This is a genomic window from Pseudomonas canadensis (assembly GCF_030980095.1).
In the GTDB taxonomy this organism is placed as follows: Bacteria; Pseudomonadota; Gammaproteobacteria; order Pseudomonadales; family Pseudomonadaceae; genus Aquipseudomonas; species Aquipseudomonas canadensis.
Window position 1 is genome coordinate 5884412 of the sequence record NZ_CP133298.1, and the last position, 54895, is coordinate 5939306.

Sequence of the window (54895 nt, forward strand, 5' to 3'; positions counted from 1 at the left end):
GGTCTGGGTAGTGATCTGTTGGATCACGTTCATAGTCAGCGATATCTGCCCGGCCGATGAAGTCTGTTGCTGCGCTGCGTTGGAGATGCTCTGGATCAGCGCCGCCAGGGTCTTCGACACGCCTTCGATCTCTTCCAGCGCCACCCCGGCGTCCTGGGCCAGCCGCGCGCCGCGCACCACTTCGGTGGTGGTCTGCTCCATGGAGATGACCGCTTCGTTGGTGTCGGCTTGGATCGCCCGCACCAGCGTTTCGATCTGCCGGGTGGCCGCAGACGAACGTTCGGCCAGACGCTGCACTTCATCGGCGACCACCGCAAAACCACGCCCGGCGTCGCCGGCCATGCTGGCCTGGATAGCAGCGTTGAGGGCGAGGATGTTGGTCTGGTCGGCAATGTCGTCGATCAGGCTGACGATATCGCCGATCTCCTGGGACGACTCACCCAGGCGCTTGATGCGCTTGGCGGTGTCCTGGATCTGTTCGCGAATGTTGTCCATGCCATGGATGGTGTTATGCACCACCTCGTTGCCCTTGTTGGCGATTTCCACCGAGCGCTCTGCCACCGCCGAGGACTCGGCAGCGTTGGCCGAGACCTGGTCGATGGACTGGGCCATCTGGTTGATCGCGGTGGACGCCTCGGCGATCTGCTGGGCCTGGTGCTCCGAGGCCTGGGCCAAGTGCATCGCGGTGGCCTGGGTGTCCTGCACGGCACCGGCGACTTGCCCGGCGGTGAGGTTGATGGTGGCGACCAGGTCGCGCAATTGGTCAACGGAATAGTTGATGGAATCGGCGATGGTGCCGGTGAAGTCTTCGGTCACCGAGGCGGTCACGGTGAGGTCGCCGTCGGCCAGGTCTTCGATTTCGTCCAGCAGGCGCATGATCGCATTCTGGTTGCGCTCGTTCTTCTCGGCGGTTTCGTGCAATTGGCGGTTGGTTTCGCGCACCATCACCAGGCCGATCAAAATGATTGAGGTCAGTGCGAGCAGGCCCAGGACATAGCCGCCGATGGTGTCAAAACTGCGCCCGCTGGCGAGGTTTTCGAACCCGGTGGCCAGGTGCGAGGCTTCATCGAGCAGGGTTTGCGACAGGTTGAAGATATTGCTCGCCGAGGCCCGCACCTGGAACAACTGTGGCGAGGTCTCGAGGATTTCATCCACGGAGCCGGAAACGAATTCGAACAGTTCGGCGATTTCCGCCAAACGCGCGCGGGCGTCGCGGTCTTCGACCTGGGTGATGCGCAAACCGGGGTTGCCCTGCAGCATGCCATTGAGCACTTGGCCGAAGCGGTTGGCGTCACGGCCAAAGGCGTCTGCGGCCTGCACGGCGGTTTCGTCGCCGGCCAGCACGGTGTTCACCGCGCCAAGGATACGTTCGGCCAGCAGTGACTGGCGCTGGGCCACGGCCACCTGGCTCGCCGGGGCACCACGTTGCAGGAGGATATCGACGACCTTTTCCGATTCCATTTGCAGTTGCGGCACGGTTTCGGCCAGTGTCGCGGCCACCTGGTGCAACGACAGCACGGTCTGCTCGCTGGCGAGAATCGCGTCGGTGTTTTTCAGCAGTGCTTCCCAGTCGGTCTGCACCGCGCGCATTTCGGCACGCACCGCGCTTGGCGCGGCGGGCAGGCCGGTTTCCGGGTCACCTTTTTTCAGGAAGCCCCAGCGCTGGGCGAAGTCGTTGCGCGCATCGCCCAGCAACTTGAACGCCGCAGCCTTGCCGGCGGCGGCTTCGGTGGCGTTCTTGGCGATGCGCTGGGACAGCACGCGCAGCTCACCGGCGTGGCCGATGTACTGTTTGTCGTAGGTGGACTGGGTATTGAGGTACGCGAAGTTGGCGAACAGCAACATGATGAACACGATCAGTGCGATGAACAGCACGATGATCTGCGAGCGGCTGCGTGAGCCGGCCTGGGGTTTGAGTGCGGTAGCGGTGGTCATGCGGCAACATCCATGAAGCCAGGGGCCTGGGCCAGAGCAAAGGGGCTGAACACCTGCCACGACGGATCGCCGTCGAACCGGCCCTGGATAAACGATACGTCAGGCGTAGCGTTCGCCCGCCAGGCGTCTTGTGCGAAATGCTGCATCCCCACTACCTCGTCGACCAGCAGCCCGACAAACAAGTCGTTGAACTCCACCACCAGCACTCGCCGTTGCTTGCGCGCCTTGGACAACTCAAGGCCGAGGAACCCACCCAAGTCCATCACCGGCAACAGGCGCCCACGCAGGTTGGCCACGCCCTTGACCCAGGCCTTGACTCCGGGCATCAGCGTGCAACGCGGCTCATGCAGGACTTCGGCGACTTCGCCCATGGGCGCCACATACCAGTGCTGGCCCAGGCGAAAGCCAATCCCGCTCCAGCGTTGCAGGCGGGTTTCCTGGGACGGCAGGTCAGCGGCCAGCAGGCGGCAGCGGCGGTCGATGTCCAACAGCAGCTCGAAGGCGGTTTGCGACTCGGTCATGATGGCAAACCGTCAGCCGGCCAGCACCTTGTTCAGGGTGGCAATCAGGGTTTCTTCATCCACCGGCTTGGTCAGGTAATCCTTGGCGCCCTGGCGCGCGCCCCAGATCTTGTCGGTTTCCTGGTCCTTGGTGGTGATGATGATGATCGGGATGCCGTTGGTTTCCGGCTCCTTGGACAGCTGGCGGGTGGCCTGGAAGCCATTGAGGCCCGGCATCACGATGTCCATCAGCACAGCATCGGGTTTTTCCTGGCGGGCCAGGGCCACACCGTCCGCGCCGTTTTCGGCCTTGAGGACCTGGTGGCCATGCTTTTCCAGCATGCCGGTCAGTTTGTACATTTCGGTCGGCGAATCGTCGACGATCAGAACACGTGCCATGGTTTTCCCCACTACATAGGTGGACGCCAGCCCTTGTGAGGCGGTGTCAGTGTGCTTGTTCTACTGCGGCGAACCCCGGCACGTAGGCCTTGATCGCGCCCAGCAGTTCTTCCTTGCTGAAAGGCTTGGTCAAAAACTGATCGACACCGACGATGCGCCCCTTGGCCTTGTCGAACAGGCCGTCCTTGGACGACAGCATGATCACCGGGATCGACTTGAACGCCGGGTTGTTCTTCACCAGCGCGCAGGTCTGATAGCCATCCAGGCGCGGCATCATGATGTCGACAAAAATAATATGCGGGTGATGATCAACAATCCGGGCCAGGGCATCGAAACCGTCGATGGCCGTGATGACATCGCACCCTACGTTCTTCAACAAGGTTTCAGCGGTGCGGCGGATCGTCTTCGAATCATCGATCACCATCACTCTCAAGGCGTTGGAATGCTGTTCCATATCTGCTCTGCCATCGCCACAGCGAATCGGTTTTCGGTGTGTACTGCCTGATGTTGCACAGGATGAGCGCCGCAAGCCTTGGAATTCAAGGGCTGCTGCGCCGTGGCAGTCTTTTTAGCACAGTCTCCGGGCGCAATCTATCGAGCAACCGGCCAGGTGGTTTTTCCTTGACCCACAACAGCCGCAGCGCCACTCTGACGCCACTTTTATGCGCCCTTATTTGCTAGAGGAAATCCCCCATGAGCGTTCGCGTCGGCATTGTCATGGACCCTATCGCCAGCATTTCCTATAAAAAGGACAGCTCGCTGGCCATGCTCCTGGCCGCCCAGGCCCGCGGCTGGACCCTGTTCTATATGGAACAGCGCGATCTTTACCAGGGCGACGGCGAAGCCCGCGCGCGCATGCGCCCGCTGCAGGTATTTGCCAACCCTGAAAAGTGGTTCGAATTGCAGGACGAAATCGACAGCCCGCTGAGCGATCTGGACGTGATCCTGATGCGCAAGGACCCGCCGTTCGACATGGAGTTCGTCTACTCCACCTACCTGCTGGAACAGGCCGAACGCGCTGGCGTGCTGATCGTCAACAAGCCGCAAAGCCTGCGCGACTGCAATGAAAAGCTGTTCGCCACCCTGTTCCCACAGTGCACGCCGCCGACCGTGGTCAGCCGCCGCGCCGATGTGCTGCGTGAATTCGCCGCCAAACATGGCGATGTGATCCTCAAGCCGCTGGACGGCATGGGCGGCACCTCGATCTTCCGTCACCGCGCAGGCGACCCGAACCTGTCAGTGATCCTAGAGACCCTGACCGCCCTGGGCACCCAGCAGATCATGGGCCAGGCCTACCTGCCGGCGATCAAGGACGGCGACAAGCGCATCCTGATGATCGACGGCGAGCCGGTGGATTACTGCCTGGCGCGCATCCCGGCAGCCGGCGAGACCCGCGGCAACCTGGCGGCCGGTGGTCGTGGTGAAGCCCGCCCGCTGTCGGACAAGGACCGTTGGATTGCCGCCCAGGTCGGCCCGACCCTGCGTGAAAAGGGCCTGCTGTTTGTCGGCCTGGACGTGATCGGCGAGAACCTGACTGAAATCAACGTCACCAGCCCGACCTGCATTCGCGAGATCGACAACGCATTTGGCACGAACATCGGCGAAATGTTGATGGCCGCCATTGAGCGAAAGCTACAAGCCAAGTGACATAGAACAGCCGGACACGCACCAACATTGCGCTATCATGCCCCACCTGTGAAACGCGCGATGTTGGTTTTTTTGTCATGACACTCCCGTCCGACCTGCCCCCCGAACTCTCCCCCAGCGGCGTGCGCCCGGCTGATCGGCTCGGATTTACCCTGTTCCTGGCCGCGTTGATTCACCTGGCCCTGATCCTCGGCGTGGGTTTCACCATGGTCGAGCCCAAGCAGATCAGCAAAACCCTGGAAATCACCCTGGCCACGTTCAAGAGCGAAAAGAAGCCCGAGAAGGCTGACTTCCTCGCCCAGGACAATCAGCAAGGCAGCGGCACCCTCGATAAGAAAGCCGTGCCCAAGACCACCGAAGTGGCGCCGTTCCAGGACAACAAGGTGAATAAAGTCACCCCGCCGCCGGTGCCCAAGCCGGAGGTCAAGCAGGCCGCGCCCAAGGCTGCGGTGACCACCGTCGCGCCCAAGCCGCAAAAAGCCCCGACCCAGCGCGAAAAGACCAAGACCGAACCCACGCCCGAGCCCGTAAAGCCAGCGCCGACCTTCGACAGCTCGACCCTGTCCGACGAAATCTCCAGCCTCGAAGCCGAACTGGCAAACGAACAACAGTTGTACGCCAAGCGCCCGCGCATCTATAGGCTCAACGCCGCCTCGACCATGCGCGACAAAGGTGCCTGGTACAAAGATGAGTGGCGCAAGAAGGTCGAGCGCATCGGCAACCTCAACTACCCGGAAGAAGCCAGGCGCCAGCAGATTTACGGCAATTTGCGTCTATTGGTTTCAATCAACCGCGACGGCACGTTGTATGAAGTGCAGGTGCTGGAGTCGTCCGGCCAGCCGCTGCTGGACCAGGCCGCCCAGCGCATCGTGCGCCTGGCCGCGCCTTTCGCGCCGTTCAGCGGTGATTTGAACGACGTCGACCGCCTGGAAATCATCCGCACCTGGAAGTTCGCCAAGGGCGATCGGTTGTCGAGCAATTGATGACAATTGCCACCTGTGGCACATCACCAGCTTGTCAGTTCGCCCCTCCACCGCCACACTATCGAACATGAAAAACGTCAGCCCGACCTACCTCAAGCATCAATTCCTGATCGCCATGCCCCATATGGCCGACCCGAACTTTGCGCAGACCTTGACCTACATCGTCGAGCACACGGCCAATGGTGCCATGGGGTTGGTGGTCAACCGCCCGCAAGAGCTGAACCTGGCGGATATCCTTGAGCAACTGCGCCCGGAAGTCGATCCGCCCACGCGTTGCCAGGGCGTGCCGATCTACATCGGCGGGCCGGTGCAGACCGATCGCGGTTTTGTGCTGCACCCGACCGGGCCAAAGTTCCAGGCCACGGTCGACCTGGACGGTGTGTCGCTGTCCACCTCCCAGGACGTGTTGTTCGCCATCGCCGACGGTGTGGGCCCCGAGCAAAGCGTGATCACCCTCGGTTACGCGGGCTGGGAAGCTGGCCAGTTGGAGGCTGAACTCGCCAGCAACGCCTGGCTGACGTGCCCCTTCGATGCCGACATCCTGTTCAACACGCCCAGCGAACTGCGCCTGGAAGCGGCTGCCGCCAAACTGCGGGTCAACCTCAGCTTGTTGACCAGCCAGGCGGGGCACGCCTGATGGCTTTGCGACTGATCCTGGGTTTTGACTACGGCACCAAACAGATCGGCGTCGCCGTCGGCCAGGTCATCACCGGCCAGGCCCGCGAGTTGTGCACGTTGAAAGCCCAGAACGGCGTGCCGGACTGGAACCAGGTCGAAGCCCTCATTAAAGAGTGGAAGCCCGATGCGGTCGTGGTCGGCCTGCCGTTGAACATGGACGGCACCCCCAGCGACATGTGCCTGCGCGCCGAAAAATTCGCCCGCCGCCTCAATGGCCGCTACAACCTGCCCTTCTATACCCACGATGAACGCCTCACCACCTTTGAAGCCAAGGGTGAGCGCCGTGACCGTGGCGGGCAAAAGGGCAGCTACCGCGACAACCCCGTGGACGCCATCGCCGCCGCCCTGTTGTTGCAGGGATGGTTGGATGAAAACACTGCTTTATTTGAATCCTGAATTGCCGCATTGCTTTTTGTAGGAGCGAGCTTGCTCGCGAAAAACGTCAACGATTACGCGCGCATCCAGTGATGCACGCGGCGCCTGTGAGTTCTTCGCGAGCAAGCTCGCTCCTACAGTGTCTTTTACGTTTGAGCCCGGACCTTGCCTGCGCCAAGGTCCTGAAGGAGCCTGCATGAGCCTGCCGAACCCCGCCGAACTGATCAGCCAGATGGCCACAAGCCTCACGGCCCATCTGCAACACCGCAACATCAGCGAGCCGCGCTTCATCGGCATTCGCACCGGTGGTGTGTGGGTGGCCCAGGCATTGCTGGAAACACTGGGCAGCGACTCGCCCCTCGGCACGCTCGACGTGTCCTTCTACCGTGACGACTTCAGCCAGAACGGCCTGCATCCACAAGTGCGCCCGTCGGCCCTGCCTTTCGAGATCGAAGGCCAGCACCTGGTGCTGATCGACGATGTGCTGATGAGCGGCCGCACCATCCGCGCCGCCATGAACGAACTGTTCGACTACGGCCGCCCGGCCAGCGTGACCCTGGTGTGCCTGCTCGACCTGGATGCCGGCGAACTGCCGATCAGCCCGGATGTGGTCGGCGCCACACTGTCGCTGCAAGCCCACCAACGGGTAAAATTGTCCGGTCCCACGCCGCTCGAACTCGAACTGCAAGACCTCGCCCTTTAAACCGCCTTGTAAAGAGTCCCCGCGATGACGCCTCTCGATGCCAAGCGCCCGCTGCAGCTCAATGCTCAGGGCCAGTTGCAACACTTCTTGTCCCTCGACGGTTTGCCCCGCGAACTGCTCACCGAAATCCTCGACACCGCCGACTCGTTCCTTGAAGTCGGTGGCCGCGCGGTGAAGAAGGTCCCGCTGCTGCGCGGCAAGACCATCTGCAATGTGTTCTTCGAGAACTCCACGCGCACCCGCACCACCTTTGAACTGGCGGCCCAGCGGCTGTCGGCCGACGTGATCACGCTGAACGTGTCCACCTCATCGGCGAGCAAGGGCGAAACCCTGCTCGACACCCTGCGCAACCTGGAGGCCATGGCCGCCGACATGTTCGTGGTGCGCCACGGCGACTCCGGTGCCGCGCACTTCATCGCCGAACACGTGTGCCCGCAGGTGGCGATCATCAACGGCGGCGACGGCCGTCACGCCCACCCGACCCAGGGCATGCTCGACATGCTCACCATCCGTCGGCACAAGGGCAGCTTTGAAAACCTCTCGGTGGCCATTGTCGGCGACATCCTGCACTCGCGGGTTGCACGCTCGAACATGCTGGCCCTCAAAGCCTTGGGTTGCCCGGATATCCGCGTGATCGCCCCGAAAACCCTGCTGCCGATCGGCATCGAGCAGTACGGCGTAAAGGTCTATACCGACATGGCCGCAGGCCTCAAGGATGTGGACGTGGTGATCATGCTGCGCCTGCAACGCGAGCGCATGGCCGGTGGCCTGCTGCCGAGCGAAGGCGAGTTCTACCGCCTGTTCGGCCTGACCACCGCACGCCTGGCCGGCGCCAAGCCGGATGCCATCGTGATGCACCCAGGCCCGATCAACCGTGGGGTGGAGATTGAGTCGGCGGTGGCCGACGGCCCTCAGTCGGTGATCCTGAACCAGGTCACCTACGGCATCGCCGTCCGCATGGCCGTGCTGTCCATGGCCATGAGCGGGCAAACCGCGCAACGTCAATTCGAGCAGGAGAACGCCCAGTGAAGCTCAGCATTCTTGGCGCTCGCGTTATCGATCCGGCCAGTGGCCTGGATCAAGTTACTGATCTGCACTTGGAAGCCGGCAAGCTCATCGCCATCGGCGCCGCCCCTGCGGGTTTCAGCGCGACTGAAACCATCGACGCCAAAGGCTTGGTGGCCGCGCCTGGCCTGGTCGACCTGAATGTCGCCCTGCGCGAGCCGGGTTACAGCCGCAAGGGCAACATCATCAGCGAAACCCGCGCCGCCGCTGCCGGTGGCGTGACCAGCCTGTGCTGCCCGCCCCACACCAAGCCGATCCTCGACACCTCGGCCGTGACCGAGCTGATCCTCGACCGCGCCCGCGAAGCCGGCAATTGCAAGGTGTTCCCTATCGGCGCCCTGAGCAAAGGCCTGGAAGGCGAACAACTCGCCGAACTGATCGCCCTGCGCGACGCCGGTTGCGTAGCGTTCGGCAATGGCCTGGAAAGCTTCCGCAGCACCCGCACGCTGCTGCGCGCGCTGGAATACGCGGCCACCTTCGACCTGACGGTGATCTTCCATTCCCAGGACCGCGACCTGGCCGAAGGCGGCCTGGCCCATGAAGGCGCCGTGGCCAGCTTCCTCGGTTTGCCGGGCATTCCGGAAACCGCCGAGACCGTGGCCCTGGCACGTGACCTGCTGCTGGTGGAACAAAGCGGCGTGCGCGCGCACTTCAGCCAGTTGACCAGCGCTCGCGGCGTGGCCTTGATCGCCCAGGCCCAGGCCCGTGGCTTGCCGGTGACAGCGGATGTGGCGCTGTATCAGCTGATTCTGACGGATGAAGCGCTGATCGACTTCTCCAGCCTGTATCACGTGCAGCCGCCGCTGCGCACCCTGGCCGACCGTGAAGGTTTGCGTGCGGCGATCAAGTCCGGCGTGGTCTCGGCGATTTCCAGCCATCACCAGCCCCATGAGCGGGATGCCAAGCTGGCACCGTTCGGCGCGACAGAGCCGGGTATCAGCAGTGTTGAACTGTTGCTGCCGTTGTCGATGACGTTGGTGGAGGATGGGTTGCTGGACTTGCCGACGCTGCTGGCACGCCTGAGCAGCGGCCCGGCCGAGGCCTTGCGCCTGCCGGCGGGCAAGTTGGCGGTGGGTTCGGCGGCAGACCTGGTGCTGTTCGACCCGGCCAGCTCCACAGTTGCCGGGGAGCAGTGGCTGTCCAAGGGTGAAAACTGCCCGTTCATCGGCCATAGCCTGCCGGCGACGGTGCGTTACACCCTGGTTGACGGACGCATCAGCTACCAGGCTTGACGCTACCCAACACTGTAGGAGCGAGCTTGCTCGCGAAGAACGGACAGGCAGCGCGGACTACCTGAGAGCGCTGCGTTTTCGTTAACGTTCTTCGCGAGCAAGCTCGCTCCTACAGGTTATTTACCGCCCGGAATTGCGTTCGGCATTGCGGATCGAAATCTGCGTATTCAATGTCCAGAAGTCATACAGCACCCCCACCAGGAACAAGCCGCCGGTCAGCAGGTAGATCAGGCCGGTGATCCATTTGCCCTGATACATGCGGTGCACGCCAAACACCCCCAGAAACGCCAACAGTATCCAGGCCACGTTGTATTCGATGGGCCCGGCGGTAAAACGCAGGTCCGCTTCACGGTCCATGGCCGGGATCAGGAACAGGTCGATCAACCAGCCAATACCCAACAGACCGAAGGTGAAAAACCAGATCGTGCCGGTGACGGGTTTGCCGTAATAGAAGCGATGCGCCCCGGTAAAACCGAAAATCCACAGCAGGTAACCGATCACCTTACTGTGGGTGTCTTGCTGTGGACCAATCTGCTGATAGGTGTTCATCGCGTACCTCTTTTGCCTCGATAGATAAATTTTTTCATTTTCTTTGTGACTTTTTTACAGGCGCCCGACGTACGGCAAATGGTATCTTCCCTGCCCTGAAAGCCTTATGCCACCTGACTTGTGTAGGACAATTGCGGCGAATCGTCGCGTTTTTCCTGATTTTGACGTCAAGGTTCAGTCGACAAACGGCCTGAGAACGACATAAAAAGCTGTTATAAAGTTGCGCGCAAACCCACAAGAGCCACGCCTAATGCGACCATTTTTCAAGACATGGCTAACCATTTGCCTATTAATGCCACTGGCCGCCCACGCCACCAATCGTGAGCAACGACTTCCTAACGTTAACGGTTTCACCCCTAAAGTCCACAGCACGCCAAGCACCGCCAAGTCGGTCAAGCTGACCGTCAACCGCCCGACTCAACTGAGCAAGGCCCATAACGGTAAAGCAGTTCCGGGCCTGGTTGGCGTCAACACCAAGCAGAGCAGCACCGTCCTCAGCCGCGCCGTCAACGTGCTCGGTACTCCTTATCGTTGGGGCGGCAGCAGCCCAAGTAAAGGGTTCGACTGCAGTGGTTTGGTGAAATATGCGTTTAACGACGTAGCCGCCGTGGATTTGCCGCGCACCTCCAACGCCATGGCCGCCGGCCACGGGCAGAAGGTCGATCGCAAGGACCTGAAACCCGGTGACCTGCTGTTCTTCAAACTGAAGAGCCGCCAGGTGAACCACGTTGCCATCTACCTGGGCAATGACCGCTTCATCCACGCACCGCGCCGTGGCAAGTCGGTGAGCATCGATACGCTGAAGAAGCCGTTCTGGGACAAGAACTACGTGATTGCCAAGCGCGTACTCCCAAAAGAGCAGAACAACAATCTGCGAGTCGTGCAGCGCTAAGCCGGCGTCAAAGCTATGGGCGGCTTGTTGTGGTGAGCGGGCTTGCCCCGCGCTGGGGCGCGCAGCGGCCCCAATAAGGCCACCGTATTTCCACAGATACAACTCGTCGCCTGGTTTTGGGGCGGCTTCGCCACCCAGCGCGGGGCAAGCCCGCTCACCACAAAAACCAGCTCCGACTTGCTTCATATGTCTGCTGGCACCCTCGCTTTCTCCCGCGCCTCTTCCCGGCTGATCACCCCCTCTCCGACCAACCCCTTCAAGCTCATATCCAGCGTCTTCATCCCCAACGCCCCACCGGTCTGTATCGCTGAAACCATCTGCGCCACCTTGTCCTCCCGGATCAAGTTCCGAATGGCCGGCGTGCCCAGCATGATTTCATGGGCCGCCACGCGTCCGCCGCCGATCTTCTTTACCAGCACTTGGGACACCACCGCCTGCAACGACTCCGATAACATCGAGCGGACCATGGCCTTTTCCCCAGCCGGAAACACGTCCACCAGCCGGTCTACGGTCTTTGCCGCTGAACTGGTGTGCAGGGTGCCAAACACCAGGTGCCCGGTCTCAGCCGCCGTCAGCGCCAGGCGGATAGTTTCCAGGTCACGCAGTTCGCCCACCAGGATCACGTCCGGGTCTTCCCGCAGCGCCGAGCGCAGGGCGGTGGAAAAACAATGGGTGTCGCGATGCACCTGGCGCTGATTGATCAACGCCATTTTCGGCGTGTGGATAAATTCGATGGGGTCTTCAAGGGTGAGGATGTGATGGCGCCGATGCTGATTGAGGAAATCGATCATCGCCGCCAGAGTCGTAGACTTGCCTGAGCCGGTCGGGCCGGTAACCAGAACCAGGCCCCGTGGCAGTTGGGCGATACGCCGGAACACTTCGCCAAGGCCAAGACCTTCCAGGCTCTGGACCTCAGACGGGATGGTGCGAAACGCCGCACTCATGCCGCGATCCTGCCGGAACACATTGGCCCGGAACCGCGCCACGCCGGGCAGTTCGAAGGCAAAGTCTGTTTCAAGAGATGTTTCGAAATCCTTTTGTTGGTGCTGATTGAGCAAAGGGCTCAGTAAGTCCGCTACTTGCGTAGGTGAAAGCACCGGCCCATCCAGCGGCCAGACCTCGCCATCCACGCGTAACATCGGCGCCAGGCCGGCAGACAAATGCAGGTCGGACGCACCGCGGCGCACGCTTGCCGTGAGTAATTCAGTGATATCCATAGGGCTTTCCATTTCCAGTAGAATGCCGCGGACTCCATATCCACGGGCGCATCTTGAATGTCGACGATAGCAGACAACATCGGCCAGGTTAGCCAGCGCATCCGCGCCGCAGCCGACGCCGTGCAACGTGACGCAAGCAGCATCCACCTGCTGGCCGTGAGCAAGACCAAACCCGCGCAAGCCGTGCGCGAAGCCTATGCCGCCGGGATGCGCGACTTTGGCGAGAACTATCTGCAAGAAGCCCTGGGCAAACAGGCCGAATTAACCGACCTGCCCTTGAGTTGGCACTTCATCGGCCCCATTCAATCGAACAAGACGCGCGCTATCGCCGAGAACTTCGCTTGGGTGCATTCCGTGGACCGCTTGAAAATCGCTCAACGCTTGTCCGAACAACGCCCGGCCGACCTGCCACCGCTGAACATCTGCATTCAGGTCAATGTCAGTGGCGAAGCCAGCAAGTCCGGCTGTACGCCCGCCGACCTGCCGGCCCTGGCCGACGCCATCAGCGCCCTGCCGCGCTTGAAGCTGCGTGGCCTGATGGCGATTCCGGAGCCGACTGAAGATCGGACCGCGCAAGACGCAGCGTTCGCCGCTGTACGCGACCTGCAAAACAGCCTGAACCTGCCACTGGACACACTTTCCATGGGCATGAGCCACGACCTTGAGTCGGCCATCGCCCAAGGCGCCACCTGGGTGCGGATTGGTACCGCCCTATTTGGCGCCCGCGACTACGGCCAGCCATGAACATGGCTGACTTCCCTCTGAGTAAGGACCTGTCATGAGCAACACGCGTATTGCCTTTATCGGCGCCGGTAACATGGCGGCCAGCCTGATCGGTGGCCTGCGGGCCAAGGGCCTGGACGCCGCGCAGATTCGCGCCAGCGACCCGGGCGCCGACACCCGTGCCCGCGTCAGCGCCGAGCACGGCATTGAAACCTTTGCCGACAACGCCGAGGCCATCCAGGGCGTCGATGTCATCGTGTTGGCCGTTAAGCCGCAGGCCATGAAAGCCGTGTGCGAAAGCCTGCGTCCGAGCCTGCAACCGCATCAACTGGTGGTGTCCATCGCTGCCGGTATCACCTGCGCCAGCATGAACACCTGGCTCGGTGCCCAGCCAATAGTGCGCTGCATGCCCAATACCCCGGCACTGGTCAGCCAAGGCGTGAGTGGGCTGTACGCCACCGCCGAAGTGAGCGCCGAACAACGTGACCAGGCGCAAGAGCTGCTGTCTGCCGTGGGCCTCGCCCTGTGGCTGGAGCAGGAGCAGCAACTGGACGCGGTCACCGCCGTGTCCGGCAGCGGCCCGGCGTACTTCTTTCTGCTGATCGAGGCCATGACCGCCGCCGGCGTGAAACTGGGCCTGTCCAAGGAGGTTGCCGAGCAACTGGCCGAGCAGACTGCCTTGGGCGCCGCGCATATGGCAGTGGCCAGCGATGTGGACGCCGCCGAATTGCGCCGTCGCGTGACCTCGCCAGGCGGTACTACGCAGGCGGCCATCGAGTCGTTCCAGGCCGGGGGCTTTGAAGCCCTGGTAGAAAAAGCATTGGGTGCCGCTGCGCACCGCTCGGCGGAACTTGCCGAACAACTGGGCAAATAAGGAGCCAACATGATTGGTTTGAACACCGCAGCCGTCTACGTGCTGCAAACCCTCGGCAGCCTGTACCTGCTGATCGTGCTGTTGCGCTTCGTGCTGCAACTGGTGCGCGCGAACTTCTACAACCCGCTCTGCCAGTTCATCGTCAAGGCCACCCAGCCACTGCTCAAGCCGTTGCGTCGGATCATCCCAAGCCTGTTCGGCCTGGACATGTCGTCGCTGGTCCTGGCGATCCTGGTACAGCTGGCCTTGATGGCGCTGACCTTGTTGCTGACCTATGGCACCACCGGCAATTTCGTCCAACTGCTGGTCTGGTCCATCATCGGCGTGACCGCGCTGTTCCTGAAGATCTTCTTCTTCGCCCTGATCATCAGCGTGATCCTGTCCTGGGTCGCCCCGGGCAGCCACAACCCTGGCGCCGAGCTGGTGAACCAGATCTGCGAACCGGCCCTGGCGCCGTTCCGCCGCCTGCTGCCGAACCTGGGCGGCCTGGATATTTCGCCGATCCTGGCGTTCATGGTGCTCAAGTTGCTGGATATGCTGGTGATCAACAACCTGGCAGCCATGACCGGGATGCCAGAGATTCTGCGCCTGCTGATCTAACGCCCCTTGTAGGAGCCGGCTTGCCGGCTCCTACAGGGTCAGGGTTCGCTTGCCGCTAGGTGCAGCGGTCTTTAGACTTACGCCTCATTTAAACGAGAGCAGGGTCGATGCCAGCTGCCTTCCCCCCCGATTCTGTTGGACTGGTCGTGCCCCAAGTGGCGCACTTCAGCGAACCGTTGGCCCTGGCCTGCGGGCGTTCGCTGCCTGCCTATGACCTGATCTATGAAACCTACGGCCAACTGAATGCCACGGCGAGCAACGCCGTGCTGATCTGCCACGCCTTGTCCGGCCATCATCATGCCGCCGGTTTTCACTCGGTCGACGACCGCAAGCCCGGCTGGTGGGACAGTTGCATCGGCCCCGGCAAACCCATCGACACCAACAAGTTCTTCGTGGTCAGCCTGAACAACCTCGGCGGCTGCAACGGTTCTACCGGCCCGAGCAGTATCAACCCGGAAACCGGCAAGCCGTTCGGCGCCGATTTCCCGGTACTGACCGTGGAAGACTGGGTGCACAGCCAGGCCCGCCTCGCCGACTTGCTCAGCATCCAACAGTGGGCCGCCGTGATCGGTGGCAGCCTGGGCGGCATGCAGGCGCTGCAATGGACCATCACTTACCCGGACCGTGTGCGCCATTGCCTGGCCATCGCCTCGGCGCCCAAGTTGTCAGCGCAGAACATCGCCTTCAACGAAGTAGCGCGCCAGGCGATCCTCACCGACCCGGAGTTCCACGGCGGTTCGTTCCAGGAAGCCGGGGTGATCCCCAAGCGTGGCCTGATGCTGGCGCGGATGGTGGGGCATATTACCTACCTGTCCGATGACTCCATGGGCGAAAAATTCGGCCGTGGCCTCAAGAGCGAGAAGCTCAACTACGACTTCCACAGCGTCGAGTTCCAGGTGGAAAGCTACCTGCGTTATCAGGGTGAGGAGTTCTCCGGGCGTTTCGACGCCAACACCTACCTGCTGATGACCAAGGCTCTGGACTATTTCGACCCGGCGGCCAATCACGACGACGACCTGGCGAAAACCTTCGAAGGCGCCACGGCCAAGTTCTGCGTGATGTCGTTCACTACCGACTGGCGCTTCTCGCCGGCCCGCTCCCGTGAGCTGGTGGATGCGCTGATGGCCGCGCGCAAAGACGTCTGCTACCTGGAAATCGATGCGCCGCAAGGCCACGACGCCTTCCTGATTCCGATCCCGCGTTATTTGCAGGCGTTCGGCAATTACATGAACCGGATTACTGTGTGAGAACGCCATGAGAGCCGACCTGGAAATCATCCAAGAATGGATCCCCGCCGGCAGCCGCGTGCTCGACCTGGGCTGCGGCGATGGCGAACTGCTGAGCTGGCTGCGCGACAACAAGCAAGTCACCGGCTACGGCCTGGAAAACGACCCGGACAACATCGCCCAGTGCGTGGCCAAGGGCATCAACGTGATCGAACAGGACCTGGACAAGGGCCTGGGCAACTTTGCCAGCAACAGCTTCGACATCGTGGTGATGACCCAGGCCCTGCAGGCGGTGCACTACCCGGACCGCATCCTCGACGAAATGCTGCGCGTCGGCCGCCAGTGCATCATCACCTTCCCCAACTTCGGCCACTGGCGCTGCCGCTGGTACCTGGCCACCAAGGGCCGCATGCCGGTGTCGGACTTCCTGCCCTACACCTGGTACAACACGCCGAACATCCACTTCTGCACCTTCGAAGACTTCGAAGCCTTGTGTGGCGAGCGTGAAGCCAAGGTGATCAACCGCCTTGCCGTCGATCAACAGCACCGCCACGGCTGGGCGAGTAAACTATGGCCCAACCTGTTGGGCGAAATTGGAATTTACCGGGTCAGCAGTCCTGGCCTGACCGACCACAAGATTGCCGTCTAATCATCTTCAAGAGGGACGCTCATGAGTCGTTTGGCTATTTTTCTATTGACCGCCTGCCTGGGCGCCAGCGCCGTGGCCGCAGACGCAATAGACGCTAACCGCAAGAAAGACTTCGGTGACATCACCGTGCACTACAACACGTTCACCTCCAGCTTCCTGCAACCGGAAACTGCCCAGGCAGTCGGCGTGGTACGCAGCAAGGAGAAGGGCCTGATCAACGTGACCGTGATCAAGGGCGTAACCCCGGTGGCCGCGCAAGTCACCGGCACCATCAAGGACCTGGGCGGCAAGAGTGAAGTCCTGACCTTCAAGCAAATCAACGAGAAAGGCGGCGTCAATTATCTCGCGCCCTACTCCGTGACCCAGCGGGAATACAAGACGTTTACCATCAATGTTGAAACCGGCGGCAAAGCCCATAGCTTCCAATTCAACCAAGAACTCTTCCCGGCCGAATGATGAAACTCACCCAACTCGTACTCGCCAGCCATAACGCCGGCAAACTCAAAGAACTGCAGGCGATGCTCGGTGACTCCGTGCAGCTGCGCTCGATTGGCGAATTCAGCCAGGTGGAGCCGGAAGAGACCGGCCTGTCGTTCGTCGAGAACGCCATCCTCAAGGCGCGCAACGCCGCACGCATCTCCGGCCTGCCGGCACTGGCGGATGACTCTGGGCTGGCGGTGGACTTCCTCGGCGGCGCCCCTGGCATCTACTCGGCGCGTTATGCCGACGGCAAGGGCAACGCGGCCAACAACGCCAAGCTGCTGGACGCGCTCAAGGACGTGCCGGACGCCGAGCGCGGCGCGCAGTTCGTCTGCGTGCTGGCCCTGGTGCGCCACGCCGACGACCCGCTGCCGATCCTGTGTGAAGGCCTGTGGCACGGGCGCATCCTGCATGCGGCCAGTGGCGAACATGGCTTTGGCTATGACCCGCTGTTCTGGGTGCCGGAGCGCAATGTCTCCAGCGCCGAACTGAGCCCGGCCGACAAGAACCAGATCAGTCACCGTGCTCGCGCAATGGATTTGCTGCGCCAACGCCTGAGCCTTAAATGACCCAGAACACCTCTGCGCAGCCGCTGATCCACGGCGGCGCGCAAACACCTCGGGCGGCCTTGCCGGTACTGCCGCCCCTGGCGCTGTATATCCACATCCCGTGGTGTGTGCGCAAATGCCCTTATTGCGACTTCAACTCCCACACCGCCAGCAAGGTGCTGCCGGAAGAGGAGTATGTGGATGCACTGCTGGCCGACCTCGATCAGGACCTGCACGCCGTGTACGGTCGCGAGCTGAGTTCGATCTTCTTTGGCGGGGGTACGCCGAGCCTTTTCAGCGCCGCCGCATTGGGCCGCCTGCTCAAGGGTGTGGAAGCGCGCATCCCGTTTGCCAGTGATATCGAAATCACCCTGGAAGCCAACCCAGGGACCTTCGAACAAGAGAAGTTCGTCGCCTATCGCAAGCTGGGGATCAACCGCCTGTCCATCGGCATCCAGAGCTTCCAGCAGGAAAAGCTTGAGGCCCTCGGCCGTATCCACAATGGCGACGAAGCTGTGCGTGCCGCTGGCATGGCGCGCCAGGCCGGGTTCGATAACTTCAACCTGGACTTGATGCACGGTTTGCCCGATCAGTCCCTGGACGATGCTCTGAGCGACTTACGCCAGGCCATCGCGCTGAAGCCGACGCATCTGTCCTGGTATCAACTTACGCTGGAGCCGAACACCGTGTTCTGGAACCAGCCACCCGCGCTGCCGGAAGACGACACGCTGTGGGATATCCAGGAAGCCGGCCAGGCGCTGCTCGCTGAACACGGTTACGCGCAGTATGAAGTGTCGGCCTACGCCCAACCCGGACGCCCGGCGCGGCATAACCTGAATTACTGGAGCTTCGGCGACTTTATCGGCATTGGCGCCGGAGCCCACGGCAAGCTCAGCCACCCCGACGGGCGCATCGTACGCACCTGGAAGACCCGAGCACCGAAGGACTACCTCAACCCGGCCAAAAGCTTTCAGGCCGGCGCGAAAGAACTGACCAACGAAGAACTGCCGTTCGAGTTTCTGATGAACGCGTTGCGCCTCACCGATGGCGTCGAGGCCAAGCTTTACGCCGAGCGTACCGGCCTGGAACTGGCGAGCCTGGATGAAGGCCGCCGCGAGGCAGAACAAAGTGGCTTAATGCAGGTCGAACCGTCACGCCTCGCGGCGACCGACCGTGGGCAACTCTTTCTCAATGACCTGTTGCAGAAGTTTTTGAGCTGACCGCTCTTAAGGAAATCGAATGGATTTGGTACTCGACCTGCTCGCCACCGTATCCCGCTGGAGCCGCAGCAACCTGTCAGAAATCTCCCTGGCCCTCGTCGGCTGCCTGCTGGTGCTGTTTGGCGCTGATATTAAAGGCTGGGTGGAAGCGCGCTTGGGCAGCATCGCCGGCGCGTTGCGCGTACCGTTGATGGCGCTGGTGTGCATGATCGGCAGCGGCGCCGCGTTGATCTACGCCACGCCGTGGATTGTGCGGGGGTTGAGCCAGTTCAATAACTACAGCCTGGCGCCGGTGTTGGTGGTGGTGCTGGTGTTGATTGGCGTCGTCGCAGACCGTCGCTGATCCCAAACCCAACACAGATACAAATGTGGGAGCGGGCTTGCCCCGCGCTGGGTGGCGAAGCCGCCCCGAACCCATCACCTCGGCTCATCTGGTACTGCGCGGAGGTCTTATTGGGGCCGCTTCGCAGCCCAGCGCGGGGCAAGCCCGCTCACCACAACAAGCCCGCTCCCACATTTTTGACCGCGTACTGTCAGTCAACCTTCTCGAACTTCAAATCCCACACCCCATGCCCCAACCGCTCACCACGGCGTTCAAACTTGGTGATCGGACGCTCAGCCGGGCGTGGCACGCATTTGCCGTCTTCGGCGATGTTGCGGTAGCCAGGGGCGACGTTCATCACTTCCAGCATGTATTCCGCATACGGCTCCCAGTCGGTGGCCATATGCAGGATGCCGCCAACCTTAAGCTTGCTGCGTACCAGTTCCGCAAAGGAGGCCTGGACGATACGGCGCTTGTGGTGACGGGCTTTGTGCCATGGATCGGGGAAGAACAACATCAGGCGGTCAAGGCTGTTGTCGGCGATGCAGCGGTTGAGCACTTCAATCGCATCACAATCGTAGACCCGCAGGTTGGTCAGGCCCTGGGTGAGTACGCCGTTGAGCAGCGCGCCGACGCCTGGGCGGTGCACTTCCACACCGATGAAGTCCTGGTCCGGGGCGGCGGCGGCCATTTCCAGCAGGGAGTGGCCCATGCCGAAGCCGATTTCCAGGGAGCGCGGGGCCGAACGGCCGAACACCTGGTCGTAGTCCACCGGCGCGTCGGCCAGGGGCAACACGAACAGCGGCGTACCTTGCTCCAGGCCCTTTTGCTGGCCTTCGGTCATGCGGCCGGCGCGCATCACAAAACTCTTGATGCGGCGGTGCTTGGACTCGTCGCCTTCTTCTACAGTGTTCGGCGTTTCGTTTGATTCAGTCATCAATGGCTCTTACTTGATCAGACCATCCAGCGGCGAGGAGGCGCTGGCGTAGAGTTTTTTCGGCATGCGACCGGCGAGGTAGGCCAGGCGGCCCGCGACGATGGCATGGTTCATGGCTTCGGCCATCATGATCGGCTGCTGGGCGTGGGCGATGGCGGAGTTCATCAGCACCGCGTCGCAGCCCAACTCCATGGCGATGGTTGCGTCTGAGGCTGTGCCTACACCCGCATCCACCAGCACCGGGATTTTGGCTTCTTCCAGGATGATCTGCAGGTTGTACGGATTGCAGATACCCAGGCCGGAACCGATCAGGCCGGCCAACGGCATGACGGCGATGCAGCCGATTTCCGCCAGTTGGCGCGCGATGATCGGGTCATCGCTGGTGTAGACCATCACGTCGAAACCTTCCTTGACCAGGGTTTCGGCGGCCTTGAGGGTTTCAATCACATTGGGAAACAGGGTTTTCTGGTCGGCCAGCACTTCCAGCTTCACCAGGTTATGGCCATCGAGCAGCTCACGGGCCAGGCGACAGGTACGCACGGCCTCGATGGCGTCGTAGCAACCGGCGGTGTTCGGCAGGAAGGTGTAGCGATCCGGCGACAGCACTTCGAGCAGGTTCGGCTCGCCTTCGATCTGGCCGAGGTTGGTGCGGCGCACGGCGAAGGTAACGATCTCGGCGCCCGACGCTTCGATGGCCAGGCGGGTTTCTTCCATGTCGCGGTACTTGCCGGTGCCGACCAGCAGACGGGACTGGTAGGTACGACCGGCCAGGACGAAGGGCTTGTCGCTACGAACGATGCTCATGGGAAATCCTCGAAATGGGGTGAGGTTCTGCAGAATTCAGGAAGCTGCGCGACTAACCGCCGCCGATGGCGTGGACCACTTCGACCTGGTCACCCTCGGTGAGCGTGGTCTCGGCGTGCTGGCTACGCGGGACGATATCCAGATTGAGTTCCACTGCAACACGACGTCCGGTCAAGTCCAGACGGGTCAGCAGGGCCGCAACGGTTTCACCGTCGGGTAGTTCAAAGGATTCGCCGTTCAACTGAATGCGCATGCCACGGGCCGCCATCGTTTTTAGGGGCCCGCATTCTAGCCCGATTGAGGTTGCCGGCCCAAGCCCCTTGGTCAGGCGGCCTGCAAGCGCCACGCCGCCAGACCGAGGAAAAACCAACCTAAAAGGAACGCTAGCCCGCCAAACGGCGTAATGATGCCTAGCTTGCTGATCCCGGTCAGGGTCAGCACATACAGGCTGCCGGAGAACAGCAGGATGCCGACGGTAAACGAGATGCCCGCCCAGCTGACCAACCGGCCAGGAATATGCGCCGCCAGCAACGCCACGCCGAACAGCGCCAGGGTATGGACCAGTTGGTAGGTCACGCCGGTATGGAAGATCGCCAGGTACTCGGCGCTCAAGCGGTTTTTCAGGCCATGGGCGGCGAACGCACCGAGGGCCACGCCGGTGAAGCCGAAAAAGGCCGCCAACATCAGAAAGCCACGCAACATGAGGAACTCCAGTCAGACTCAAAGGGCCGGGTCTGTATAATGGCCCGCTCAACGGGTTCGGCCAAGCCATCTCTATGCTGCGTCTCCTCTTCAAACGCTTTCTCACCCTAGTGAAATGGTTTGCCATCGGCAGTGTGCTGCTGGTGCTGCTGTTTCGTGTCGTCCCGCCGCCGTTCACCGCGCTGATGGTGGAGCGCAAGGTCGAATCCTGGTTCGACGGCGAACCCATTGACCTGCAGCGCAGTTGGGTGCCGTGGGATGAGATCTCCGACGATCTCAAAGTGGCGGTGATGGCGGGTGAAGACCAGCGCTTCCCGCAGCATTGGGGGTTTGACTTCGGCGCGATCCAGGCGGCGATCCTGCACAACGAGCGCGGCGGCTCGATTCGCGGCGCCAGTACGTTGAGCCAGCAGGTGTCGAAGAACCTGTTCCTGTGGGCCGGCCGTAGTTATTTGCGCAAAGGCCTGGAAGCCTGGTTTACCGGGCTGATCGAGGTGTTGTGGCCCAAGCAGCGGATTCTTGAGGTGTACCTCAACAGCGTCGAGTGGGATGAAGGCGTGTTCGGCGCGGAAGCGGCGGCGCGGCATCACTTTGGGGTGAGTGCCAAGGGGTTATCGCGACAGCAGGCCAGCTATTTGGCTGCTGTACTGCCTAACCCGAGGGTGTGGAGTGCCAGTCACCCGACGGCGTATGTGGCGAGGCGAGCGGCTTGGATTCGCCAGCAGATGAGCCAGTTGGGTGGGGATGGGTATCTGGTTGAGCTGAACAACTCACGCAAAGCACCCTGGTCCGACTGACACCCCGCGGTTCCTGTGGGAGCTGGCTTGCCTGCGATAGCGGTGGGTCGGTCAACAGTTGTTTTGACTGACACGGCCTCATCGCAGGCAAGCCAGCTCCCACATTAAATTGAGTTGACCTGAAACTCTTTGAGCACAAACAAAAATGCCCCGATCTTCCGATCGGGGCATTTTTTTATCTTTTCGCAGCGTTTTAGGCGGCGATCGACAACTTAAGCTTGTTCATCGCGCTTTTCTCAAGCTGACGAATTCGCTCGGCCGACACGTTGTACTTCTGTGCCAGGTCGTGCAGTGTGGCTTTCTCTTCCGCCAGCCAGCGCTGGTAGAGGATGTCACGGCTGCGGTCGTCGAGCACTTCCAGCGCTTCGTGCAGGTTGTGGTTGGAGTTGTCGCTCCAGTCCGCATCCTCCAGTTGACGCGCCGGGTCGTACCGGTGGTCTTCCAGGTAGTTGGCCGGCGATTGGAAGGCGCTGTCGTCGTCCGCTTCAGCAGCGGGGTCGAAGGCCATGTCATGGCCGGTCAGGCGGCTTTCCATCTCGCGCACTTCACGCGGTTCCACACCGAGGCTTTCGGCCACGCGGTGGACTTCCTCGTTGTTCAGCCACGCCAAGCGTTTTTTCTGGCTGCGCAGGTTGAAGAACAGCTTGCGCTGGGCCTTGGTGGTCGCCACTTTCACGATGCGCCAGTTGCGCAGGATGAACTCGTGGATTTCCGCCTTGATCCAGTGCACAGCAAACGACACCAGACGCACACCCATTTCCGGGTTGAAGCGTTTCACAGCCTTCATCAGGCCGACGTTGCCTTCCTGGATCAGGTCAGCCTGGGCCAGGCCGTAGCCGCTGTAGCTACGGGCGATATGTACGACAAAACGCAGGTGGGCGAGCACCATCTGCCGAGCCGCCCCCAAATCCTGCTCATAGTAGAGACTCTCGGCCAGTTCACGCTCCTGCTCAGGCGTCAGCAATGGAATGCTGTTGACCGTGTGCACATAGGCTTCCAGGTTCGCACCCGGGACCAAGGCATAAGCAGGTTGCAAAGAAGTGGTCATACGAAAAAACCTCCGACTCACATAACTCGTGCAGTGAAGCACTGCGAAAATTGACCGGGAACCGTAGGACAAGTTCCCTAAACCACCAATACGGTCAATACAAACGAAACCACATTAATCTGACATTAACTACTTCGGTGCCAACTCGCGTAAATGACGAGCGACCGCAATCCACGCACCGATATACCCCAACAATACCGCGCCAAGCAAGAGACTCAGACCATCGGCTACCGGAACGCCGGCCAGCGCGAAATCACTGCCGTAGAGTCCGGCCAGCCCGACCACCGCGTCGTTCAGCCAGTCCAGGCCGAATGCCAGCACGCCCCAGGACAAAACCCCGGCACCAAAGCCATAAAGCGCGCCCATGTACAGAAAAGGACGACGCACATAGCTGTCCGTGCCGCCGACCAGTTTAATCACTTCTATCTCGGTGCGACGGTTTTCAATATGAAGACGAATGGTATTACCTATCACCAAAAGTAATGCAGACACCAACAGCACCGTCAAACCGAACACAAACCGGTCGCCCAGCTTGAGGATCGCCGCAAGGCGCTCTACCCAGACTAGATCAAGTTGCGCCTGCTGCACCTTGGGCATCTCTGCGAGTTTTTGTCGCAGGGCTTCCAGCGCCGGCTTGTCGACTTCATTCGGCGTCACCAGTACCACGCCCGGCAGCGGGTTCTGCGGCAGCTCTTTAAGCGCCTCGCCCAGGCCGGATTGTTGCTGGAACTCTTCAAGGGCCTGGTCGCGGCTGATGTACTCGGCATCCGCCACACCTGGGATGTTCTTGATGTCGTCGCGCAACGCTTCGCCGTCTTTGGCGCTGGCGTCGATGTTCAGGTACAGCGAGATCTGCGCCGCGCGCTGCCAGGAACCGCCGAGGCGCTCCACATTATTCAGCAGCAACGACAAACCCATCGGCAGGCTCAGGGCCACCGCCATCACCAGGCAGGTGAAAAAGCTGCCAATCGGCTGCTTGCCCAAGCGGCGCAGGCTGTCGACCAGGCTGGCGCGATGGCTTTCGATCCAGGCGCGCAGCAAGGTGCTGAAGTCCGGGCCGTCGTCATCATGATCGTGTTTTTTCTTCTGCGGTTGCGGGTCGGCCGGTTTCGGCGCCACGCGCTCGGAGACTTTAGGGCTGCGTGTCGCACTCATACGCCGGCCTCCCCGTCACCGATCAGGCGGCCGCGCTGCAGGGTCAGCATGCGATGGCGCATGCGGGCGATCAGCGCCAAGTCGTGACTGGCGATCAGCACGCTGGTGCCCAGGCGGTTGATGTCTTCGAACACGCCCATGATCTCGGCCGCCAGGCGCGGGTCGAGGTTACCGGTAGGTTCGTCCGCCAGCAGCAAGGCCGGGCGGTGGACGATGGCGCGGGCGATGCCAACGCGCTGTTGCTGGCCGGTGGAGAGGTCGCCGGGGTACAGGTCGGTCTTGTCCGACAGCGCCACGCGCTCCAAGGCCGAATCCACGCGCTTGACGGTCTCGGCCTTGGACAGCCCGAGGATCTGCAACGGCAGCGCCACGTTGTTGAACACGGTGCGATCAAACAGCAGTTGGTGATTCTGGAACACCACGCCGATCTGCCGGCGCAGGAACGGGATCTGCGCATTGCTGATGGTTGCCAGGTCCTGCCCGGCCAGCAGCAGTTTGCCGGTGGTCGGGCGCTCCATGGCCAGCAGCAGGCGCAACAGGGTACTTTTGCCGGCGCCGGAGTGGCCGGTTACAAACAGAAACTCGCCGCGACGCACCCGAAAGCTCAGCTCATGCAAGCCCACATGCCCGTTGGCATAGCGTTTACCAACCTGCTCGAATCGAATCATGAACGCTCCCGCTCGGCAAACAGTGCCTGTACAAAGGGTTCGGCTTCAAAGGTGCGCAGATCGTCGATGCCTTCACCGACGCCGATATAACGAATCGGCAACCCGAACTGTTTGGCCAGGGCGAAGATCACGCCGCCCTTGGCCGTGCCGTCGAGCTTAGTCAATGCCAGGCCGGTCAGTTGCACCGTCTGGTTGAATTGCTTGGCCTGGCTGATAGCGTTCTGGCCCGTACCGGCGTCCAGCACCAACAGGACCTCGTGCGGGGCGTCTGCGTCGAGCTTGCCGATCACGCGGCGAACCTTTTTCAGCTCTTCCATCAAATTGTCTTTGGTGTGCAGGCGACCGGCGGTATCGGCGATCAGCACATCAATGTTGCGGGCCTTGGCGGCTTGCACGGCATCGAAGATCACCGAGGCGGAATCGGCGCCGGTGTGCTGGGCGATGACCGGGATTTTATTGCGCTCGCCCCAGACCTGCAGTTGTTCAACTGCGGCGGCACGGAAGGTGTCACCCGCCGCCAGCATGACCTTCTTGCCTTCGGACTGCAGCTTTTTGGCCAGCTTGCCGATGGTGGTGGTCTTGCCGGCGCCGTTGACGCCCACCACCAGGATCACGAATGGCTTGTTCGGGGTGATCACCAGCGGTGCTTCCACCGGCTTTAACATCGCCGCCAGTTCGGCCTGCAGGGATTTGTACAGCGCGTCGGCATCAGTCAGTTGCTTGCGCGCGACCTTCTGGGTGAGGCTCTGGATGATCACGGCGGTGGCTTCGACGCCAACGTCGGCGGTGAGCAGGCGGGTTTCGATGTCTTCCAGCAGTTCGTCATCGATGACTTTTTTGCCGAGGAACAGGCTGGCCATGCCTTCGCCAATGCTGGCACTGGTCTTGCTCAGGCCTTGCTTGAGGCGGGCAAAGAAGCCGGTCTTGTTGGTTTCGACGGCAGCCACTACGGGTTCTGGCTCGATAACCGCAGGCGCAGCGACCTCGACCACAGCCGGAATGGGCGGAGTCACGTGCTCAGCCTGCACATCCTCAACCAGTGCCACGGGCTCTTCGGCCACCGGCAGTTCCGGCCACGCCTTGTGTTCTGGCTCTGGCTCAGCTTCGACCACCGGCTGCAACACCGGCTCGGCCATCGTCAAAACCACCGGCTCCGGGGTTTCGGCAACCGGCTCGGCTTCTACTATTGGCTCAGGGATAGGTTCAGGCTGAACCGGCGGCTGTTCGTCGACGGTTTCCTGCGGCTTTTTGCGCAGCCATCCGAACAGGCCTTTTTTCTCGCCAGCCGCAGCTGGGGTCTTCTTGTCGTCGTTGGAACCAAACATGGAGACGGCTATCTCAAGGTAGCGACGCGCCAGTAGGCGCGTCGGTAAATAAAATTCGATGCGTAACAGACTGTTTTTTAGCCAGCTCGTTCATGCGCAACATTTTGAAGGCCAAAATAGGGCCTCAACAAGACAGCCGCAGTGGCCGTCACTCAGTCGGATCAGTATCCTAGCACCTCCTCGCCCGCCGACGCTAAGACCAAGCGGGCAGCCCAACAGGTTTAAAAACGAATGAATGCTCTAGCCCGCCGCGCCGCAGGCCTGCTGTTCAGCACAGTTTGTCTGCCTTTTTCAGCCTTGGCTGCCGACCCACAACCCACCCACGAATTCACCCTGGACAACGGCCTCAAGGTCGTCGTGCGCGAAGATCATCGTGCGCCCGTGGTGGTTTCCCAGGTCTGGTACAAGGTCGGTTCGAGCTACGAAACCCCGGGCCAGACCGGTTTGTCCCACGCCCTGGAGCACATGATGTTCAAGGGCAGCGCCAAGGTCGGCCCCGGCGAAGCCTCGCTGATCCTGCGCGACCTGGGCGCCGAAGAGAACGCTTTCACCAGCGATGACTACACCGCTTACTACCAAGTGCTGGCCCGTGATCGCCTGGGCGTGGCCTTCGAGCTGGAAGCCGACCGCATGGCCAGCCTGCGCCTGCCGGCCGACGAGTTCAGTCGCGAAATCGAGGTCATCAAAGAGGAGCGCCGCCTGCGCACCGACGATAACCCGATGTCCAAGGCCTACGAGCGCTTCAAGGCCATGGCCTTCCCGGCCAGCGGCTACCACACGCCGACCATCGGCTGGATGGCCGACCTGGACCGCATGAAGGTCGAAGAGCTGCGCCACTGGTACCAATCCTGGTACGTGCCGAACAATGCCACGTTGGTGGTGGTCGGCGACGTCACCCCGGACGAAGTGAAAAACTTGGCCCAGCGCTACTTTGGCCCGATTCCCAAGCGTGACGTGCCACCGGCCAAGATCCCGATGGAATTGGCCGAGCCCGGCGAGCGCCTGCTGACCATGAAAGTGCAGACCCAACTGCCGAGCGTGATCCTGGGCTTCAACGTGCCAAGCCTGGCCACCGCCGAAGACAAACGCTCGGTACAGGCCCTGCGCCTGATCTCGGCTTTGCTGGACGGCGGCTACAGCGCACGGATCTCCGAGCAGTTGGAACGCGGTGAAGAGCTGGTTTCCGCTGCCTCCACCAACTACGACGCCTACACCCGTGGCGACACCCTGTTCATGCTGACCGCCACCCCCAACCAGCAGAAGAAAAAGACCGTCGCCCAAGCCGAAGCTGGCCTGTGGCGCCTGCTGGAAGAGCTGAAGGCCAAGCCGCCGACCGCCGAAGAACTGGAACGCATCCGCGCCCAGGTGATTGCGGGCCTGGTCTACCAGCGTGACTCCATTACCAGCCAGGCCACAGCCATTGGCTCCCTGGAGACCGTGGGCCTGTCCTGGAAACTGATGGACACGGAACTGGCCGACCTGCAAAGCGTGACCCCGGAAGATATCCAGAAAGCCGCGCGCACCTATTTCACCCGCGAACGTCTCAGCGTCGCCCATGTCTTGCCTCTGGAGACCGCTCATGAGTGATCGCAAAAGCAGCCGCCTGATCTTCCCCGGCCTGATCGTCGTCACCCTGATCGCCGCCAGCGCCGTGTATTTCCTGCGCCCGAGTGACTCCGTCGCCAGCCCGGCACTGGAAAAAGCCCAGTCGAGCAACAAGCTGCAATCCCTGGCAGAGCTGGACGACAAGGCACCGACCAACCGCAAGCTCGACGTACAAACCTGGAACACTGCCGAAGGCGCCAAGGTGCTGTTCGTCGAAGCCCATGAACTGCCGATGTTCGACGTGCGCATCCTGTTCGCCGCCGGCAGCAGCCAGGATGGCAACGTGCCGGGCCTCGCGCTGATGACCAACGCCATGCTCAACGAAGGCGTGCCGGGCAAGGATGTAAGCCAGATCGCCCGTGACTTCGAGGGCCTGGGCGCAGATTTTGGCAACGGCGCGTACCGCGACATGGCGCTGGTGTCCCTGCGCAGCCTCAGCGACAGCGATAAACGTGACGCCGCCCTGAGCCTGTTTGACCAGGTGATCGGCAAGCCGACCTTCCCCGCCGATTCCCTGGCGCGGATCAAGAACCAGATCCTCGCCGGCTTCGAGTACCAGAAGCAGAACCCCGGCAAGCTGGCGAGTCTGGAGCTGTTCAAGCGCTTGTACGGCGATCACCCTTACGCACACCCGAGCGAAGGCACGCCAGAAAGCGTTCCGAAGATTACCCTGGCGCAGTTGCAGGCATTCCACGCCAAAGGCTATGCGGCCGGCAACGCGGTGATCGCGGTGGTGGGCGACCTGACCCGCGCCGAGGCCGAAGCCATGACGGGCAAGATTTCCGCCTCGCTGCCTAAAGGCCCGGCCTTGCCGAAAATCGCCCAACCGACCGAACCCAAGCCAGGCTTGAACCGCATCGAATTCCCTTCCAAGCAGACGCACCTGTTGTTCGCGCAACTGGGCATCGACCGCGCAGACCCGGACTATGCAGCCCTGTCCCTGGGTAACCAGATCCTCGGCGGCGGTGGTTTTGGCACCCGACTGATGAGCGAAGTGCGTGAAAAACGCGGCCTCACCTACGGTGTGTACTCCGGCTTTTCACCGATGCAGGTACGCGGCCCATTCATGATCCAACTGCAGACCCGCGCCGAAATGAGCGGCGGCACCCTGCGCCTGGTGGAAGACGTGGTGAAGGACTACCTCGACAACGGCCCGACGCAAAAGGAACTGGATGACGCCAAGCGTGAGCTGGCCGGCAGCTTCCCGCTGTCCACCGCGAGCAACGCCGATATCGTCGGGCAGCTGGGTGCGATGGGTTTCTACAACCTGCCGCTGACCTATCTGGAAGATTTCATGAAACAATCCCAGGCCCTGACCGTAGAGCAGGTCAAGGCTGCCATGAACAAACACTTGAGCGCCGACAAGATGGTCATCGTGACCGCCGGCCCGACGATTGCGCAAAAGCCACTACCGCCCCCCACTGATAAACCCGCCGAGCAGCCGCTCGGGGTTCCGGAGCATTAATGGCCAGTTCATCTCGCCCGAAAAAACCTGTCCACAACGTGCATAACGGTGTGGGCCAACTGCGCATCATTGGCGGCGAATGGCGCAGCCGCAAGCTGAGTTTCCCCGACGTCGTAGGCCTGCGCCCGACGCCGGACCGCGTACGTGAAACCCTGTTCAACTGGCTCGCGCCCTACATCGCCGGTGCCAAAGTGCTGGATCCGTTTGCCGGCAGTGGCGCGTTGTTCCTGGAGGCGCTGTCCCGTGGCGCCGCCCTGGGCCAGGCGCTGGACGCCAGCAACGTGGCCGTTTCCAGCCTCAAGGAACACCTTGGCACCCTGCGTTGCACCACCGGCCAGGTCCAGACCGCCGACGCCCTGCGCTACCTGGAAACCCAGCCGGCCAGCCAGTTCGACGTGGTGTTCCTCGACCCACCGTTCAACCAGAACCTGCTGCCGACCGTGTGCACGCTGCTGGAAGAGCGCCAATGGCTGGCGCCGGATGCGTGGATCTACACTGAGAGCGAGACCGCGCCTTCGACCCTGGGCCTGCCGGCAGGCTGGCGCCTGCACCGGGAACAGAAGTCCGGGCGGGTGTATTACGCGTTGTGGCATCGGCTGGTCGAGAGCGCCGCTTAAACTGTGGTGAGCGGGCTTGTTGTGGCGAGGGAGCTTGCTCCCTCGCCACAGCTAAATGTGCCTGGAGCAGAGAGTTTCATGAAGCCTTCTACCCACCTGTTCACCCCCGCCTTCGGCCTCGGCAACCCCCACCTGCAAACACTGTGGGGGCCGTTGTGGCGTCCCACCACCCACATCGAACGCCAACGCGAACGCCTTTGGCTGGACGACGGCGACTTCCTCGACCTCGATTGGCACGGCCCTCATGACGCGCAAGCGCCGTTGGTGCTGGTGCTGCACGGGCTGACCGGCTCATCCAACTCGCCCTACGTGGCCGGCCTGCAAAAAGCCCTGGCTGCGCAAGGCTGGGCCAGCGCTGCGTTGAACTGGCGTGGCTGCTCGGGCGAACCGAATCTGTTGGCGCGCAGCTATCACTCGGGCGCCAGCGAAGACCTCGCGGCAGCGATCGCCCATCTGCACGCCAAGCGCCCGTTGGCGCCGCTGTATGCAGTGGGTTATTCGCTGGGCGGCAATGTGCTGCTCAAGCATCTGGGTGAAACCGGCGCGGCATCGGGACTGCAAGGCGCGGCGGCGGTGTCGGTGCCGTTTCGCCTGGACCAATGTGCGGACCGCATTGGCCTGGGCTTCTCGCGGGTTTATCAGAGGCATTTCATGCGTGAGATGCTGGCGTATATCCGCGTCAAGCAGAGCCGTTTTCTGCAAGATGGTCGGGCAGACGGGCTCAAAACCCTGGAAGCCTTGGGCTCACTGGAGAAGATGCGTACGTTCTGGGATTTCGATGGCCGGGTGACTGCGCCGCTCCACGGGTTTCTGAGTGCCGAGGACTATTACCGCCGCGCGTCGAGCCGTTATTACCTGGGCGATATCCGCACGCCCACCCTGATCATCCAGGCTGCCGATGACCCGTTTGTGTTCGCCCACAGCCTGCCTGAGACGAGCGAATTGTCGGCATGCACGGAGTTTGAGCTGCTGGCCAAGGGTGGGCATGTCGGTTTTGTCGATGGTTCTCTCAAACAGCCGAGCTATTACCTGGAACGACGGATTCCCGCCTGGCTGCTGACGCAAACCAAGCCACGCCTGTAGGAGCCGGCAAGCCGGGCTCCTACGGGGGTGTGCTCAGTCGCCGGTAGCGATTGCCCGCGCAGGATCGGTAATCCACTCGCTCCACGACCCCGCATACAACTTGCCCAACGGATAACCCGCCAGGCTCAGGGCGAACAGGTTGTGGCACGCCGTCACGCCGGAACCGCAATACGCCACCAGCTCATCCGGCGAGCGACCTTGCAACTGGGCGGCGAAACGCTGCTTGAGCTGTTCAGCCGGAAGGAAGCGGCCATCGGCGCCCAGGTTTTCGTTGAAGGCCGCACATTGCGCGCCAGGGATGTGCCCGGCGATCGGGTCGATCGGCTCCACTTCGCCGCGAAAACGTGCTTGAGCGCGGGCGTCGATCAGGGTCAGACCCGACTGGGCCAAGCGTTTTTGCAGGTGTTCGGCGTCCACCAGCAGGCGGTTGTCCGGCGTACCGGCGAACGTCCCAGGCTCAACCAGCGGCGCGTCCAGGCTCAGCGGGAAACCGGCGGAGTGCCAGGCCTTGAGGCCGCCATCCAGGATAAACACGCCATCGCGCTTGCCCAGCCAGGCCAGCAACCACCAGGCGCGGGCGGCATAGGCGCCGGGGCCGTCGTCATACAGCACAATATCGGTATCTGCGCTGATCCCCCAGGCCCGCAATTGCTGAACCAAGGTGTCCGCCGCCGGCAATGGGTGACGTCCAGTGACGCCCTTGGTCACCGGGCCACTGAGGTGTCGCTCCAGGTCGGCGTATTGCGCGCCTTCGATATGCCCTTCGGCATAGCTGCAACGCCCGTAGTCCGGGTCTTCCAAGGCAAAACGGCAATCCAGGATCACCACCCCGCCGGCCTTCTGGCGCTCGGCCAGTTGCTGGGGGCTGATCAGTTGGGCAAGCGGCATGACGGACTCCTAATGAACAGATTCGGGAAAGGTCCTACTTCACTTCTTCCAATGCCTGATTCAACGGCACGTAAAATTCTTTGAACAAGGCATCTACCGCCTCTTTGGCCTGGGGCGTGACAAACCCAGCCTCCAGCACCAGCACCTGATACACCCCGCGCTTGATCGCCTCGGCGCTCAAATGGGCAGAGTTTTCATTGGTGGTGCACAGGAAACGCACCCAGGAGGTGAGGATGATCCAGGCATTGAGGGTCAGGGCTTCGGTTTGCACCGGGTCCATATTGAGGATGCCGGCGTCGACGAACCCTTGGTAAATAGCCCCGCCCTGGGTCAGGCAACGCTGGGAGAAGCGCCGATAGCCGGTGGCCAGTTCCGGGTCGCTTTCCAGCAGGTGTTCGAGGTCGCGGTGCAGGAAACGGTAGCGCCACATGCCGGCCAACACGGCCTGCAGGTAGAAACGCTTGTCTTCGACAGTAACGGCGCGACCTTGGGGCGGGCGCAGGAAACTATCGACCAGCGCTTCATATTCGCGAAACAGCACGGCGATGATCGCCTGCTTGTTGGGGAAGTGGTAGTACAGGTTGCCCGGCGAAATTTCCATATGGGCGGCAATGTGGTTGGTGCTCACGCTGCGCTCGCCCTGCTGGTTAAAAAGCTCCAGGCTGGTTTGCACAATGCGCTCGCTGGTCTTTACTCGTGGTGCCATAGGGGATCAGCTTCTGTACACGTGATGGGGCATCTTACGGCCTAATCTTGCGAGGATAAATCCGCAACTGCGTAATGACATTTGACAATTTAGAGCAATGACTCTAAAAATCCAGGCAGACCTATAACAATCGGGAACGCCGCCATGTCTGCCAACGTTGCCTACCTGCAAGATTCCCAGGCGCTGGACCAGCTCCAGAGCCTATTCGACACCCAGCGCCGTGCCTACGCCGCCAACCCGATGTCGCCGGCCGCACAACGTCAGCAATGGCTCAAGGCCCTGCGTGACCTGCTCAGCGATGAGCGTCAGGCGCTCATCAACGCGATCAGCCAGGACTTCAGCCACCGCAGTGCGGACGAAACCCTGTTCGCTGAACTGATGCCCAGCCTGCACGGCATTCACTACGCCAGCAAACACCTCAAGGGCTGGATGAAACCTTCCCGTCGCGCCGTAGGCATTGCCTTCCAGCCCGCGTCAGCCAAAGTCATCTATCAACCCCTGGGCGTGGTCGGCGTGATCGTGCCCTGGAACTATCCGTTGTACCTGGCTATCGGCCCGTTGGTCGGTGCATTGGCGGCGGGTAACCGGGTGATGCTCAAGCTCAGCGAATCGACACCCGCCACCGGCGAGCTGCTCAAGGCGCTGCTGGCGAAGATCTTCCCCGAGGACCTGGTGTGCGTGGTGCTGGGTGAGGCCGAAGTGGGCATGGCGTTCTCCAAGCTGCCCTTCGATCACCTGCTGTTTACCGGCGCCACCAGCATTGGCAAGCACGTGATGCGTGCGGCGGCCGAACACCTCACGCCGGTCACCCTGGAATTGGGTGGCAAGTCGCCCGCCATCGTGTCCGCCGACGTGCCGCTCAAGGACGCCGCCGAGCGCATCGCCTTCGGAAAAGCGCTGAACGCTGGGCAAACCTGCGTGGCACCCGACTACGTGCTGGTGCCGGAGGATCGCGTCGAAGGTTTTGTCGAGGCCTATACCCAAGCCGTTCGTGGGTTTTATCCGACCCTGGTCGACAACCCGGACTACACGGCGATCATCAACGAACGACAACTGGCCCGGCTCAACGCCTACGTCAAGGACGCCACCGACAAAGGCGCCACCCTGATTCCGCTGTACGACCAAGGCCAGGCGCGGCGCATGGCCCATAGCCTGTTGTTGAATGTCAGCGATGACATGACCGTGATGCAGGACGAAATCTTCGGCCCAGTGCTGCCGATCGTGCCCTATCGCGGCATCGACCAAGCCTTTGCCTACATCAACCAACGCCCTCGCCCACTGGCCCTGTATTACTTCGGCTACAACAAGGGCGAGCAGGATCGTGTGCTCCACGAAACCCATTCCGGCGGCGTCTGCCTGAACGACACCTTGCTGCATGTGGCCCAGGACGACATGCCGTTCGGCGGCATCGGCCCGTCGGGCATGGGCCATTACCACGGCCACGAAGGCTTCCTCACCTTCAGCAAAGCCAAAGGCGTGCTGGTGAAACAGCGCCTGAACGCGGCGAAGTTGATCTATCCGCCTTACGGCAAATCGATCCAGAAGTTGATCCAGAAGCTGTTCGTCCGCTGAAACCGCCACCCACGGGATAACAATAACAATGAACCCTAGCCTGACTGAAACACCCGCGCTGTCGCGGCGCGGCGTCCTGAAAATCGGCCTGTGTGCCAGCGCCTTCCTGGCTACCGCCGGGCTGGGTGCCAGTCTCAGCGGTTGCTCCAGCAGCACGCCGGCCAGCGGTTTCGTGATGTTGCGTAGCAGTGATCTACCGTTCCTGCGTGCCGTGATCCCGGTGCTGCTGGAAGGTGTGGCCAGTGCCCAGGCAGTTGCCAGCGGCGTTGAAGACACCCTCAAGAAACTCGACTTCAGCCTGCAACACCTGTCGCCGGAGATGTTCAAGCTCACCCAGCAACTGTTCGACGTGCTGGGCATGGCCATCACCCGTGGCCCGCTGACCGGGATCTGGGGCAGTTGGGAAAACGCCAGCGGCGAGCAAATCCGCAACTTTCTGCAGCGCTGGGAAAACAGCTACCTCAACCTGCTGCGCATGGGCCAGGGCTCGCTGCTCAAGCTGGTGATCATGGCCTGGTACTTCCAGCCGGCGTCCTGGGCCCATTGCGGCTACCCCGGGCCGCCGAAAATTTGAATCGCCTCCCCCCACAATAAAAATTAGAGACGACCCTGATGCCCGTACCCGATCCCTTCCGCGACGGCATGGCCCGTGGCTGGAAAACCCACAATGGCGCCGCCCTCGACAACGACCTGACTCTGGAAGCCGATGTGGCGATCATCGGCAGCGGTGCCGGTGGCGGCACCACCGCCGAAATCCTCAGCGCCGCCGGCTACAAAGTACTGCTAATTGAAGAAGGCCCGCTCAAGACCAGCAGCGACTTCAAGCTGTTGGAAGACGAGGCCTACACCAGCCTGTATCAGGAGGGCATCGGCCGCATGAGCAAGGATGGCGCGATCACCATCCTGCAGGGCCGTGCAGTGGGCGGCACGACGCTGATCAACTGGACGTCGAGCTTCCGTACGCCGGACGCCACCCTCAGCCACTGGGCCAGCGAATACGCGGTGAAGGGCCACAGCAGCGCCGAAATGGCGCCGTGGTTCGAAAAGATGGAGCAGCGCTTGGGCATCGCGCCCTGGGCCCTGCCGCCCAACCCCAACAACGATGTGATCCGCAAAGGCTGCGAGAAGCTCGGCTACAGCTGGCACGTGATCCCACGCAACGTGCGTGGTTGCTTCAACCTGGGGTATTGCGGCATGGGTTGCCCGGTCAATGCCAAGCAATCGATGCTGGTGACCACAATCCCGTCCACCCTGGAAAAAGGCGGCGAACTGCTCTACCTGGCCCGCGCCGAACGTCTGCTCTACAGCGGCGACACGATCAGCAGACTGGAATGCGTGGCCATGGATAACCTGTGCGTGGCGCCGACTGGCCGCAAAATCACAGTGAAGGCCAAGCACTATGTGCTCTCCGGCGGCGGCATCAACAGTCCGGCGCTGCTGATGCGTTCGGATGCGCCCGACCCGCACAAACGGTTGGGCAAACGCACCTTCCTGCACCTGGTGAATTTCTCCGCCGGGTTGTTCGATGAGGTGATCAACCCGTTCTACGGTGCGCCGCAATCGATCTATTCCGACCATTTCCAGTGGCAGGACGGCACCACCGGCAAAATGTCCTACAAGCTGGAGGCACCGCCTCTACATCCTGCGTTGGCCAGCACGTTGCTCGGCGGTTATGGCACTCAGAACGCCTTGGACATGAGCCAATTGCCCAATACCCACGCGATGCTGGCGCTGCTGCGCGATGGTTTCCACCCCGACAGCCCGGGCGGCAGCGTGGAGCTGCGCGGTGATGGCACGCCGGTGCTCGACTACCAGGTATCGGATTACGCCTGGGATGGATTGCGCCGAGCGTTCCACAGCATGGCCGAGATCCAGTTCGCCGCGGGCGCCCAGTCGGTCAAGCCGCTGCATCACGATGCGCGCTACGTGAAAACACTGGGCGAAGCCCGAACGATGATCGAGGAGCTCAACCTGGAATTGCACCGCACCTGTCTGGGCAGTGCCCATGTGATGGGCGGTTGTGCCATGGGTGAGGATCCGAAAAATGCAGTCGCCGACAGCCTCGGTCGCCACCACCAGTTGCGCAACCTGTCGATCCACGACGGGTCTTTATTCCCCACCAGCATTGGGGCCAACCCACAATTATCGGTGTACGGTTTAACTGCCCAACTGGCGACAGCTTTGGCCGAACGTCTGAAAACGGCATGAAAAAACGCGCGATTAGCGGTATGTATCTACATAAGTCGACTTGGCCGACCGGGATGGCTGCGATACCATCCGGTTCCCCAACGGACTCCGCCAGGACGACGCGATGAACCGAGTGTTGTACCCAGGAACCTTCGACCCGATTACCAAAGGCCATGGCGATCTGGTCGAGCGTGCCTCACGCTTGTTCGACCATGTGATCATCGCGGTCGCAGCCAGCCCCAAGAAAAATCCGCTGTTTCCCCTGGAACAGCGCGTGGAACTGGCGCGTGAGGTCACCAAGCACCTGCCCAACGTCGAAGTAGTGGGCTTTTCGACGCTGCTGGCGCATTTCGCCAAAGAACAGAACGCCAATGTGTTCCTGCGCGGCCTGCGTGCGGTGTCGGACTTCGAATACGAATTCCAGCTGGCCAACATGAACCGCCAACTGGCGCCGGACGTGGAAAGCCTGTTCCTCACCCCGTCGGAACGCTATTCGTTCATTTCCTCGACGTTGGTCCGTGAAATCGCCGCTTTGGGCGGGGATATCACCAAGTTCGTGCATCCGGCTGTGGCAGATGCGTTGACGCTGCGCTTCAAGAAGTAACGCCGTTCAATCGGCGCCTGCTCGCACTGCGGGCGCCAATGCGGCACAATTGCGCGCATTAGTTTTCAGATGCCTTGGCTGACAGCCCTGGCAGGAGTTTCCATGTCCCTGATCATCACCGACGATTGCATCAACTGCGACGTCTGCGAACCCGAGTGCCCGAACGCCGCAATTTCCCAGGGCGAAGAGATCTACGTGATCGACCCCAACCTGTGCACCCAGTGTGTCGGCCACTATGACGAGCCGCAGTGCCAACAGGTTTGTCCGGTGGATTGCATTCCGCTGGATGAGGCTCATCCGGAGACAGAAGAGCAACTGATGGAGAAGTACCGCAAGATTACCGGTAAGGCTTAAGGGCCTCTTCGCGAGCAAGCCCGCTCCCACAGTTGACCGAGTTCCAATATGAGAATGCGGTCGAATGTGGGAGCGGGCTTGCTCGCGAAGGCGGCATCAGCCATCACACAAGATCAGCTCTGGCACTTAGGGCAAAACACACTCGCGCGCTGCCCCAGCACCACATTGCGCAACTCGCTCCCGCAGACCTTGCATGCCTCGCCGCCCCGGCCGTAGACGAACAGTTCCTGCTGGAAATACCCCGGCTGCCCGTCCCCGCCGATAAAGTCGCGCAACGTGGTGCCGCCGCGCTCGATGGCAGCGGCCAGCACGCGTTTGATCTCAATCGCCAGCTTCAAGTAACGCCCGCGCGAAATGCCGCCAGCAGCCCGACGCGGATCAATCCCCGCCGCAAACAGCGCTTCCGTCGCGTAGATATTACCCACACCCACCACCACCGCGTTATCCATGATGAACGGTTTCACCGCCATCGACTTGCCACGGGACAGTTGGAACAGGCGCTCGCCATCAAACAGGTCGGTCAACGGCTCCGGCCCCAGGCGTAGCAACAGCTCGTGGTTGTGCGGGTCCTGGCTCCAGAGCATGGCGCCGAAACGCCGCGGGTCGGTGTAGCGCAGGGCCATGCCCGATTCCAGCTCGATATCCACATGCTCGTGTTTGGCCGCCGGCATGCCGACCTCCACCAGTCGCAAGTTGCCCGACATGCCTAAATGGCTGATCAAGGTGCCTACTTCGGCATTGATCAGCAGGTATTTGGCCCGCCGCTCCACCAACACGATGCGCTGCCCGGACAGGCGCACATCGAGGTCTTCCGGGATCGGCCAGCGCAGGCGCCGTTCACGCACTACCACGCGGCTGACCCGCTGGCCTTCCAGGTGTGGCGCGATGCCGCGTCGGGTGGTTTCGACTTCGGGTAACTCGGGCATGTGTACCTCTTGAAGAAAGGGTCAGTGGGCGCCCAGCTCGCGGATCGACAACTTCATGCTTTCGAAGTCGTAGTCCGACAGGCCCACGTAGTCCAGCACCAGATGGCCGATGGCATTCCACTCATGGTCCACCGCATGGTTGCCCAGCACGCGATAGGACGAGCAGATGTGCTCGGCCATCTTCAGGATCGCCAGCAGATTTTTTAGCTGAGAATTGCGCGAAGACTCATCGCTGAACACCGCCAGGGCGTTGTGGTGGTTGGCGATGGCGTCGGTCACATGTTCCGGCAGGCGCCAGGACTTGGCGGTGTAGTAACCGACCACGGCATGGTTGGTGTTGAACGCGTTGTTCTCGGTGTCGACCACGCGGCAGTCGGGGCCGGCATTGGCGTAGGCCTGCTCCAGTACCGACATGTAATTGGGGAAACGCTTGAGCATCAGCGGCACGCCGCAATCGTGGAACAGGCCCAGGGCATAAGCCTCGTCCACCGCCTGGGCGCCGGTACGCTTGGCCAGGGTGAGGCAGGTCATCGCCACATCCTGCGCGGTGTCCCAGAAGCGGTTGAGGGTGACGATGGTGTCGTCGCTCATTTCGCCCTTGATCGACAGCGCGTTGATCAGGTTGATGATCGAACGGCTGCCCAGCAGGTTCACGGCGCGCTGGATCGAGGCGATCTTGTTGCTCAGGCCGAAATACGACGAGTTGACGATCTTCAGCAATGCACCGGACAGGCCCGGGTCTTGGGCGATCAACCGTGCGATCACTTCCAGGTCTGGGTCAGGCATGTATTGCTCCATCTGCAAATCCACCATGATTTGCGGTTGGGGCGGCACGCTGATGCCTTGCAGGGCCTGTTGGATCTGTTCGGCGGAAAGCTCTTGGGACATAAGTACATACTCTGGGCTAGGCGGGGATTCTAACCTCTAAGCAAACCTGACCGACACCCAAATGCCCGATTGAAATCGGACTAAATGTGGGAGGGGGCTTGCCCCCGATTGCATCACCGCCGTACGTCAGATACACCGCGCCGCCTGCATCGCGGTCAAGCCCACTCCCACATGAACCGCGCCGCAACAGGTATACTCCCGCTCTTTTTTCCGGAGCGACGTCATGTCCCTGCCAAGCCTGCGTCTCAAAGCCAACGCCGATCGTCGTTTGCGCAACGGCCACCTGTGGGTCTACAGCAACGAAATCGACGTGGCCGCCACCCCACTTCACGGCTTCCAGGCAGGCGACCAGGCTATCCTGGAAGCGGCCGGCGGCAAGACCCTGGGCATCGTGGCCATGAGCCCGAACAACCTGATCTGCGCTCGCCTGCTGTCGCGCGACATCAAGTTGCCGTTGGACAAGTCGCTGCTGGTGCACCGCCTGAACGTCGCCCTGTCCCTGCGCGACCGCCTGTTCGACAAGCCGTTCTACCGCCTGGTCTACGGCGATTCCGACCTGTTGCCAGGCCTGGTGGTCGACCGTTTCGGCGACATCCTGGTGGTGCAGATCGCCTCGGCGACCATGGAAGCGCATAAAGAAGACGTGATCGCCGCCCTGACCCAAGTGCTCAAGCCAAGCGGCATCCTGTTCAAGAACGACTCCGCCGCGCGCGACGCCGAAGGCCTCAACCGCTACGTCGAGACCGTGTTCGGCCTGGTGCCGGAGTGGGTTGCGCTGGAAGAAAACGGCGTGAAATTCGAAGCCCCGGTGATCCAGGGCCAGAAGACCGGCTGGTTCTACGACCACCGCATGAACCGCGCACGCCTGGCCCCGTATGCCAAAGGCAAGCGCGTGCTGGACCTCTACAGCTACATCGGCGGCTGGGGCGTGCAAGCTGCGGCCTTCGGCGCCAGTGAAGTGTTCTGCGTCGACGCCTCCGCCTTCGCCCTCGACGGCGTGGAGCGCAATGCCGCGCTGAACGGCTTTGCCGAGAAGATGACCTGCATCGAAGGCGACGTGTTTGAAGCCCTGAAAGAGCTGAAAGCCAGCGAGGAACGCTTCGACGTGATCGTCGCCGACCCACCGGCCTTCATCAAACGCAAAAAAGACATGAAGAACGGCGAAGGCGCCTACCGCCGCTTGAATGAGCAAGCCATGCGCCTGCTCAGCAAGGACGGCATCCTGGTCAGCGCGTCGTGCTCCATGCACCTGCCGGAAGATGACCTGCAAAACATCCTGCTGACCAGCGCTCGTCATTTGGATCGCAATATCCAGATGCTGGAGCGTGGCGGCCAGGGTCCGGATCATCCGGTGCACCCGGCGATTGCCGAGACGCGTTACATCAAGAGCATTACTTGCCGGTTGTTGCCAAACAGCTAACTAACACCGCCCCCCTGTAGGAGCCGGCTTGCCGGCGATGGCGTTATGCCTGGCGCTGCATCAGCGCCTGACCCATCGCTATCGCCGGCAAGCCCACTCCTACAGGGGATTGCAGGCTTCATGGCGTTATGGGTTGAATTCCATTTTTCGCAGACTAGTATCGGTTTCTGGAATTACTCCGGAAAACAAAAACAATGTCTGAGTCCACCTACTCGCCCCCGCTCAGTGGCGAGATAAAACGCCAACAACTCTCGCGCTTCATCCTCATCACCTGCATCTCCCTGATCAGTTTTTTCCCGATCAATATCCTGCTGCCCTCCTTTCCGGCCTTGGCTGAAAGGTTCGATACGCCCATCGCCGAGGTCGCGCTGTCCATCAGCCTGTTCACCCTGGTCTTTTCCATTTCTCAACTGATCACCGGCCCGCTGTCGGACAAATGGGGGCGCAAGGAAGTCCTGCTCGGGTGCATTACGCTGTCGATCCTGGGTGCCCTCGGTTGCGCACTGGCGACGGACTACCTGACCTTCCTGCTGTTTCGCAGTGTCCAGGCCATGGGTTGCGGGTTCTTCGTACTGGGCCACGCACTGGTGGAAGACCTGTTCGAGGAGCAAGACCGCGCTCGCGTGCGCCTTTACTACATGACCCTGAGCGGTTCATTCGTTGCGCTGTCGCCGTTGATCGGCTCCTGGCTGCAAACCACCTTCGACTGGCAAGGCAGCTTTTATGGGTTCGCCGTAATGGCACTGGGCATGTTGATCCACGCCCTCTGGATCCTGCCGTCCAAGTCCGCCAGCCCACACCGCACGCCGGTGTCGATCATCGGCACCCTGAAAGCCGTCGCCCGTAATCGCGACTTCCTGCGCTACTGGTGGATCGCCGCACTGGTATTCGCCTGCTACTTCGCCTTGATCAGCGTGACACCGCTGATTTTCATGGACGCGCTGAAGCTCTCCGAATACCAGTACGCGTTGGTGTTGATGGTCTATGGCGTGGCCTACTTGCTTGGCGGCGTTGCGGCCTCGTACCTGCAAAAGCGGATTTCGCTGTCCCGGCAAATCAATATCGGCCTGGGGCTGCTGCTCGTCGCGGGCGTGCTGTTAACACTGATCGTCAGCCTGGATGCCATCACCCCAGTGACGTTGCTCATCCCGATGTTAATCAGCGCCCTGGCCGTGACCCTGGTTCGTCCGGCGGCGATTTCTGCGGCAATGCTGCTGTTCTCAAGCAGTGCGGGTACTGCTGCCTCGGCGGGCAATAGCATCATGTTCCTGACCGCCGCCGTCAGCAGTGCCGCCCTGGCGCAAACCGGGTCCAACCTATTGATCACCATCGCCCTGAGCTTCATCGTCTTTAGCCTGTGGGGCTGGCTGACCAATGCCAGAACTGGACGCTAACCGACTGTAGGAGCAGGCTTGCCGGCTCCTACAGTCGGTTGTGGGTCTCCCGCACGTCCCGTAGCCGCTATCTTCACGGTTTCGGCCATTCCCTCCAGCCGCCAGCGGTGTAGAATCGACGCTATTCATCGCCAGTCATCCCCCGGCGGGTTTATGAGCTCGAGGCCCAAGCACGCGGCGATCCCGCGACGCGAGTGGCAACTTCCGGACACACGGCCATTTCTGAGTGCTCCAGACGTCAATAGAAGCTCACTCCCCATTGATACCGATTAGCCGCCCGGAGTGCTCCAATGCCTGATTACCGCTCGAAAACATCCACCCACGGCCGCAACATGGCCGGCGCGCGCGCACTGTGGCGTGCCACGGGGATGAAAGATGACGACTTCAAGAAGCCGATCATCGCGATTGCCAACTCGTTCACCCAATTCGTACCGGGCCACGTCCACCTCAAGGACCTGGGCCAACTGGTCGCCCGCGAGATCGAACGCGCCGGCGGTGTCGCCAAAGAATTCAACACCATCGCCGTGGATGACGGCATCGCCATGGGCCATGACGGCATGCTGTATTCCCTGCCGAGCCGCGAGATCATCGCCGACTCCGTGGAATACATGGTCAACGCCCACTGCGCCGACGCCATCGTCTGCATCTCCAACTGCGACAAGATCACCCCCGGCATGCTGATGGCTTCCCTGCGCCTGAACATCCCGGTGATCTTCGTTTCCGGCGGCCCGATGGAAGCCGGCAAGACCAAGCTCGCCTCCCACGGCCTCGACCTGGTCGACGCCATGGTCATCGCCGCCGATTCCAGCGCTTCTGACGAGAAGGTCGCGGAATACGAGCGCAGCGCTTGCCCTACCTGCGGTTCGTGCTCCGGCATGTTCACCGCCAACTCGATGAACTGCCTGGTGGAAGCCCTGGGCCTGGCCTTGCCGGGCAACGGTTCCACCCTGGCCACCCACAGTGACCGCGAGCAGCTGTTCCTGCAGGCCGGCCGCACCATCGTCGAACTGTGCAAACGCTATTACCACGACAACGATGAGTCGGTGTTGCCGCGCAACATCGCCAACTTCAAGGCGTTCGAGAACGCCATGACCCTGGACATCGCCATGGGCGGTTCCACCAACACCATCCTGCACTTGCTGGCCGCGGCCCAGGAAGCCGAGATCGATTTCGACCTGCGCGACATCGACCGCCTGTCCCGTCACGTGCCGCAACTGTGCAAAGTCGCGCCGAATATCCAGAAGTACCACATGGAAGACGTGCACCGCGCCGGCGGGATCTTCTCGATCCTCGGTTCGCTGGCCCGTGGCGGCCTGCTGCACACCGATCTGCCGACCGTGCACAGCAAGTCCATCGCCGAAGGCATCGCCAAGTGGGACATCACCCAGACTGACGACGAAGCCGTGCACACCTTCTTCAAGGCTGGCCCGGCGGGCATTCCGACCCAGACCGCCTTCAGCCAGTCGACCCGCTGGGACACCCTGGACGACGACCGTGAAAACGGCTGCATCCGCAGTGTCGAGCACGCCTACTCCCAAGAAGGCGGCCTGGCCGTGCTGTACGGCAACATCGCCCTGGATGGCTGCGTGGTGAAAACCGCCGGTGTGGATGAGTCCATCCACGTCTTCGAAGGCCGCGCCAAGATCTACGAAAGCCAGGACAGCTCGGTCCGCGGCATCCTCGCTGATGAAGTGAAGGAAGGCGACATCGTGATCATCCGCTACGAAGGCCCGAAAGGCGGCCCGGGTATGCAGGAGATGCTGTACCCGACGTCCTACCTGAAATCCAAGGGCCTGGGCAAAGCCTGCGCTCTGCTGACCGACGGCCGTTTCTCCGGTGGTACGTCGGGCCTGTCCATCGGCCACGCTTCGCCAGAAGCCGCTGCCGGCGGCGCGATTGGCCTGGTGCAGGATGGTGACAAGGTGCTGATCGACATTCCGAACCGTTCGATCAACCTGTTGATCAGCGATGAAGAACTGGCCGCGCGCCGGGTTGAGCAGGACAAGAAGGGTTGGAAGCCAGTGGAGAAGCGTCCACGCAAAGTGACTACCGCATTGAAGGCTTACGCCCTGCTGGCCACCAGTGCCGACAAGGGTGCTGTGCGTAACAAGGCGATGCTTGACGGTCTGTAAGCTGCGCCCATAAAAATGCCCCGCCACGTGCGGGGCATTTTTTTGCCTGATCAAAACCTTCAGGGCACTCAAGATCAAAATGTGGGAGCGGGCTTGCTCGCGAATGCGTTGGATCAGTCAATGAAGTGTCAACTGACACTGCGCATTCGCGAGCAAGCCCGCTCCCACATAAGGCTATGCGTAATGGCTCAGAATTGGGGGGTGTAGGTCATGGTGAACATCACATTGCGCGGGTCGCCATAGTAGTTACTACCCCAGTTCGCGTTATACGCAGGGATGTAGTACTTCTTGTCGAACATATTATTCAGGTTCGCCGCGACGGTGAATTCCTGGTTGATCTTGTAGGCCACCCGCGAATCCCACAAGGCATTGCCGGGCACGCTGAATGTGCGGTCATAGGCGACGGTGCTGCTTTGCGCGGTCACACCGGCGCCGACACTGACGTCGCTCCAGTCCCCCGGCAACTGGTAGTCACCCCAGACCTTGAGCAGGTGCTTGGGCGTCCAGGTGCTGAAGATCTTGCCTTCGTAAGTGTCGTCCTTGATGAATTTTGTGGTGTTGTAGGTGTAGCTGGAAACCAGTTGCAGGCCCGGCAGCACCTCACCGCTCAAGGTGGCCTCGAAGCCCTGGCTGCGAACCTTGCCGGACGCGAGCGAGCAGTACCAGCCGCCACAAACCTTGCCGCCTTGCAGGTCTTGAGCCGCACGGTTTTCCTGGTCATAGCGGAAGACCGCGAACGACGTATTGAGGCGGCCATCCGCCAGTTCGCCTTTCAGGCCCAGCTCGTAGTTCTGGCCCTCAATGGGCTTGAGCACGGTCAATGAGGTGGTCAGGTTGGTTTGGGGCTCAAAGGCGTCGGTATAGCTGGCATAGGCCGACCATTGCTCGTTGAGCGCATAAACCAGGCCGGCGTAGGGCGTGACGTGACCATTGCTTTGCGTGGTGCTGCTGGTCGGCTCGCCGTACACCCCCCTGGCACCGCTCTCGTCCTTATAGGAATAGTCATACCAACTGGTACGTGCACCGAGGATCAACGTCAGCGGGTCCAGTACTTGGACGCGCCAGGTGCCATAAATCCCCTTCTGGCGAATGTCATACCAGCTCTTCGTCGCATTCCCTGCCTGGAACAACTGGTTCCTGTCGCGCTGCGGACGGTTGTGGTCGATATTGAAGATATCCGCCCCCGGCGTCGCCGCGCGCGCCCAGAAATCATCTGTGGTGAGTTTGGAATAGTTGGCGCCCAGCACCATCTCCTGCCGCAACCCCAGGCCTTCGAACTTACCGTCGACATACACGTCCACACCGCGACTCTTGGTGTTGAAATCAGTGACCCAGTCCACGTAACGCACGGTGCCGGTGTCACCGGGATTGGGGATGGTGTCCCACGTGGCCTGGTAGGTCGCGTCGTTGTGCTCATCCATGGCCACCAGAGCAGCCTTCACTTTCCAGTCATCGTTGAAGCGATGCTCGATATCGGCAAACACCTGGGTCTGGTTATTGACGTTACGGTTCCAACTGGCGCCGACAAAGGTCGAGCGCGACAGGCCGATATCGCTGCCGTTGGCATACCGGGGCAGCGACATGAAGTTGGGCCGCGAGTGCCCCTTCTGGTTGCTGATGCCCACGCCGACGGTGGTGTCTGGCGTGAAGTCGTAGTCCACCGCGGCATAAACCGTCTGGTTCCAACCGCCGGCGTAATCGACAAAAGAATCGGTCGTGTCGTAATCAGCCACAAAACGGCCGCGCAAGGTGCCTTCGGTATTGAGCGGGCCACCCGCGTCCACTTGTGTGCCGTAGTGGTCCCAGGAACCGGCCTTGGCAGTGACGGTGACAGTCGGCGCCTGTTGCCCGCGCTTGCGCACCAGGTTCATCGTGCCGCCGGGGCTGTTCGCGCCCTGCAGCAAGGCGGCCGGACCACGCAAGGTTTCCACGCGGTCATAGATCGCCATGTTTTCGGTGAGGTAGCTGCCCAGCGCGTAGGTGTTGCGCGGAATGCCGACGCCGTCGTATTGCAGGGTGCCGACCTCAAAACCACGGGAGAAGATAAACATGCCAGGGCCAGGGGACTTGGTCGCCGTCAGGCCGGGGGTGCGCTTGACCACTTCGGAGAGTTTGGTGGTGTTCTGGTCGTCCATCTGCTTGCGGGTCATGACGCTGACCGATTGCGGGATGTCCTTGAGCTTTTGCTCGCCTTTGCCGAGGGTCACGGCACCGGTGGTGTAGGAGCCGGTGCCTTCGGTGGTCGCCCCCAAGCGTTCAGCGCTGATGGTGGTGGCACCGACTTCGAGAGCGCCGCCGGTGTCCACGCGTTTTTCCAGGGTGACGGTATCGGCGTTGATAAACGCCGCGCTCAGCCCAGTGCCGCCGAGCAGCTGCCCCAAGGCTTCACGTTGGCCCAGATTGCCACTCACCCCCGGCGACACCACCCCTTGGGTCAATTCACCACTCACCAACACCTGCACCCGTGTCACCGCCGAAAAAGCTGCCAGCGCACCGTCCAGGCTCTGCCCTGGAATATCAAAACGGTAGGTCTGTGCCTGAGTGGTCTCAGCGGCCTGCAAGTACAGCGGTGCGGTGCCGCAGGCCAAGGAAATGGCCAGTGCCAGCAAGGGCCGTGCGGCGTATCGGTGTGCCATGGATGAAGCTCCCCGGTGCAAAAAAGTCTGTGATCGGCGCCGCACTACTTGAGAGTGCTTACTATTTACGCCTCAGTGATCAAGGACGATGGCTCGCGGGGAAACCCTGAAACTATTTTGAAAAAGTTGTCGTCAGGACGCTTTGCCTTCGCGCAACACCAGCAAATACGGGGTGTAGTACTCGGCGTGCAGGTTGAGGGTGTATTCCAGCGCCTTGATCACAGCGTCGGGTTTGTCGATCTCGAACACGCCGGACACCACGCGATTGCGCAGCGCATCGCCCAGCACCAGAGTCTTGCCGGGCCAGTAGCGATTCAACTCGCTGACCACTTCCGACAGCGGCTGCTGGCGGAACACCAGTTGCCGTTGGCGCCAGGCGAAACCGCTGGCCGGGTCGAAGCCATGTACCTCTGCGAGGTGCTGATCCTGATACTCCACCGCCCGGCCTGGCTCCAGGTAGACCGGCTCACCACTGCCCGCACTGACCTGCACCTTGCCCTGCGCCACCTGCACACGCGTCTGTGCATCACGCCGCGCCACGCTGAATTGGGTGCCGACCACCTTCACCCAGCCATCGCCGGACTGCACCACGAAAGGCCGCGCCGGGTCCTTGGTCACGCTGAAAAACCCTTCGCCACGCAGCAGACGAATCTGACGCTCACCGCCGCTCATGCGCACTTGAATCGCGCTGTCAGTGTTGAGTTGCAACTGGGAGCCGTCGGCCAGTTCGACTGTGCGCGATTCGCCGGTGCGGGTGGCGTAGTCCGCGCGCAGGCGGTCGAGCCAGGGGGTGTTTTGCACGGTCAAGCCCACTGCCAGCAATATGGCAGCGGCATATGCCCAACGGCGCGCAGGTTGGCGCCAGGCAGCCTGTTCGGCGCGGCGGATCACCCGCGCCGGTTCACGCAAACCGCCGAGCATGGCCTGCACTTCCTGCCAAGCGTCATCCTGTGGCTGGCCCTGCCCAAGCCAGGCGGCAAAGGCGTCCATTTCGGCGGCCGTGACATCTTCGGCCTGTAGGCGGAAATACCAGCCAGACGCTTCTTCGAACAATTCGTCGGCAGTGGGTGTGGCGGTCATGACCGACGTCCTTGTGTGTCGCTGGCGAGCCGCGTCTTGATGTAGGCGCGGCATTCAATCAAGGCGCGACGCAATTGGTATTCCACGCTGCGCGGGGTGATCGACAGTCGCTCGCCAATCTCGCGGTAGGAAAGTTCGTCGACATGATAGAGCAGGAAGATCTGCCGAGTCGCCTCGGGCAACGCCAGGATAGCGTCCTGCATCAGTTGCTCCTGCTGATAGGCAGCCAATTGCTCATCGGCGCCAGGATTGCTGCAAGGCAATTCTTCACTGGGTTCACCGGCATCCAGGCGCTCGCGGCGAATGGCCTGGCGTTGGTGATCACGCACCAGGTTGCTGGCGATGGTGAAAAGGAAGGCTGGGAGGTTGTCGATCTTCTCGCCGGAATCCAGGCGCGCCAGGCGCAGGAACGATTCCTGGGTCAAGTCAGCGGCCACCTGAGCGCTGCCCGTGCGACGGGTGACGAAGGCCTCGAGGGCTTTCTTCTGCTCCGCGAACAGGCGCGCGATCTGCGAATTCCAGGAGGACACAGCACTACCTTGAGAAGAACGGAGGGTTCAGGAAGTGCGCACGCTAGCAGAGGATGAGATTGGTTCGCAATTGATATCTATTTTGCCGACCTCTGTAGGAGCCGGCTTGCCGGCGATGACGGCCTTGAGTCTTGCATTGATCTCACTGACGCCATCGCGGGCAAGCCGGGCTCCTACAAGGTTGCGTCGGGCTACTGGATTTCGTCAGGCTTGACGATCACCCAGTTCTTGTCCGCCGTCACCGGCAACCCTTCCTTGGCCTGCGCCGCCGCATGCTTGGCGATCATGCCGTTCAGTTGGGTCATGTATTTGTCCTTGCGGTTGATCCACAGGTGGATGCCGCCCTTGGCCACATCCACATCGTGGAACAGCATGTAGCCATCGCTGGTCGGCGTGTCGCCACCTACCAATACCGGTTTTTTCCACTCGTCGATGTAGGTGAGGATTGCCGCGTGCTTGCCCGCCATCCAGGTCGCCGGGGTCCACAGGTAAGGGGTGAGTTCCAGGCCGAGGTTGGCCTTCTCGTCATATTTGCCGGCGGTGATCTGTTTGCGTGCGGTGGTCAGTTCGCCGGTCTTGCGGTCCTTGAGCAGGGTGGTCACGCCGATGACGTTCTCGGGTTTGACGTTGTAGCCGTACTTCGGATCGGCGGCGACCATGCGCACCAGTTCTTCCGAGGCGGCGGTCATCACATACACCTCGATGCCGTTTTCCATCAGCTTGTTGTACAGCTCGGCCTGGCCGGTGAAGACTTTCGGCGGTTGCACCTCGGACTTCTTCACCACATCGCCTTCGAAATAGCTGACGGGCACGGGCTTGCCGGAGGCCATCAGCTCATCGACCTGCACTTTGAGTTCCTTGAGGGTGAACCCCGAAAACACCTGGGCGACCCACGGATAGCAGACCATGTCGTCCACTTCGCAGAGGCGATAGTAGTAACTGAACAGACTTTCCTTATGGTCGGCGGTGTCTTTGAAAGGCATAAGCTTGAGCGACGGATCAAGGCTGTCGCGGGTGATCAGGCCTTTGTTTTCCATGTAGGGCAGCAGGGATTCTTCGAGGTCGTAGCGGTAACTGGTGTTGTCCATGTCGAACACCGCGAAGTTACCCTTGTTGGCGTTGGCGGCGATCATTTCGTTCAGTTGCTTGGCGGCGGGGGCCGGCCAGTGTTTCAACTCGGTGGCGGCCATGGTTTGGCCGGCAAGGCCAAGGCACAGCGCGGCGGCAAACAATCTCGAAGCGAGCTTCATATGCGTTTTCTCCCTGAGTGAAAGACACCGACGCTAACAAATCCCTGTGACGGTTATCGCCCGAGCGCGACCGCTTGCGTCGTGATCGCGCCAACGGCATGTGCCTGAGCGTCAAACGCTTATTCCAAAAACGACAGCCACCATTCCATATCGATATTAAATCAATATATTTCAAGCTGTTAGGCTTTCCGGTTCGCAATCGCAGGCTCACGCGATTGGCTGCCTTCTCAACGGAGCTTCAATGAATCTGCCCCTGATTCTCAACTTACTGGTGTTCGTGGCCCTGTTGCTGGGCCTGGCACAAACCCGTCGTACTAACTGGAGCCTCGCCAAGAAGGTCCTGTTCGCCCTCGTGCTCGGTGTGGTGTTCGGCACCGTTCTGCACACGATCTACGGCGATGGCAATCCGGTGCTCAAGGCCTCCATCGGCTGGTTCGATCTGGTCGGCAACGGCTACGTACAACTGCTGCAAATGATCGTGATCCCGCTGGTATTTGCCTCGATCCTCAGCGCTGTGGCCCGTCTGCACAACGCCTCGTCGTTGGGCAAGATCAGCTTCTTGACCATCGGCACGCTGCTGTTCACCACCGCAATTGCGGCGCTGATCGGTATCGGCCTGACCAACCTGTTCGGCCTCACCGCCGAAGGCCTGGTGGCCGGCACCCAGGAAATGGCGCGCCTGCAAGTGATCCAGAGTGATTACGCCGGCAAGGTTGCCGACCTGAATATCCCGCAACTGCTGCTGTCGTTCGTGCCGGCCAACCCGTTTGCCGACCTGGCCCGGGCCAAGCCGACCTCGATCATCAGCGTGGTGATTTTCGCCGCTTTCCTAGGGGTTGCCGCGCTGCAACTGCTCAAGGATGACGTGGAAAAAGGCCAGAAAGTGCTCAACGCGATCGACACCCTGCAAGCCTGGGTGATGCGTCTGGTGCGCCTGGTGATGAAGCTGACCCCGTACGGCGTATTGGCGCTGATGACCAAAGTGGTCGCCGGTTCCAACCTGCAAGACATCATCAAGCTCGGCAGTTTTGTCGTGGTCTCGTACCTGGCCCTGGGCCTGATGTTTGTGGTGCACGGCCTGCTGCTGTCCCTGGCCGGGATCAACCCGCTGCGTTTCTTCCGCAAAGTGTGGCCGGTGCTGACCTTTGCCTTCACCAGCCGCTCCAGCGCGGCGGCGATCCCGCTGAGCATTGAAGCGCAGACCCGTCGCCTGGGCATCCCACAGTCCATCGCCGGTTTCGCTGCCTCGTTTGGCGCGACCATCGGCCAGAACGGTTGCGCCGGTCTTTACCCTGCGATGTTGGCGGTGATGGTCGCGCCGACCGTAGGCATCAACCCGCTGGACCCGCTGTGGATCGCGACCTTAGTGGCGATCGTGACCTTGAGTTCGGCAGGCGTTGCCGGCGTGGGCGGCGGTGCGACCTTCGCCGCGCTGATCGTGCTGCCGGCCATGGGCTTGCCAGTGTCACTGGTGGCGCTGCTGATTTCCGTAGAGCCGCTGATCGACATGGGCCGTACGGCGCTGAACGTAAATGGCTCGATGACCGCCGGTGCGATCACCAGCCAGGTCATGGGGCAGACGGATAAGGCGCTGTTGAATGCGGATGAGCATGCGGAGTTAGCGCAGGCTTGATAGACCGCTATCGCCGGCAAGCCGGCTCCTACAGGGTAACGCAATCAACTGTAGGAGCCGGCTTGCCGGCGATGCTCCTAGGCCTTTTCCCAAACCTCGAAGTTATACGCCGGCTTATCTCCCTCAGCCGCATTCTCGACATTCGACACCAGCTTCCACTGCTTCGTATCAAACTCCGGAAACCAAGCATCCCCTTCCGGACTCAACGCCACCCGCGTCAAATACAGGCGATCCGCCTGCTCCAGCCCCTGCGCATACAATTGCGCACCGCCGATCAGCATCAACTCGTCCACGCCTTGCGCCTTGGCCCATGCTTCAGCGCGCTCTACCGCCGCCTCCAGTGACGGAAAAACTTCCGCACCTTCAAGCGCCAGATCGGTCTGACGGCTAACCACGATGTTCAAGCGCCCCGGCAACGGTCGGCCCAGGGAATCCCAGGTCTTGCGCCCCATGATGATCGGCTTGCCAAGCGTGGTGGCCTTGAAATATTTGAAATCCCCCGGCAAATGCCAGGGCATGCTGTTGTCGACGCCGATCACACGGTTTTCACCGAGGGCTGCGATCAGGCTTAAAGGGAGAGTTTTTTTCATGGCGACGAGAATACCAGAGCCCCGAGCCAGGGGTTATGCTCCAGACTCACAAACACAACAGGACTACGCGTGACTCCACTGCACACACTCTGGCTGACAGAAACCGTGCGCCTGCGCGAAGAACACGCCGGCCCGCTGGAAGACCTGGAAGCCAACCGCCTGGCCCGCACGGCCGGGGGCGACCTGCCGACACGTATCCAGCAGCGCGCCTTGCACCTGGCCGAACGCGATGGGCTCACAGCGGCCCTCACCCGCTGGCTGCAAGGTGCGCGTCTGGCGCTGGTGCTGCTGGCAATCGTCGCGGTCATCAGCGGCGCAGGCCTGGCGTTTGCTGCACTGGGCAACGGTCTAACGCCGGTGAATGTGTTCTGGGCCTTGGGCAGCCTGCTTGGCTTGAACCTGATCCTGCTGATCAGTTGGGCGTTCGGCCTGCTGTTTGCCGGCGAACACAGTGCCAGCCTGGGGCGACTATGGTTGTGGCTCAGCGAAAAATTCGCCCGTGATGCCAAAGCCGCCCAACTGGCGCCAGCACTGTTACTGCTACTGCAACGGCAGAAACTCAATCGCTGGGCCGTAGGGGCGCTGGTCAACAGTCTATGGTTGTTGGCGTTGCTCAGCGCCATGGTGATTCTGCTCACGCTACTCGCTACCCGCCGCTACGGCTTCGTGTGGGAAACCACCATTCTCGGTGCCGACACCTTCGTCGCCGTCACCCAGGCCCTCGGCACCTTGCCTGCTCTGTTGGGCTTCAATGTGCCGACCGTCGAGATGATCCGCGCCAGCGGCGACTCCGCCCTGAATATCGAAAGCGCCCGCCAAGCCTGGGCCGCATGGCTGGTCGGCGTGCTGCTGGTCTATGGCCTGCTGCCCCGCCTGATCCTCGCGTTGCTGTGCCTGTGGCGCTGGAAACGCGGGCGCGCCGCCCTGCGCCTGGACCTCAACCTGCCTGGCTACAGCCCATTGCGCGAGCGTCTGATGCCGAGCAGCGAACGCCTCGGGGTCAACGATGCCGCGCCCGAGCAGTTGCACCACGTCAGCGGCGGCGTCAGTGAACTGGAAAGCGACGGCGCCCTGCTGGTTGCCATCGAACTGGACGACCAACATCCCTGGCCGCCCAAACTGCCCGCCAGCGTGAAGAACGCCGGCATCCTCGACAGCCGCGAATCACGCCACAAACTGCTGGAGCAACTCTCGCGCTTCCCGCCCGCACGCCTGGCCGTCGCCTGCGACCCACGGCGCTCGCCGGATCGCGGCAGCCTGGCGCTGATCGCCGAACTCGCGCGCAGCGCCACCGCCACCCGCGTGTGGCTGCTGCAAGCGCCACCCGGCCAGGCGCTGGACGCCGAACGCCTAGGCGACTGGCACGCCGCGTTGCAGCAACTGGAGTTACCTTTCGCCGACTGCGCGCCGTTGAACTGGCTGGAGACGGGTCATGACTAAACCGCTGAAACTCGCCGTGGTCGGCCACACCAATGTCGGCAAGACCTCGTTGCTGCGCACCCTCACGCGTGATGTTGGCTTCGGTGAAGTCTCCCATCGCCCCAGCACGACACGGCATGTGGAAGGCGCGCGCTTGTCGGTGGACGGCGAAGCCTTGCTGGAGCTGTACGACACACCCGGCCTGGAAGACGCCATCGCCCTGCTCGATTACCTGGAACGCCTGGATCGCCCCGGCGAACGCCTCGATGGGCCGGCCCGCCTGACGCGCTTCCTGGAAGGCAGCGAAGCCCGCCAGCGTTTCGAACAGGAAGCCAAGGTGCTGCGCCAACTGCTGGCCTCCGATGCCGGCTTGTATGTGATCGACGCCCGCGAGCCGGTGCTGGCCAAGTACCGCGACGAGCTACAAGTGCTGGCCAGTTGCGGCAAGCCGTTGCTGCCCGTGCTTAATTTCGTCAGCAGCAGCGACCACCGCGAGCCAGACTGGCGCGAAGCCCTGGCCCGCCTTGGCCTGCATGCGCTGGTGCGATTTGACAGCGTAGCGCCGCCGGAAGACGGCGAACGGCGCTTGTACGAAAGCCTCGCCCTGCTACTGGAAAGCGCGCGACCACAGTTGGAGCGCTTGATTCTTTACCAGGTGGCCCAGCGCCAGGCCCGCCAGCAAAGTGCTGCGCGACTGATCGCCGAACTGCTGATCGACTGCGCCGCCTGTCGCCGCAGTGTGGTCACTGAAGATGAGCAACAAGCCATCAGCGACCTGCGCAAAGCCGTGCGCCAGCGTGAACAAAAATGTGTGGAAGCCCTGCTCAAATTATTTGGCTTCCGCCCACAAGACGCCGCCGCCAGCGACTTGCCTTTGCTCAACGGGCGCTGGGGCGATGACCTGTTCAATCCGGAAACCCTCAAGCAACTCGGCGTGCGCGTCGGTGGCGGGATCGCCGCAGGCGCGGCAGCGGGTGCGGGCGTGGACCTGCTAGTCGGCGGCCTGACCTTGGGCGCCGCCGCCCTGGCCGGCGCGATTGCCGGTGGCGCCCTGCAGACTGCGCGCAGCTATGGCAGCCGGTTGCTGGGCAAAATCAAAGGCCAGCGCGAGCTGACCGTAGATGACAGCGTGCTGCGCCTGCTCGCCCTGCGTCAGCGCCAGCTGCTCAAGGCCCTGAACCTGCGCGGCCATGCGGCGATGCACAGCATCAAGGTCGATACACCCCAGGACAAGACCTGGCGCGAAGGCAAGTTGCCGGACGCGCTGCACAAAGCCCGCGCCCACCCGCAATGGTCGTCCCTCAACCCTCACGCCAGGCTCAGCCAGGCCGAGCGCCAAGAGCAGGTCGAAGCACTGGCCCAGCGCCTCGACGACGCCTAGGCCGCCAGCAACTGCCGCGCCTTGGCCTTGAGCACGTCGAGGTCGAGCACCGGTACATGCATCTCCTTGGCCTGTTCATCCCAATGACGCATGCGCAAACTCACGGCGCATAGCGGGTCCTGTTCGAACGCCTGGGCTTCTTCGGTGCTCATCACACCGCCCTGAAAGGCCAGGGTACGGCGGCTGGCCTCACTGAGGCGGGCGTAGTAGTCCGGCTGGCTGAAGGTCAGGTAACGCTTGGCCTGCACGTGGCATTCCACCAACCGGGCCATGCGTTCGCTG

General features: G+C 61.7%; 57 protein-coding genes (2 of these 57 cut by a window edge). 33 read left to right on the forward strand and 24 right to left on the reverse strand.

Translation table 11 applies throughout. The features are described from left to right. The 4 genes in view from RB216_RS27435 to pilG are tightly spaced (at most 46 nt apart) and all read right to left on the reverse strand, a layout consistent with a single transcriptional unit that may run on beyond the window. Positions 1–1935 carry the 5' portion of a methyl-accepting chemotaxis protein gene (locus RB216_RS27435; protein WP_028618295.1) on the reverse strand. 117 nt of this gene lie to the left of the window's left edge, so only the first 1935 of its 2052 coding nucleotides appear in the window; it begins with the start codon at positions 1933–1935; its stop codon lies off the left edge, out of view. Further along, the gene (locus RB216_RS27440; protein WP_028618296.1) at positions 1932–2456 is read right to left on the reverse strand and encodes a chemotaxis protein CheW; all 525 of its coding nucleotides are present in this window, start codon (positions 2454–2456) and stop codon (positions 1932–1934) included. Before RB216_RS27440 ends, RB216_RS27435 begins: the two co-directional genes overlap by 4 nt. Before the next feature lie 12 nt (positions 2457–2468). After that, positions 2469–2834, reverse strand: a complete 366-nt coding sequence (pilH, locus tag RB216_RS27445) for a twitching motility response regulator PilH (protein ID WP_014720320.1) — start codon at positions 2832–2834, stop codon at positions 2469–2471. Positions 2835–2880: 46 nt separating this feature from the next. Next, positions 2881–3288: a twitching motility response regulator PilG gene (pilG, locus tag RB216_RS27450; RefSeq protein ID WP_010564379.1), complete on the reverse strand. Its 408-nt coding sequence runs from the start codon at positions 3286–3288 to the stop codon at positions 2881–2883. Positions 3289–3527: 239 nt separating this feature from the next. On the opposite strand from pilG, the gene gshB reads away from it, so the two are divergent. From gshB to RB216_RS27485, 7 genes are all read left to right on the forward strand, one after another. Continuing rightward, a complete protein-coding gene (gshB, locus tag RB216_RS27455) occupies positions 3528–4481 on the forward strand; it encodes a glutathione synthase (RefSeq protein ID WP_028618297.1) in 954 nt (317 codons plus the stop codon). 77 nt (positions 4482–4558) lie between these two features. After that, entirely contained in the window at positions 4559–5464 is a 906-nt protein-coding gene (locus RB216_RS27460) for an energy transducer TonB (protein WP_028618298.1), read from the forward strand. Positions 5465–5531: 67 nt separating this feature from the next. Further along, on the forward strand, positions 5532–6101 hold the full coding sequence (locus RB216_RS27465) for a YqgE/AlgH family protein (RefSeq protein ID WP_028618299.1): 570 nt from the start codon (positions 5532–5534) through the stop codon (positions 6099–6101). Next, entirely contained in the window at positions 6101–6538 is a 438-nt protein-coding gene (gene ruvX, locus RB216_RS27470; RefSeq protein WP_003195067.1) for a Holliday junction resolvase RuvX, read from the forward strand. The genes RB216_RS27465 and ruvX overlap by 1 nt, the downstream gene beginning before the upstream one ends. Positions 6539–6713: 175 nt before the next feature. After that, the gene (gene pyrR, locus RB216_RS27475; RefSeq protein WP_308908096.1) at positions 6714–7220 is read left to right on the forward strand and encodes a bifunctional pyr operon transcriptional regulator/uracil phosphoribosyltransferase PyrR; all 507 of its coding nucleotides are present in this window, start codon (positions 6714–6716) and stop codon (positions 7218–7220) included. A gap of 24 nt (positions 7221–7244) precedes the next feature. After that, positions 7245–8249 carry an aspartate carbamoyltransferase catalytic subunit gene (locus RB216_RS27480; protein WP_016976042.1) on the forward strand — a complete coding sequence of 335 codons (1005 nt, stop codon included), beginning with the start codon at positions 7245–7247 and terminating at the stop codon, positions 8247–8249. Then, positions 8246–9517, forward strand: coding sequence for a dihydroorotase (locus RB216_RS27485; RefSeq protein ID WP_308908097.1), 1272 nt, complete (start codon positions 8246–8248; stop codon positions 9515–9517). The genes RB216_RS27480 and RB216_RS27485 overlap by 4 nt, the downstream gene beginning before the upstream one ends. A 120-nt stretch (positions 9518–9637) precedes the next feature. On the opposite strand, the gene RB216_RS27490 is transcribed toward RB216_RS27485, so the two are convergent. Beyond that, a complete protein-coding gene (locus RB216_RS27490; RefSeq protein ID WP_016976040.1) occupies positions 9638–10066 on the reverse strand; it encodes an NINE protein in 429 nt (142 codons plus the stop codon). Between the two features lie 250 nt (positions 10067–10316). On the opposite strand from RB216_RS27490, the gene RB216_RS27495 reads away from it, so the two are divergent. Then, on the forward strand, positions 10317–10958 hold the full coding sequence (locus tag RB216_RS27495; protein WP_028618303.1) for a C40 family peptidase: 642 nt from the start codon (positions 10317–10319) through the stop codon (positions 10956–10958). Positions 10959–11140: 182 nt separating this feature from the next. Here RB216_RS27495 and RB216_RS27500 read toward each other — a convergent pair whose 3' ends face one another. Beyond that, a complete protein-coding gene (locus RB216_RS27500) occupies positions 11141–12175 on the reverse strand; it encodes a type IV pilus twitching motility protein PilT (RefSeq protein WP_236317455.1) in 1035 nt (344 codons plus the stop codon). Positions 12176–12232: 57 nt separating this feature from the next. On the opposite strand from RB216_RS27500, the gene RB216_RS27505 reads away from it, so the two are divergent. The 9 genes from RB216_RS27505 to RB216_RS27545 all read left to right on the forward strand — a co-directional run bounded on the left by RB216_RS27505 (position 12233) and on the right by RB216_RS27545 (position 18838). Further along, on the forward strand, positions 12233–12919 hold the full coding sequence (locus tag RB216_RS27505; RefSeq protein WP_028618305.1) for a YggS family pyridoxal phosphate-dependent enzyme: 687 nt from the start codon (positions 12233–12235) through the stop codon (positions 12917–12919). Positions 12920–12953: 34 nt separating this feature from the next. Then, a complete protein-coding gene (gene proC, locus RB216_RS27510) occupies positions 12954–13772 on the forward strand; it encodes a pyrroline-5-carboxylate reductase (RefSeq protein WP_028618306.1) in 819 nt (272 codons plus the stop codon). 9 nt (positions 13773–13781) lie between these two features. Beyond that, the gene (locus RB216_RS27515) at positions 13782–14372 is read left to right on the forward strand and encodes a YggT family protein (protein ID WP_028618307.1); all 591 of its coding nucleotides are present in this window, start codon (positions 13782–13784) and stop codon (positions 14370–14372) included. A gap of 107 nt (positions 14373–14479) precedes the next feature. Further along, positions 14480–15619: a homoserine O-succinyltransferase MetX gene (gene metX, locus RB216_RS27520; protein ID WP_028618308.1), complete on the forward strand. Its 1140-nt coding sequence runs from the start codon at positions 14480–14482 to the stop codon at positions 15617–15619. Positions 15620–15626: 7 nt separating this feature from the next. Continuing rightward, complete coding sequence (gene metW / locus RB216_RS27525; RefSeq protein WP_010207236.1) at positions 15627–16247, forward strand: methionine biosynthesis protein MetW; 621 nt, start codon at positions 15627–15629, stop codon at positions 16245–16247. Between the two features lie 21 nt (positions 16248–16268). Then, positions 16269–16703 carry a DUF4426 domain-containing protein gene (locus RB216_RS27530; RefSeq protein ID WP_028618309.1) on the forward strand — a complete coding sequence of 145 codons (435 nt, stop codon included), beginning with the start codon at positions 16269–16271 and terminating at the stop codon, positions 16701–16703. Next, the gene (gene rdgB, locus RB216_RS27535; RefSeq protein ID WP_308908098.1) at positions 16700–17296 is read left to right on the forward strand and encodes an RdgB/HAM1 family non-canonical purine NTP pyrophosphatase; all 597 of its coding nucleotides are present in this window, start codon (positions 16700–16702) and stop codon (positions 17294–17296) included. Before RB216_RS27530 ends, rdgB begins: the two co-directional genes overlap by 4 nt. Beyond that, positions 17293–18495 carry a radical SAM family heme chaperone HemW gene (gene hemW, locus RB216_RS27540; protein WP_028618311.1) on the forward strand — a complete coding sequence of 401 codons (1203 nt, stop codon included), beginning with the start codon at positions 17293–17295 and terminating at the stop codon, positions 18493–18495. The genes rdgB and hemW overlap by 4 nt, the downstream gene beginning before the upstream one ends. 19 nt (positions 18496–18514) lie before the next feature. Continuing rightward, positions 18515–18838, forward strand: a complete 324-nt coding sequence (locus RB216_RS27545; protein ID WP_016972961.1) for a DUF3392 domain-containing protein — start codon at positions 18515–18517, stop codon at positions 18836–18838. Positions 18839–19028: 190 nt separating this feature from the next. On the opposite strand, the gene trmB is transcribed toward RB216_RS27545, so the two are convergent. From trmB to RB216_RS27565, 4 genes are all read right to left on the reverse strand, one after another. Continuing rightward, positions 19029–19754, reverse strand: a complete 726-nt coding sequence (gene trmB / locus RB216_RS27550; RefSeq protein ID WP_028618312.1) for a tRNA (guanosine(46)-N7)-methyltransferase TrmB — start codon at positions 19752–19754, stop codon at positions 19029–19031. A 9-nt stretch (positions 19755–19763) separates the two neighbouring features. Then, complete coding sequence (locus RB216_RS27555; protein ID WP_015886353.1) at positions 19764–20558, reverse strand: thiazole synthase; 795 nt, start codon at positions 20556–20558, stop codon at positions 19764–19766. A 52-nt stretch (positions 20559–20610) separates the two neighbouring features. Further along, on the reverse strand, positions 20611–20811 hold the full coding sequence (gene thiS, locus RB216_RS27560; protein WP_028618313.1) for a sulfur carrier protein ThiS: 201 nt from the start codon (positions 20809–20811) through the stop codon (positions 20611–20613). Positions 20812–20882: 71 nt separating this feature from the next. Continuing rightward, positions 20883–21260, reverse strand: a complete 378-nt coding sequence (locus RB216_RS27565; protein ID WP_016976028.1) for a DUF423 domain-containing protein — start codon at positions 21258–21260, stop codon at positions 20883–20885. A 74-nt stretch (positions 21261–21334) separates the two neighbouring features. On the opposite strand from RB216_RS27565, the gene mtgA reads away from it, so the two are divergent. Then, positions 21335–22057, forward strand: a complete 723-nt coding sequence (mtgA, locus tag RB216_RS27570; RefSeq protein ID WP_122729662.1) for a monofunctional biosynthetic peptidoglycan transglycosylase — start codon at positions 21335–21337, stop codon at positions 22055–22057. A gap of 193 nt (positions 22058–22250) precedes the next feature. Here mtgA and rpoH read toward each other — a convergent pair whose 3' ends face one another. From rpoH to ftsY, 4 genes are all read right to left on the reverse strand, one after another. Next, entirely contained in the window at positions 22251–23105 is an 855-nt protein-coding gene (rpoH, locus tag RB216_RS27575; RefSeq protein ID WP_003176698.1) for an RNA polymerase sigma factor RpoH, read from the reverse strand. 129 nt (positions 23106–23234) lie between these two features. Further along, positions 23235–24260: a permease-like cell division protein FtsX gene (ftsX, locus tag RB216_RS27580; protein ID WP_028618314.1), complete on the reverse strand. Its 1026-nt coding sequence runs from the start codon at positions 24258–24260 to the stop codon at positions 23235–23237. After that, a complete protein-coding gene (ftsE, locus tag RB216_RS27585) occupies positions 24257–24928 on the reverse strand; it encodes a cell division ATP-binding protein FtsE (protein ID WP_308908099.1) in 672 nt (223 codons plus the stop codon). The genes ftsX and ftsE overlap by 4 nt, the downstream gene beginning before the upstream one ends. Next, complete coding sequence (gene ftsY, locus RB216_RS27590; protein ID WP_308908100.1) at positions 24925–26253, reverse strand: signal recognition particle-docking protein FtsY; 1329 nt, start codon at positions 26251–26253, stop codon at positions 24925–24927. Before ftsY ends, ftsE begins: the two co-directional genes overlap by 4 nt. A 231-nt stretch (positions 26254–26484) precedes the next feature. Here ftsY and RB216_RS27595 point away from each other — a divergent pair, with 231 nt between their 5' ends. The 4 genes from RB216_RS27595 to RB216_RS27610 all read left to right on the forward strand — a co-directional run bounded on the left by RB216_RS27595 (position 26485) and on the right by RB216_RS27610 (position 31023). Further along, positions 26485–27840: a M16 family metallopeptidase gene (locus tag RB216_RS27595; RefSeq protein ID WP_308908101.1), complete on the forward strand. Its 1356-nt coding sequence runs from the start codon at positions 26485–26487 to the stop codon at positions 27838–27840. Further along, on the forward strand, positions 27833–29323 hold the full coding sequence (locus RB216_RS27600) for a M16 family metallopeptidase (RefSeq protein WP_236317442.1): 1491 nt from the start codon (positions 27833–27835) through the stop codon (positions 29321–29323). Before RB216_RS27595 ends, RB216_RS27600 begins: the two co-directional genes overlap by 8 nt. Then, on the forward strand, positions 29323–29940 hold the full coding sequence (rsmD, locus tag RB216_RS27605) for a 16S rRNA (guanine(966)-N(2))-methyltransferase RsmD (RefSeq protein ID WP_068934024.1): 618 nt from the start codon (positions 29323–29325) through the stop codon (positions 29938–29940). The genes RB216_RS27600 and rsmD overlap by 1 nt, the downstream gene beginning before the upstream one ends. Before the next feature lie 78 nt (positions 29941–30018). Next, positions 30019–31023: a hydrolase gene (locus tag RB216_RS27610; RefSeq protein ID WP_308908102.1), complete on the forward strand. Its 1005-nt coding sequence runs from the start codon at positions 30019–30021 to the stop codon at positions 31021–31023. Between the two features lie 33 nt (positions 31024–31056). Here RB216_RS27610 and RB216_RS27615 read toward each other — a convergent pair whose 3' ends face one another. Both RB216_RS27615 and RB216_RS27620 read right to left on the reverse strand, forming a co-directional pair. Further along, a complete protein-coding gene (locus tag RB216_RS27615; RefSeq protein WP_028618320.1) occupies positions 31057–31911 on the reverse strand; it encodes a sulfurtransferase in 855 nt (284 codons plus the stop codon). 34 nt (positions 31912–31945) lie between these two features. Further along, the gene (locus RB216_RS27620) at positions 31946–32617 is read right to left on the reverse strand and encodes a TetR/AcrR family transcriptional regulator (RefSeq protein ID WP_016976019.1); all 672 of its coding nucleotides are present in this window, start codon (positions 32615–32617) and stop codon (positions 31946–31948) included. 144 nt (positions 32618–32761) lie between these two features. Between RB216_RS27620 and RB216_RS27625 the strand changes: the two genes are divergently transcribed. The 5 genes from RB216_RS27625 to RB216_RS27645 all read left to right on the forward strand — a co-directional run bounded on the left by RB216_RS27625 (position 32762) and on the right by RB216_RS27645 (position 37334). Then, positions 32762–34189, forward strand: coding sequence for a coniferyl aldehyde dehydrogenase (locus RB216_RS27625; RefSeq protein WP_308908103.1), 1428 nt, complete (start codon positions 32762–32764; stop codon positions 34187–34189). A 28-nt stretch (positions 34190–34217) separates the two neighbouring features. Then, positions 34218–34763, forward strand: coding sequence for a hypothetical protein (locus tag RB216_RS27630; protein ID WP_028618322.1), 546 nt, complete (start codon positions 34218–34220; stop codon positions 34761–34763). 38 nt (positions 34764–34801) lie between these two features. Next, positions 34802–36397 (forward strand): GMC family oxidoreductase, encoded by a 1596-nt coding sequence (locus RB216_RS27635; RefSeq protein WP_308908104.1) that lies wholly within the window; start codon positions 34802–34804, stop codon positions 36395–36397. Between the two features lie 103 nt (positions 36398–36500). Beyond that, positions 36501–36980, forward strand: coding sequence for a pantetheine-phosphate adenylyltransferase (gene coaD / locus RB216_RS27640; protein WP_003176711.1), 480 nt, complete (start codon positions 36501–36503; stop codon positions 36978–36980). A gap of 102 nt (positions 36981–37082) precedes the next feature. Beyond that, the gene (locus RB216_RS27645; RefSeq protein ID WP_003195146.1) at positions 37083–37334 is read left to right on the forward strand and encodes a YfhL family 4Fe-4S dicluster ferredoxin; all 252 of its coding nucleotides are present in this window, start codon (positions 37083–37085) and stop codon (positions 37332–37334) included. A gap of 113 nt (positions 37335–37447) precedes the next feature. On the opposite strand, the gene mutM is transcribed toward RB216_RS27645, so the two are convergent. Further along, positions 37448–38260, reverse strand: a complete 813-nt coding sequence (gene mutM / locus RB216_RS27650; RefSeq protein WP_028618324.1) for a bifunctional DNA-formamidopyrimidine glycosylase/DNA-(apurinic or apyrimidinic site) lyase — start codon at positions 38258–38260, stop codon at positions 37448–37450. A 21-nt stretch (positions 38261–38281) separates the two neighbouring features. Further along, a complete protein-coding gene (locus tag RB216_RS27655; RefSeq protein WP_174890972.1) occupies positions 38282–39094 on the reverse strand; it encodes an HDOD domain-containing protein in 813 nt (270 codons plus the stop codon). A 277-nt stretch (positions 39095–39371) separates the two neighbouring features. Here RB216_RS27655 and RB216_RS27660 point away from each other — a divergent pair, with 277 nt between their 5' ends. The 3 genes from RB216_RS27660 (at position 39372) to ilvD (ending at position 44094) form a co-directional block, all read left to right on the forward strand. Next, a complete protein-coding gene (locus RB216_RS27660) occupies positions 39372–40568 on the forward strand; it encodes a class I SAM-dependent rRNA methyltransferase (RefSeq protein WP_003195152.1) in 1197 nt (398 codons plus the stop codon). A 194-nt stretch (positions 40569–40762) separates the two neighbouring features. After that, positions 40763–41962, forward strand: a complete 1200-nt coding sequence (locus RB216_RS27665; RefSeq protein ID WP_122686910.1) for an MFS transporter — start codon at positions 40763–40765, stop codon at positions 41960–41962. Between the two features lie 290 nt (positions 41963–42252). Further along, the gene (ilvD, locus tag RB216_RS27670) at positions 42253–44094 is read left to right on the forward strand and encodes a dihydroxy-acid dehydratase (protein ID WP_016976011.1); all 1842 of its coding nucleotides are present in this window, start codon (positions 42253–42255) and stop codon (positions 44092–44094) included. A 188-nt stretch (positions 44095–44282) separates the two neighbouring features. Here ilvD and RB216_RS27675 read toward each other — a convergent pair whose 3' ends face one another. The 4 genes from RB216_RS27675 to RB216_RS27690 all read right to left on the reverse strand — a co-directional run bounded on the left by RB216_RS27675 (position 44283) and on the right by RB216_RS27690 (position 49590). Continuing rightward, positions 44283–46730, reverse strand: coding sequence for a TonB-dependent siderophore receptor (locus RB216_RS27675; RefSeq protein ID WP_308908105.1), 2448 nt, complete (start codon positions 46728–46730; stop codon positions 44283–44285). Positions 46731–46862: 132 nt separating this feature from the next. Beyond that, a complete protein-coding gene (locus RB216_RS27680; protein WP_308908106.1) occupies positions 46863–47810 on the reverse strand; it encodes a FecR family protein in 948 nt (315 codons plus the stop codon). Next, positions 47807–48340, reverse strand: coding sequence for an RNA polymerase sigma factor (locus RB216_RS27685; protein ID WP_028618331.1), 534 nt, complete (start codon positions 48338–48340; stop codon positions 47807–47809). The genes RB216_RS27680 and RB216_RS27685 overlap by 4 nt, the downstream gene beginning before the upstream one ends. A gap of 191 nt (positions 48341–48531) precedes the next feature. Next, complete coding sequence (locus RB216_RS27690; protein ID WP_028618332.1) at positions 48532–49590, reverse strand: HAD family hydrolase; 1059 nt, start codon at positions 49588–49590, stop codon at positions 48532–48534. 241 nt (positions 49591–49831) lie between these two features. On the opposite strand from RB216_RS27690, the gene RB216_RS27695 reads away from it, so the two are divergent. Next, positions 49832–51223, forward strand: coding sequence for an L-cystine transporter (locus tag RB216_RS27695; protein WP_028618333.1), 1392 nt, complete (start codon positions 49832–49834; stop codon positions 51221–51223). Between the two features lie 77 nt (positions 51224–51300). Here RB216_RS27695 and RB216_RS27700 read toward each other — a convergent pair whose 3' ends face one another. Then, positions 51301–51813, reverse strand: a complete 513-nt coding sequence (locus RB216_RS27700; protein ID WP_028618334.1) for a dihydrofolate reductase — start codon at positions 51811–51813, stop codon at positions 51301–51303. A 69-nt stretch (positions 51814–51882) separates the two neighbouring features. Between RB216_RS27700 and RB216_RS27705 the strand changes: the two genes are divergently transcribed. Both RB216_RS27705 and RB216_RS27710 read left to right on the forward strand, forming a co-directional pair. Next, entirely contained in the window at positions 51883–53253 is a 1371-nt protein-coding gene (locus tag RB216_RS27705) for a DUF2868 domain-containing protein (RefSeq protein ID WP_028618335.1), read from the forward strand. Further along, complete coding sequence (locus tag RB216_RS27710) at positions 53246–54613, forward strand: DUF3482 domain-containing protein (protein WP_308908107.1); 1368 nt, start codon at positions 53246–53248, stop codon at positions 54611–54613. Before RB216_RS27705 ends, RB216_RS27710 begins: the two co-directional genes overlap by 8 nt. On the opposite strand, the gene RB216_RS27715 is transcribed toward RB216_RS27710, so the two are convergent. After that, positions 54610–54895 carry the 3' portion of a phosphonate degradation HD-domain oxygenase gene (locus tag RB216_RS27715; RefSeq protein WP_308908108.1) on the reverse strand. The gene runs 269 nt beyond the window's last position, so the window shows 286 of its 555 coding nt (coding positions 270–555); its start codon lies beyond the right edge, outside the window; its stop codon occupies positions 54610–54612. The two genes, RB216_RS27710 and RB216_RS27715, sit on opposite strands and share 4 nt — an antisense overlap.

What these genes read in the sequence shown, in the direction of transcription:
- RB216_RS27440 (WP_028618296.1), bottom strand. Translation starts at nt 2,456, where the DNA reads ATGACCGAGTCGCAAACCGCCTTCGAGCTGCTGTTGGACATCGACCGC.
- pilH (WP_014720320.1), bottom strand. Translation starts at nt 2,834, where the DNA reads ATGGCACGTGTTCTGATCGTCGACGATTCGCCGACCGAAATGTACAAA.
- pilG (WP_010564379.1), bottom strand. Translation starts at nt 3,288, where the DNA reads ATGGAACAGCATTCCAACGCCTTGAGAGTGATGGTGATCGATGATTCG.
- gshB (WP_028618297.1), top strand. Translation starts at nt 3,528, where the DNA reads ATGAGCGTTCGCGTCGGCATTGTCATGGACCCTATCGCCAGCATTTCC.
- RB216_RS27460 (WP_028618298.1), top strand. Translation starts at nt 4,559, where the DNA reads ATGACACTCCCGTCCGACCTGCCCCCCGAACTCTCCCCCAGCGGCGTG.
- RB216_RS27465 (WP_028618299.1), top strand. Translation starts at nt 5,532, where the DNA reads ATGAAAAACGTCAGCCCGACCTACCTCAAGCATCAATTCCTGATCGCC.
- ruvX (WP_003195067.1), top strand. Translation starts at nt 6,101, where the DNA reads ATGGCTTTGCGACTGATCCTGGGTTTTGACTACGGCACCAAACAGATC.
- pyrR (WP_308908096.1), top strand. Translation starts at nt 6,714, where the DNA reads ATGAGCCTGCCGAACCCCGCCGAACTGATCAGCCAGATGGCCACAAGC.
- RB216_RS27480 (WP_016976042.1), top strand. Translation starts at nt 7,245, where the DNA reads ATGACGCCTCTCGATGCCAAGCGCCCGCTGCAGCTCAATGCTCAGGGC.
- RB216_RS27490 (WP_016976040.1), bottom strand. Translation starts at nt 10,066, where the DNA reads ATGAACACCTATCAGCAGATTGGTCCACAGCAAGACACCCACAGTAAG.
- RB216_RS27495 (WP_028618303.1), top strand. Translation starts at nt 10,317, where the DNA reads ATGCGACCATTTTTCAAGACATGGCTAACCATTTGCCTATTAATGCCA.
- RB216_RS27500 (WP_236317455.1), bottom strand. Translation starts at nt 12,175, where the DNA reads ATGGATATCACTGAATTACTCACGGCAAGCGTGCGCCGCGGTGCGTCC.
- RB216_RS27505 (WP_028618305.1), top strand. Translation starts at nt 12,233, where the DNA reads ATGTCGACGATAGCAGACAACATCGGCCAGGTTAGCCAGCGCATCCGC.
- proC (WP_028618306.1), top strand. Translation starts at nt 12,954, where the DNA reads ATGAGCAACACGCGTATTGCCTTTATCGGCGCCGGTAACATGGCGGCC.
- RB216_RS27515 (WP_028618307.1), top strand. Translation starts at nt 13,782, where the DNA reads ATGATTGGTTTGAACACCGCAGCCGTCTACGTGCTGCAAACCCTCGGC.
- metX (WP_028618308.1), top strand. Translation starts at nt 14,480, where the DNA reads ATGCCAGCTGCCTTCCCCCCCGATTCTGTTGGACTGGTCGTGCCCCAA.
- metW (WP_010207236.1), top strand. Translation starts at nt 15,627, where the DNA reads ATGAGAGCCGACCTGGAAATCATCCAAGAATGGATCCCCGCCGGCAGC.
- RB216_RS27530 (WP_028618309.1), top strand. Translation starts at nt 16,269, where the DNA reads ATGAGTCGTTTGGCTATTTTTCTATTGACCGCCTGCCTGGGCGCCAGC.
- rdgB (WP_308908098.1), top strand. Translation starts at nt 16,700, where the DNA reads ATGATGAAACTCACCCAACTCGTACTCGCCAGCCATAACGCCGGCAAA.
- hemW (WP_028618311.1), top strand. Translation starts at nt 17,293, where the DNA reads ATGACCCAGAACACCTCTGCGCAGCCGCTGATCCACGGCGGCGCGCAA.
- RB216_RS27545 (WP_016972961.1), top strand. Translation starts at nt 18,515, where the DNA reads ATGGATTTGGTACTCGACCTGCTCGCCACCGTATCCCGCTGGAGCCGC.
- trmB (WP_028618312.1), bottom strand. Translation starts at nt 19,754, where the DNA reads ATGACTGAATCAAACGAAACGCCGAACACTGTAGAAGAAGGCGACGAG.
- RB216_RS27555 (WP_015886353.1), bottom strand. Translation starts at nt 20,558, where the DNA reads ATGAGCATCGTTCGTAGCGACAAGCCCTTCGTCCTGGCCGGTCGTACC.
- thiS (WP_028618313.1), bottom strand. Translation starts at nt 20,811, where the DNA reads ATGCGCATTCAGTTGAACGGCGAATCCTTTGAACTACCCGACGGTGAA.
- RB216_RS27565 (WP_016976028.1), bottom strand. Translation starts at nt 21,260, where the DNA reads ATGTTGCGTGGCTTTCTGATGTTGGCGGCCTTTTTCGGCTTCACCGGC.
- mtgA (WP_122729662.1), top strand. Translation starts at nt 21,335, where the DNA reads ATGCTGCGTCTCCTCTTCAAACGCTTTCTCACCCTAGTGAAATGGTTT.
- rpoH (WP_003176698.1), bottom strand. Translation starts at nt 23,105, where the DNA reads ATGACCACTTCTTTGCAACCTGCTTATGCCTTGGTCCCGGGTGCGAAC.
- ftsX (WP_028618314.1), bottom strand. Translation starts at nt 24,260, where the DNA reads ATGAGTGCGACACGCAGCCCTAAAGTCTCCGAGCGCGTGGCGCCGAAA.
- ftsE (WP_308908099.1), bottom strand. Translation starts at nt 24,928, where the DNA reads ATGATTCGATTCGAGCAGGTTGGTAAACGCTATGCCAACGGGCATGTG.
- ftsY (WP_308908100.1), bottom strand. Translation starts at nt 26,253, where the DNA reads ATGTTTGGTTCCAACGACGACAAGAAGACCCCAGCTGCGGCTGGCGAG.
- RB216_RS27595 (WP_308908101.1), top strand. Translation starts at nt 26,485, where the DNA reads ATGAATGCTCTAGCCCGCCGCGCCGCAGGCCTGCTGTTCAGCACAGTT.
- RB216_RS27600 (WP_236317442.1), top strand. Translation starts at nt 27,833, where the DNA reads ATGAGTGATCGCAAAAGCAGCCGCCTGATCTTCCCCGGCCTGATCGTC.
- rsmD (WP_068934024.1), top strand. Translation starts at nt 29,323, where the DNA reads ATGGCCAGTTCATCTCGCCCGAAAAAACCTGTCCACAACGTGCATAAC.
- RB216_RS27610 (WP_308908102.1), top strand. Translation starts at nt 30,019, where the DNA reads ATGAAGCCTTCTACCCACCTGTTCACCCCCGCCTTCGGCCTCGGCAAC.
- RB216_RS27615 (WP_028618320.1), bottom strand. Translation starts at nt 31,911, where the DNA reads ATGCCGCTTGCCCAACTGATCAGCCCCCAGCAACTGGCCGAGCGCCAG.
- RB216_RS27620 (WP_016976019.1), bottom strand. Translation starts at nt 32,617, where the DNA reads ATGGCACCACGAGTAAAGACCAGCGAGCGCATTGTGCAAACCAGCCTG.
- RB216_RS27625 (WP_308908103.1), top strand. Translation starts at nt 32,762, where the DNA reads ATGTCTGCCAACGTTGCCTACCTGCAAGATTCCCAGGCGCTGGACCAG.
- RB216_RS27630 (WP_028618322.1), top strand. Translation starts at nt 34,218, where the DNA reads ATGAACCCTAGCCTGACTGAAACACCCGCGCTGTCGCGGCGCGGCGTC.
- RB216_RS27635 (WP_308908104.1), top strand. Translation starts at nt 34,802, where the DNA reads ATGCCCGTACCCGATCCCTTCCGCGACGGCATGGCCCGTGGCTGGAAA.
- coaD (WP_003176711.1), top strand. Translation starts at nt 36,501, where the DNA reads ATGAACCGAGTGTTGTACCCAGGAACCTTCGACCCGATTACCAAAGGC.
- RB216_RS27645 (WP_003195146.1), top strand. Translation starts at nt 37,083, where the DNA reads ATGTCCCTGATCATCACCGACGATTGCATCAACTGCGACGTCTGCGAA.
- mutM (WP_028618324.1), bottom strand. Translation starts at nt 38,260, where the DNA reads ATGCCCGAGTTACCCGAAGTCGAAACCACCCGACGCGGCATCGCGCCA.
- RB216_RS27660 (WP_003195152.1), top strand. Translation starts at nt 39,372, where the DNA reads ATGTCCCTGCCAAGCCTGCGTCTCAAAGCCAACGCCGATCGTCGTTTG.
- RB216_RS27665 (WP_122686910.1), top strand. Translation starts at nt 40,763, where the DNA reads ATGTCTGAGTCCACCTACTCGCCCCCGCTCAGTGGCGAGATAAAACGC.
- ilvD (WP_016976011.1), top strand. Translation starts at nt 42,253, where the DNA reads ATGCCTGATTACCGCTCGAAAACATCCACCCACGGCCGCAACATGGCC.
- RB216_RS27675 (WP_308908105.1), bottom strand. Translation starts at nt 46,730, where the DNA reads ATGGCACACCGATACGCCGCACGGCCCTTGCTGGCACTGGCCATTTCC.
- RB216_RS27680 (WP_308908106.1), bottom strand. Translation starts at nt 47,810, where the DNA reads ATGACCGCCACACCCACTGCCGACGAATTGTTCGAAGAAGCGTCTGGC.
- RB216_RS27690 (WP_028618332.1), bottom strand. Translation starts at nt 49,590, where the DNA reads ATGAAGCTCGCTTCGAGATTGTTTGCCGCCGCGCTGTGCCTTGGCCTT.
- RB216_RS27695 (WP_028618333.1), top strand. Translation starts at nt 49,832, where the DNA reads ATGAATCTGCCCCTGATTCTCAACTTACTGGTGTTCGTGGCCCTGTTG.
- RB216_RS27700 (WP_028618334.1), bottom strand. Translation starts at nt 51,813, where the DNA reads ATGAAAAAAACTCTCCCTTTAAGCCTGATCGCAGCCCTCGGTGAAAAC.
- RB216_RS27710 (WP_308908107.1), top strand. Translation starts at nt 53,246, where the DNA reads ATGACTAAACCGCTGAAACTCGCCGTGGTCGGCCACACCAATGTCGGC.